Origin of the sequence: Streptomyces fildesensis (assembly GCF_016107395.1) — a bacterium.
Classification (GTDB): domain Bacteria; phylum Actinomycetota; class Actinomycetes; order Streptomycetales; family Streptomycetaceae; genus Actinacidiphila; species Actinacidiphila fildesensis.
The window spans coordinates 1-57015 of sequence record NZ_JAAIKO010000022.1; the positions used below are offsets into that span (position 1 = coordinate 1).

At 71.4% G+C, this 57015-nt stretch carries 49 protein-coding genes and 1 pseudogene (1 of these 50 only partly in view); 16 read left to right on the plus strand and 34 right to left on the minus strand.

Going from position 1 to position 57015, the window contains the following annotated elements; translation table 11 throughout:
• Positions 1 to 209, plus strand: a pseudogene (locus C6N31_RS25200) (Crp/Fnr family transcriptional regulator); the annotation flags it as partial.
• 42 nt (positions 210 to 251) lie between these two features.
• Here the strand turns inward: C6N31_RS25200 and C6N31_RS25205 are convergent.
• The 3 genes from C6N31_RS25205 to C6N31_RS25215 are packed head-to-tail and all read right to left on the minus strand — an operon-like array spanning position 252 to position 5457.
• Positions 252 to 2396 (minus strand): serine/threonine-protein kinase, encoded by a 2145-nt coding sequence (locus C6N31_RS25205; RefSeq protein WP_198358272.1) that lies wholly within the window; start codon positions 2394 to 2396, stop codon positions 252 to 254.
• The gene (locus C6N31_RS25210) at positions 2393 to 4624 is read right to left on the minus strand and encodes a serine/threonine-protein kinase (RefSeq protein ID WP_138359447.1); all 2232 of its coding nucleotides are present in this window, start codon (positions 4622 to 4624) and stop codon (positions 2393 to 2395) included. Before C6N31_RS25210 ends, C6N31_RS25205 begins: the two co-directional genes overlap by 4 nt.
• A 17-nt stretch (positions 4625 to 4641) precedes the next feature.
• A complete protein-coding gene (locus C6N31_RS25215; protein ID WP_232485634.1) occupies positions 4642 to 5457 on the minus strand; it encodes a hypothetical protein in 816 nt (271 codons plus the stop codon).
• A 290-nt stretch (positions 5458 to 5747) separates the two neighbouring features.
• Here C6N31_RS25215 and C6N31_RS25220 point away from each other — a divergent pair, with 290 nt between their 5' ends.
• Entirely contained in the window at positions 5748 to 8660 is a 2913-nt protein-coding gene (locus tag C6N31_RS25220) for an AfsR/SARP family transcriptional regulator (RefSeq protein WP_244809005.1), read from the plus strand.
• Between the two features lie 26 nt (positions 8661 to 8686).
• Here C6N31_RS25220 and C6N31_RS25225 read toward each other — a convergent pair whose 3' ends face one another.
• Positions 8687 to 9124, minus strand: a complete 438-nt coding sequence (locus tag C6N31_RS25225) for a nuclear transport factor 2 family protein (RefSeq protein WP_138357007.1) — start codon at positions 9122 to 9124, stop codon at positions 8687 to 8689.
• A 108-nt stretch (positions 9125 to 9232) separates the two neighbouring features.
• On the opposite strand from C6N31_RS25225, the gene C6N31_RS25230 reads away from it, so the two are divergent.
• Positions 9233 to 9814 carry a PadR family transcriptional regulator gene (locus C6N31_RS25230; RefSeq protein WP_198358273.1) on the plus strand — a complete coding sequence of 194 codons (582 nt, stop codon included), beginning with the start codon at positions 9233 to 9235 and terminating at the stop codon, positions 9812 to 9814.
• Between the two features lie 90 nt (positions 9815 to 9904).
• Positions 9905 to 12955: a Tn3 family transposase gene (locus tag C6N31_RS25235; protein WP_138357002.1), complete on the plus strand. Its 3051-nt coding sequence runs from the start codon at positions 9905 to 9907 to the stop codon at positions 12953 to 12955.
• A gap of 33 nt (positions 12956 to 12988) precedes the next feature.
• On the opposite strand, the gene C6N31_RS25240 is transcribed toward C6N31_RS25235, so the two are convergent.
• Complete coding sequence (locus tag C6N31_RS25240; protein ID WP_138357001.1) at positions 12989 to 13402, minus strand: heavy metal-responsive transcriptional regulator; 414 nt, start codon at positions 13400 to 13402, stop codon at positions 12989 to 12991.
• 63 nt (positions 13403 to 13465) lie between these two features.
• Here C6N31_RS25240 and merB point away from each other — a divergent pair, with 63 nt between their 5' ends.
• Positions 13466 to 14461: an organomercurial lyase gene (gene merB, locus C6N31_RS25245; protein ID WP_232485636.1), complete on the plus strand. Its 996-nt coding sequence runs from the start codon at positions 13466 to 13468 to the stop codon at positions 14459 to 14461.
• Positions 14462 to 14703: 242 nt separating this feature from the next.
• Here the strand turns inward: merB and C6N31_RS25250 are convergent, their stop codons facing one another.
• The 6 genes from C6N31_RS25250 to C6N31_RS25275 all read right to left on the minus strand — a co-directional run bounded on the left by C6N31_RS25250 (position 14704) and on the right by C6N31_RS25275 (position 17976).
• A complete protein-coding gene (locus C6N31_RS25250; RefSeq protein WP_138357000.1) occupies positions 14704 to 15369 on the minus strand; it encodes a class I SAM-dependent methyltransferase in 666 nt (221 codons plus the stop codon).
• Between the two features lie 121 nt (positions 15370 to 15490).
• A complete protein-coding gene (locus C6N31_RS25255) occupies positions 15491 to 15826 on the minus strand; it encodes a YnfA family protein (protein ID WP_138356999.1) in 336 nt (111 codons plus the stop codon).
• 11 nt (positions 15827 to 15837) lie between these two features.
• Complete coding sequence (gene merT, locus C6N31_RS25260; RefSeq protein ID WP_138356998.1) at positions 15838 to 16152, minus strand: mercuric ion transporter MerT; 315 nt, start codon at positions 16150 to 16152, stop codon at positions 15838 to 15840.
• The gene (locus C6N31_RS25265; RefSeq protein WP_138356997.1) at positions 16133 to 16579 is read right to left on the minus strand and encodes a MerR family transcriptional regulator; all 447 of its coding nucleotides are present in this window, start codon (positions 16577 to 16579) and stop codon (positions 16133 to 16135) included. Before C6N31_RS25265 ends, merT begins: the two co-directional genes overlap by 20 nt.
• Positions 16576 to 16908, minus strand: a complete 333-nt coding sequence (locus C6N31_RS25270) for a hypothetical protein (RefSeq protein ID WP_138356996.1) — start codon at positions 16906 to 16908, stop codon at positions 16576 to 16578. The genes C6N31_RS25265 and C6N31_RS25270 overlap by 4 nt, the downstream gene beginning before the upstream one ends.
• 93 nt (positions 16909 to 17001) lie before the next feature.
• Positions 17002 to 17976: a tyrosine-type recombinase/integrase gene (locus tag C6N31_RS25275; RefSeq protein WP_138356995.1), complete on the minus strand. Its 975-nt coding sequence runs from the start codon at positions 17974 to 17976 to the stop codon at positions 17002 to 17004.
• 222 nt (positions 17977 to 18198) lie between these two features.
• Here C6N31_RS25275 and C6N31_RS25280 point away from each other — a divergent pair, with 222 nt between their 5' ends.
• The 8 genes from C6N31_RS25280 to C6N31_RS25315 all read left to right on the plus strand — a co-directional run bounded on the left by C6N31_RS25280 (position 18199) and on the right by C6N31_RS25315 (position 29845).
• Positions 18199 to 19029, plus strand: coding sequence for an SGNH/GDSL hydrolase family protein (locus C6N31_RS25280; RefSeq protein ID WP_198358274.1), 831 nt, complete (start codon positions 18199 to 18201; stop codon positions 19027 to 19029).
• A gap of 194 nt (positions 19030 to 19223) precedes the next feature.
• Positions 19224 to 20813: an APC family permease gene (locus C6N31_RS25285; protein WP_198358275.1), complete on the plus strand. Its 1590-nt coding sequence runs from the start codon at positions 19224 to 19226 to the stop codon at positions 20811 to 20813.
• Positions 20814 to 21493: 680 nt separating this feature from the next.
• A complete protein-coding gene (locus C6N31_RS25290; protein WP_138356992.1) occupies positions 21494 to 22978 on the plus strand; it encodes a UbiD family decarboxylase in 1485 nt (494 codons plus the stop codon).
• Positions 22979 to 23084: 106 nt separating this feature from the next.
• On the plus strand, positions 23085 to 24764 hold the full coding sequence (gene menD, locus C6N31_RS25295) for a 2-succinyl-5-enolpyruvyl-6-hydroxy-3-cyclohexene-1-carboxylic-acid synthase (protein WP_138356991.1): 1680 nt from the start codon (positions 23085 to 23087) through the stop codon (positions 24762 to 24764).
• A gap of 13 nt (positions 24765 to 24777) precedes the next feature.
• Positions 24778 to 26397, plus strand: a complete 1620-nt coding sequence (locus tag C6N31_RS25300) for a DHA2 family efflux MFS transporter permease subunit (RefSeq protein ID WP_198358276.1) — start codon at positions 24778 to 24780, stop codon at positions 26395 to 26397.
• A complete protein-coding gene (locus C6N31_RS25305; protein ID WP_198358277.1) occupies positions 26394 to 27461 on the plus strand; it encodes a methyltransferase in 1068 nt (355 codons plus the stop codon). The genes C6N31_RS25300 and C6N31_RS25305 overlap by 4 nt, the downstream gene beginning before the upstream one ends.
• A gap of 201 nt (positions 27462 to 27662) precedes the next feature.
• Complete coding sequence (locus C6N31_RS25310; protein WP_198358278.1) at positions 27663 to 28781, plus strand: alpha-hydroxy acid oxidase; 1119 nt, start codon at positions 27663 to 27665, stop codon at positions 28779 to 28781.
• A 50-nt stretch (positions 28782 to 28831) separates the two neighbouring features.
• On the plus strand, positions 28832 to 29845 hold the full coding sequence (locus C6N31_RS25315; protein ID WP_138356988.1) for a helix-turn-helix domain-containing protein: 1014 nt from the start codon (positions 28832 to 28834) through the stop codon (positions 29843 to 29845).
• A 54-nt stretch (positions 29846 to 29899) separates the two neighbouring features.
• Here C6N31_RS25315 and C6N31_RS25320 read toward each other — a convergent pair whose 3' ends face one another.
• The 12 genes from C6N31_RS25320 to C6N31_RS45235 form a co-directional block, all read right to left on the minus strand.
• Entirely contained in the window at positions 29900 to 30724 is an 825-nt protein-coding gene (locus tag C6N31_RS25320; RefSeq protein WP_198358279.1) for a maleylpyruvate isomerase N-terminal domain-containing protein, read from the minus strand.
• Positions 30725 to 30729: 5 nt separating this feature from the next.
• Positions 30730 to 31509 (minus strand): maleylpyruvate isomerase family mycothiol-dependent enzyme, encoded by a 780-nt coding sequence (locus C6N31_RS25325; RefSeq protein WP_138356987.1) that lies wholly within the window; start codon positions 31507 to 31509, stop codon positions 30730 to 30732.
• Between the two features lie 50 nt (positions 31510 to 31559).
• The gene (locus C6N31_RS25330; protein WP_138356986.1) at positions 31560 to 32348 is read right to left on the minus strand and encodes a DUF3050 domain-containing protein; all 789 of its coding nucleotides are present in this window, start codon (positions 32346 to 32348) and stop codon (positions 31560 to 31562) included.
• Between the two features lie 99 nt (positions 32349 to 32447).
• On the minus strand, positions 32448 to 33707 hold the full coding sequence (locus C6N31_RS25335; RefSeq protein WP_198358280.1) for an acyltransferase domain-containing protein: 1260 nt from the start codon (positions 33705 to 33707) through the stop codon (positions 32448 to 32450).
• Between the two features lie 108 nt (positions 33708 to 33815).
• Entirely contained in the window at positions 33816 to 34523 is a 708-nt protein-coding gene (gene fabG / locus C6N31_RS25340; protein WP_138356984.1) for a 3-oxoacyl-ACP reductase FabG, read from the minus strand.
• A gap of 82 nt (positions 34524 to 34605) precedes the next feature.
• Positions 34606 to 35502: a prephenate dehydrogenase gene (locus tag C6N31_RS25345; RefSeq protein WP_138356983.1), complete on the minus strand. Its 897-nt coding sequence runs from the start codon at positions 35500 to 35502 to the stop codon at positions 34606 to 34608.
• A gap of 7 nt (positions 35503 to 35509) precedes the next feature.
• Positions 35510 to 36433, minus strand: a complete 924-nt coding sequence (locus C6N31_RS25350) for a phytanoyl-CoA dioxygenase family protein (RefSeq protein WP_138356982.1) — start codon at positions 36431 to 36433, stop codon at positions 35510 to 35512.
• Between the two features lie 47 nt (positions 36434 to 36480).
• On the minus strand, positions 36481 to 37551 hold the full coding sequence (hppD, locus tag C6N31_RS25355; RefSeq protein ID WP_138356981.1) for a 4-hydroxyphenylpyruvate dioxygenase: 1071 nt from the start codon (positions 37549 to 37551) through the stop codon (positions 36481 to 36483).
• 55 nt (positions 37552 to 37606) lie between these two features.
• Entirely contained in the window at positions 37607 to 38113 is a 507-nt protein-coding gene (locus C6N31_RS25360) for an L-2-amino-thiazoline-4-carboxylic acid hydrolase (protein WP_138356980.1), read from the minus strand.
• Positions 38106 to 39395, minus strand: a complete 1290-nt coding sequence (locus tag C6N31_RS25365; protein WP_138356979.1) for a beta-ketoacyl-[acyl-carrier-protein] synthase family protein — start codon at positions 39393 to 39395, stop codon at positions 38106 to 38108. Before C6N31_RS25365 ends, C6N31_RS25360 begins: the two co-directional genes overlap by 8 nt.
• Entirely contained in the window at positions 39392 to 41044 is a 1653-nt protein-coding gene (locus C6N31_RS25370) for a class I adenylate-forming enzyme family protein (RefSeq protein ID WP_138356978.1), read from the minus strand. The genes C6N31_RS25365 and C6N31_RS25370 overlap by 4 nt, the downstream gene beginning before the upstream one ends.
• Before the next feature lie 104 nt (positions 41045 to 41148).
• The gene (locus tag C6N31_RS45235; RefSeq protein ID WP_164296322.1) at positions 41149 to 41400 is read right to left on the minus strand and encodes an acyl carrier protein; all 252 of its coding nucleotides are present in this window, start codon (positions 41398 to 41400) and stop codon (positions 41149 to 41151) included.
• Between the two features lie 16 nt (positions 41401 to 41416).
• On the opposite strand from C6N31_RS45235, the gene C6N31_RS25380 reads away from it, so the two are divergent.
• Positions 41417 to 42073, plus strand: a complete 657-nt coding sequence (locus tag C6N31_RS25380) for a 4'-phosphopantetheinyl transferase family protein (RefSeq protein WP_198358281.1) — start codon at positions 41417 to 41419, stop codon at positions 42071 to 42073.
• Here the strand turns inward: C6N31_RS25380 and C6N31_RS25385 are convergent.
• The 3 genes from C6N31_RS25385 to lipP1 all read right to left on the minus strand — a co-directional run bounded on the left by C6N31_RS25385 (position 42068) and on the right by lipP1 (position 45890).
• Entirely contained in the window at positions 42068 to 43444 is a 1377-nt protein-coding gene (locus C6N31_RS25385) for a class I adenylate-forming enzyme family protein (RefSeq protein WP_244809007.1), read from the minus strand. The genes C6N31_RS25380 and C6N31_RS25385 overlap by 6 nt on opposite strands.
• 134 nt (positions 43445 to 43578) lie before the next feature.
• Positions 43579 to 44946: an aminotransferase-like domain-containing protein gene (locus C6N31_RS25390; protein WP_198358283.1), complete on the minus strand. Its 1368-nt coding sequence runs from the start codon at positions 44944 to 44946 to the stop codon at positions 43579 to 43581.
• The gene (gene lipP1 / locus C6N31_RS25395) at positions 44943 to 45890 is read right to left on the minus strand and encodes a LipP1 family hormone-sensitive lipase (RefSeq protein ID WP_198358284.1); all 948 of its coding nucleotides are present in this window, start codon (positions 45888 to 45890) and stop codon (positions 44943 to 44945) included. The genes C6N31_RS25390 and lipP1 overlap by 4 nt, the downstream gene beginning before the upstream one ends.
• A 262-nt stretch (positions 45891 to 46152) precedes the next feature.
• On the opposite strand from lipP1, the gene C6N31_RS25400 reads away from it, so the two are divergent.
• Positions 46153 to 46743 carry a hypothetical protein gene (locus C6N31_RS25400; protein WP_198358285.1) on the plus strand — a complete coding sequence of 197 codons (591 nt, stop codon included), beginning with the start codon at positions 46153 to 46155 and terminating at the stop codon, positions 46741 to 46743.
• 58 nt (positions 46744 to 46801) lie between these two features.
• On the opposite strand, the gene C6N31_RS25405 is transcribed toward C6N31_RS25400, so the two are convergent.
• The 4 genes from C6N31_RS25405 to C6N31_RS25420 all read right to left on the minus strand — a co-directional run bounded on the left by C6N31_RS25405 (position 46802) and on the right by C6N31_RS25420 (position 50946).
• The gene (locus C6N31_RS25405; protein ID WP_138356973.1) at positions 46802 to 47221 is read right to left on the minus strand and encodes a hypothetical protein; all 420 of its coding nucleotides are present in this window, start codon (positions 47219 to 47221) and stop codon (positions 46802 to 46804) included.
• 163 nt (positions 47222 to 47384) lie between these two features.
• Positions 47385 to 48425 carry an SCO0930 family lipoprotein gene (locus C6N31_RS25410; protein ID WP_306665018.1) on the minus strand — a complete coding sequence of 347 codons (1041 nt, stop codon included), beginning with the start codon at positions 48423 to 48425 and terminating at the stop codon, positions 47385 to 47387.
• A 212-nt stretch (positions 48426 to 48637) separates the two neighbouring features.
• Positions 48638 to 50110, minus strand: a complete 1473-nt coding sequence (locus C6N31_RS25415) for an NADH-quinone oxidoreductase subunit NuoF family protein (protein ID WP_244809009.1) — start codon at positions 50108 to 50110, stop codon at positions 48638 to 48640.
• Complete coding sequence (locus tag C6N31_RS25420) at positions 50107 to 50946, minus strand: hypothetical protein (RefSeq protein WP_187144766.1); 840 nt, start codon at positions 50944 to 50946, stop codon at positions 50107 to 50109. The genes C6N31_RS25415 and C6N31_RS25420 overlap by 4 nt, the downstream gene beginning before the upstream one ends.
• A gap of 616 nt (positions 50947 to 51562) precedes the next feature.
• Here C6N31_RS25420 and C6N31_RS25425 point away from each other — a divergent pair.
• The gene (locus C6N31_RS25425) at positions 51563 to 52633 is read left to right on the plus strand and encodes a PucR family transcriptional regulator (protein WP_232485637.1); all 1071 of its coding nucleotides are present in this window, start codon (positions 51563 to 51565) and stop codon (positions 52631 to 52633) included.
• 66 nt (positions 52634 to 52699) lie between these two features.
• Here the strand turns inward: C6N31_RS25425 and C6N31_RS25430 are convergent, their stop codons facing one another.
• The 4 genes from C6N31_RS25430 to C6N31_RS25445 all read right to left on the minus strand — a co-directional run.
• Positions 52700 to 53509, minus strand: coding sequence for an RNA polymerase sigma factor (locus C6N31_RS25430; RefSeq protein ID WP_244809010.1), 810 nt, complete (start codon positions 53507 to 53509; stop codon positions 52700 to 52702).
• Positions 53510 to 53789: 280 nt separating this feature from the next.
• Positions 53790 to 55226, minus strand: a complete 1437-nt coding sequence (locus C6N31_RS25435) for a DUF1996 domain-containing protein (protein ID WP_138356969.1) — start codon at positions 55224 to 55226, stop codon at positions 53790 to 53792.
• Between the two features lie 4 nt (positions 55227 to 55230).
• Positions 55231 to 55965 carry a DUF4142 domain-containing protein gene (locus C6N31_RS25440; protein ID WP_138356968.1) on the minus strand — a complete coding sequence of 245 codons (735 nt, stop codon included), beginning with the start codon at positions 55963 to 55965 and terminating at the stop codon, positions 55231 to 55233.
• Positions 55966 to 56269: 304 nt separating this feature from the next.
• A protein-coding gene (locus C6N31_RS25445) for a glycoside hydrolase family 16 protein (protein ID WP_198358287.1) crosses the window boundary here: on the minus strand, positions 56270 to 57015 show its 3' portion. It continues 613 nt past the right edge of the window; 746 of the gene's 1359 nt are visible here — the last part of the coding sequence; the start codon falls outside the window, past its right edge; the stop codon is at positions 56270 to 56272.

Below are 57015 nucleotides of genomic sequence, written 5' to 3' on the forward strand. Positions count from 1 at the left end.
TGCGTACCGGGGAGGACAACCAGGGCGTCATCGGCCTGCGCCAGACCGGCATCCCCGACGAGTACGAACCCGGACTCAATGTGCGGTTCATGGGGCTGAGCGAGAAGGCCATCATCAGCTACCTCGTCAGCACCTACTACTCCGCCGCGGTACTCGTCCCCGACGCCCTCGGCATCCTGGAGAACGTCAACATCGCCAACTGGCGCTGAGGACTGTCCCGGTGGCCGGGCCCGCCCGTCACACGGGCCCGGTCACGCCTCCGGTACCGAGAAGCAGAGGAGTTTGCCTGAGCTGCTCACGTAGAGGTGGTCGTCGACGGGGAACGCCGCCCAGTAGCCGGATCCGCCGCTGACCGGGTAGTGCCAGACCTGTTTTCCGGTGCCGGCGTGGAAACCGTAGAGGCCTCCCGGTGCCGCGGCGAGGAAGAGGCCGCGTGCGGAGCCCAGGAACTGGAGTGTGCCGAGGCCGGAGCCCGCGGTCCAGCGGGGTGCTCCGGTCAGCGCGTCGACGGCGTGCAGGGTCGAGTCGAGGTAGCAGACGGTCGCGCCGGACCGGTCGTAGCCCCGGTTTCCGCGGGCGGCCGTCTGCACACTCCACAGGGTCTTTCCCGTCGACGGGTCGAAGGCCGCGAGCAGTCCGCTGACCGCTCCCGAGGCATCGGTGCCCGGGTAGCAGTACAGAGTTCCCTGGTGCAGCTCCAAGGACCCGTCATAGGCGAGGATTTGGCTGTTCGTGGGCGGCAGGCTGGTGGCGCGGCTCCAGAGGGTGGCGCCGTCGGCGGGCTTGAGGGCGAGCAGGTTCATGGCGCCGTCGAGGGCGTAGAGCACATCGCCCTCGGACGGCGGGTAGAGGGCGACGAGGTCCTTCGCCCACAGCCGGGCGCCTGTGTCCGGAGCGACGGTGGTGTATCCGCGGAGACTCGCGGTCGTGGACGTCTGCGAGGTGCTGCCCCAGAGGACCAGGCCGCCCGCCCGGGTGGTGCCGGTGACCGCGATGCCGTCACCTTCCGGCGACTTCCACCGCTCGGCGCCGGTCGACGCGTCGAGGCCCTGGAAGTGCCCGCTGTCGACCATGGCCACGAGCAGCGAACCATTGGCGAACTCCAGGTGCGGTGCGCCGGTCGCGGTCGCGGGCCGTTCCCACAGCTGTTTCCCGGACCGGACGTCGAGCGCGTGGATCTTTCCGTCGGTCCGTACCGTGTAGACGTGTCTGTCGTCCGCGATGGCGGCCGTGTTCTGGCCGCTCAGGTCCTTCCAGAGCGCGTTGCCGGTGCTCCGGTCGTAGCAGGCGCCCGAGGTCTTCCCGGCGCAGAGCAGCGCGGACGGCGTGACCGCCCGCAGGGCCATGTCGGGCTGCGGGAGGTCCGCGCTCCAGGACAGTTCGGGAGTGGCGGTCGCGCCCCGGCCGCCTGAGCGGAGCAGCAGCGCGGTGCCTCCGGCGGCCGCGGCCACGGCGAGCACCCCGCCGCCGGCCAGCAGCCGGCGCCTGCTGAACAGGGGCGTCCTCACCGCTTCGTGGAGGTACCGCTCCGACGCGTTCACCTGCAGCTCGACGGCGCCGAGCCAGCCCGCGGTGGTCACCGTACGCAGCCACACCTGCAGTTGCCCGACGGCCGGGCGCCGGGCCGGGTCCTTGTCGAGGCAGGCGGTGAGGATGCCGAGCAGTGCGTAGGGCACGCCCTCCAGCCGTGGTTCCTCGTGGGATGTGCGGTAGAGCAGCGCGTGCGCCGCGCCGGTACCGAAGGGCGGGGCTCCGGTACCGGCGAAGGCCAGCACGCTGCCGAGCGAGAACACATCGCTGGCGGGGGTGAGTTCGGCCCCCGTCGACTGCTCGGGCGACATGTAGCCGGGTGACCCGATGATCTGGCCGTCCGCGGTGAGCACCGTCCCGTCGACGGCCCGGCTGATGCCGAAGTCGATGACCCGGGGCCCGTCGCGGGCCAGCAGGATGTTGGACGGCTTGAGGTCGCGGTGGATCAGCCCCACGCGGTGGATGGCGGCCAGCGCCTCGGCCAGACCGGCGCCGAGCACGCGCAGGGTGGCTTCCGGCATGGGCCCATGGGCCTGGATCGCTTCGCTGAGCGAGGGGCCGGGGATGTACTCGGTGGCCAGCCAGGGCTGCGGTCCTTCGGGGTCGGCGTCGACGACGGGCGCGGTGAAGGCGCCGCCGACCGCGCGGGCGGCGTCCACCTCTGCCGTGAAGCGCCGCCGGAAGCCGGGATCGGAGGTCAGCTCGGGACGGACGACCTTGACGGCGACGGCGCGCCCGCTGCGCGAGGCGGCCAGGTACACCCGGCCCATGCCGCCCGCGCCGAGTTCCCGGATCACCCGGTACGGCCCGATGTGCGGGGCGGAGCCGGGGGCCGGGGTGGCCGGCGTGGCCATCGGGCTGGTCATGAGGTGTCGCTCCGGAACGCGTAGAGGGTGGTGTCGGACGCGGCGTAGACGGTGCTGCCGACGGCCTGCAGCAACCACGCGTTCTTGCTCGCGGATTCGGCGCCGGAGGGCTGGTGCGCCCAGAGCAGCTTGCCGTCGGAGGCGCGCAGGACGAGGAAGCCCGGGGTGTCGCCTGCGGCGAACAGCGGGACCGCCACCAGGGACGTGGAGACGGCGGGGCCCGGGTTCAGCGAGTTCTGCGGGTCGAGGGTCAGCGGACTCGCGGTGTGCCACACCTGGTCGCCGCTGCCCGTGTCGAGGGCGAAGACGGTGCCCTGGCCCTCGGCGACCACGTAGGCCCGCTGTCCCAGGACCGTGGTGGGGTTGAGCGTGGTCGTCGAGTTGACTGCGGTCCACAGGCGGTGGCCGTCCGAAGCGCGGAACGCCTGCACCTTGACGCTGGTGAGGAGCAGTGCCTTACCGTCGCTGGCCAGGCCCGGGTAGTCGCCGGGCCTGACGACGTCACGGACCGTCCACCGCACCGCGCCGCTCCGCAGATCCACTCCGTGGACGTCACTGCCGTCGTGCAGAAAGCAGCCGACCCCGTCGGAGTAGGCGTGGAAGTCGCTGCCCTTCACCTTGTGGGACCACAGCAGCTTCCCGGTGACGAGGTCCACGGCGCGCACCTGGTAGGCCCTGTCGCCGCTGGTTCCGATCAGGGCGACCGAGCGGGCGACGAAGAAGACGTCGTGAATGGAGTCGGCGTAGGAGTCCCCGTCCTCCGGCCCGGTGACCGCGTGGGTGAACCGCAGGGTGCCGCCGCCGTCCACGCCGAGCAGATGGCCGCGCTCGCCGCCCCAGGCCGAGGCGAACAGCGTCGATCCCCGCACGCCGAGCCACTCGAGCTTGCCGGAGACGTCGGACGGCACCCGGGGGTCGGCCGTCCAGCGCTTCTGTCCGGTCGCGGAGTCGTAGCCGGTCGCGGTGGTCTTGTCCCAGTGCACGAGGGTGCCCCCGAGGAGCTCCAGGTGCGCGCCGGCCTGCAGTTGCTGCAGCGGCATCGACCACTGCGGCTTCGGTCCCGCCGCCACCTTGGCGCCGGGCCGGATCGTGGTGCCCGCGCTGCCGGGGGCGCCGCCCGGGGAGCGGCCGGGCTTCGACCTCCGGTCGATCAGGGCCGTGGCGCTCGCGGCGGCCACGGCGGTGCCGCCGGCGGCGATCCACAGGAAGCGGCGGCGGCTCGGCCCGCCCGGGGCCGCCGTGTCCGGCGGGCCGACGGGGATCGGAGGCACGGCCAGCAGGGCGGCGGCGCTCGCTTCCCGTGCGGCGATGTCCGCCAGCAGGCCCGGGGTGAGCAGTGAGGAGGGTTCGACCGGACCCAGTGCGGTCAGCAGCGCGGTGACGGACGGCCTGCGGGCGGGCTCCTTGTCCAGACAGGCCGCGACCAGGGGACGCAGAGCGTCGGGTACCCCGTCCAGTCGCGCTGGGGCGTGGACGGCCCGGTAGAGGATCCCGGGCGTGCTCCCGGTGCCGAAGGGACCCCCGCCGGTGGCCGCGAACGCCAGGACGCAGCCGAGGGAGAAGACATCGGCCGCCGGTCCGGTCTCGCGGCTCGACGCGATCTGCTCCGGAGCCATGAATCCGGGCGTTCCCATCACAGCGTTCGTCCGGGTCACCTGGGTCGCCTCCGCCACCCGGCTGATCCCGAAGTCGATGACACGGGGCCCGTCGTGGGCCAGGAGCACGTTCCCCGGTTTGAGGTCGCGGTGGACGATGCCGGCGGCGTGGATCGTCAGCAGCGCCTCGGCGAGTCCGGCGCCGAGGGTCCGCAGGGCCGGCTCGGGCAGCGGGCCGAAACGCGCCACGGCGTCGTGCAGGGACGGCGCGGGGATGTAGGCGGTGGCCAGCCACGGCTGCTCGGCGCCCGCGTCGGCGTCGAGCACCGGCGGGGTGAAGAACCCGCTCACCTTCCGGGCGGCGTCGGCCTCGCGCCGGAAGCGCCCGCGGAAGTCCGGCGCCTCGGTGTACTCGGGCCGGATCACCTTCAGCGCGACCAGCCGCGATCCCGGTGATCTGGCCAGGAAGACCCTGCCCATGCCGCCCTCGCCCAGGAGTTGGAGGACCTCGTAGGGGCCGATCCGGCCTGGGCTCTGCGACTGCGGTTGCCGCTGTTCCTGCCCCTGTTCCTGGATGGTGGTGCGCTGTCGCGGGGCGGTGGGGTCGTTGGCGCCGTACGCCGGTGTCTGCACGGTGTCGTGACGGCGGGTCAGCTGAGGGAGCCGAGTACGTCGCGGGCGGCGGCGACGGCGGCGTCCTCGGACTGTTGCTGGCGTGGGCCGGAGTCCGAGGTGTCATAGCCGAAACTCACGGAGAACGCGGCGTTGCCCTCGTGGACGATCACCGTTGCCTCTGCCAGGCCCCCCATGTCCTTGTCGACGGCGTGGACGACGTAGGCCTCTTCGCCGAGACCGGTGAGCGACCGGGAATCGGTGGTCGTGCGCATGTCCTTCAGGGCGTTGAGAGCGGTCGACTTGTCCATGTCGTACATGCCCTTCGCTCCGGGGCTGACCGTGAGGTGCACCCGCAGATGCAGCAGCCGGCCGCCGGAACCGGAGGCAGTGTCCCAGCTCGGCATCTTGGTGATCATCGCTGCCATGGTCGTGTTGTCGAACTGCGACGGCTTGCACTCGGTTCCGGGCGCGATGCTCGCGATGGTGGCCTCCTTGATCAGCCGGCACCCATCGGGGACGTGGGTGAACGTCCGTCCCGCCGGGGCCTGCGACGGAAGCTTGCCGCCGCCCGGGGCACCGGACGGACTCCCCGACGCGGCGTTCTTGTCATCGCCCCCGGATGTGGCGATGATCACGCCGACGATCGCGGCCACGACGAGCACGGCGCCGCCGATCAGCCAGGGCTTCCCACTCCCGCCCGGCCGCCCCCCGTTCGGCGGTCCGTACTGCGGCGGGGTCGGCGGGAGGTGCTGCGACCAGGCCGAGGGCGCGCCCGGCGGCTGGGCCGGGACCGGCGGCGGCAGCTGCCCCGGGGGCTGCGCCGCCGGTCCCCAGCCCGGCCCTCCCGGCATCCCCTGCCCTCCCGGCATCCCCTGCCCTGCCGGCGTCCCCTGCCCGAGCGGCTGGGTGGGGTCGGTCCGGTAAGGGCCCTGCCGGGGGTCCATGGGGTTCTGCGGGGTCTCACTCACGGGGCAGTTCGCTTTCCGTCCGGTTCTCGGCATAGGGAACGGCGCAGGCCAGTCCCGTGGGCCGGGTCCGGGACGAAGGCGCACCGGTACCCCACGCACTTGCCAAAGTCTTCCGCGAGGCGCTGCAATGCTGATGAAATCTTGCTGAATCGGGGGACGCGGAGGACTACGGGGTGGGCGCAGATTCAACGGGGTGGCTACAGATCGACCTGCTCGGGCCGGTCAGAGCCACCAGGGGCGACGCACCGCTCGAACTCGGTCCGGTACGGCGGCAGGAAGTGCTGGCCGCGCTGGTCCTGCGGCCGGGCACCCTCGTCACCCACCAGCAGCTGCTCGACGACGTCTGGGGGGCCGATCCTCCGGGAACGGGCCATCGGGTCCTGCCGAGTTACGTCTATCCGCTGCGGAAGCTGCTGGACACGCGGGATGCCGGTCCTGCCGAGTCGTTGATCCGCAGCGAGCGCGGCGGCTACCGCTTCGTGGCCGGCGGGGCACGGAGGGACGTCGACGAACTGGCCGAGCGGGCCGGCGGCGCCCGGCGCGCGCAGGCCGCCGGCGATCCCGCGGCCGCCCTCGACAACTTCGCCCTGGCTCTCGGGTTGTTCCGCGGCGAGCCGCTGACCGGTCTGCTGGGGCCGTTCGCGGACGCCGAACGGCAGCGGCTGGCGCAGCACCGGCGCACGCTCGAACGGGAGCGGCTGGAGTGTCTGGTGCTGCTCGGCCGGTACACGGACGCCCTGGACGGCCTCGTGGTGCCGGCCGCGGCCCGGCCGTACGACGAACCGCTCGCCGCGCTGCGGATGCGCGCGCTGTACGGCAGCGACCGGCAGGTCGAGGCGCTGGCCGTCTACGGGGAGACACGGGACCGGCTCCTCGACGAGCTGGGGGTGGAGCCCGGCGAGGAACTGCGTCGGGTGCACCAGGGCGTCCTGCGCCGGGACGACGGGCTGCTGCTCGGCCGGGTGGTGCGGCAGCGCGCGGCCGGGTCGGCGCCCGCGCGCCCCGCGCCGCAGCGGAACGAACTGCCCGGGGACACCGCCTGCCTGGTCGGCCGCGAGGCCGAACTCGCCCTGCTCACCGCGCCCGCGTCCGCCGGGGCCGTGTCCGTGGCGGCCGTGGACGGCACGGCGGGTGTCGGCAAGACCGCGCTGGTGGTCCGCGCCGCCTGGACGCTCCGCGACCAGTACCCGGACGGCTGCCTGTTCGTGGACCTGCACGCGTACGGCACCGGCCAGGAGAGCACAGGACCGCAGCGGACGCTGCACCGGCTGCTGCGCGCGGTCGGGAGCGCCGACGGTGAACTGCCGGACGAGCTGGACGAGCTGGTGACGGCCTGGCGTGCGGCGACGAGTTCGCTGCGGCTGCTGCTGGTCGTGGACGACGCTCCCAGCGCCGAGCTGGTGCGCCCGCTGCTGCCCGCCGGGCCGGGCAGCAGGGTGCTGGTGGTGGGCCGGCAGCGGCTGTCCGGGCTCGACGCCGACCTGCGGCTCACCGTGGAGCCGCTCGGCACGGGCGAGGGGGTCGCGCTGCTCCGGCACCTCCTCGGTGAGGCGCGCGCGGACCGGGAGCCGGAGGCCGCGCGGGAACTCGCCCGGCGCTGCGGCGGTCTGCCGCTGGCGCTGCGGATCACCGGGGCCCGGCTGCAGAACCGCCGGTCCTGGACGCTGGCCCACCTGGTGGACCGGCTGTCGGACGACGAGCGCCGCCTCGGTGAACTGCGGGCCGAGGACCGCAGCGTGGAGGCGGCCTTCCGGATGTCCTACGACCAGCTCGCGCCCGGGCTGCAGCGCGGTTTCCGCGCGCTGGGACTGTCGCCGACGGCCGGGTTCGACGCGCTCACCCCGGCCGTCATGCTGGGCTGCTCCCGCGAGGACGCCGAGGACGTCCTGGAGCAACTGGTCGACGCGAGTCTGCTGCAGCAGCCGCGGCCGGGCCGCTACCGGCTGCACGACCTGGTGCGGGACCACACGCTGCGGCTCGCCGCCGCGGAGCCCGAGGAGTCCGCGGCCGCCCGCTCCGCCGTGCTGCACCTCTACACGGCCGCCGGCCGGATCGCCAGCGACTGGGGCCCCGAGGGCTTCCCGACGGGACCGGACGTCACCGGCTCGCCGTTCGCCGACTGGCAGGCCGCCGCTGCCTGGTTGGACGCCGCGGCCTGCCAACTGGTCGATGTGGTGGCCTGCGCGGTGACCGCCGGGGAGGCCGACCACGCCTGCTGGATCGCCGAGGGCCTGGTCGACCATCTGGTCCGCCAGGGGCGCTACCACGAGTGCCGGTCGGCCCTGGAACTCGCGCTGACCTGCGCGGACACGGCCGATGACCGGCGGATGCCCTCCTCCCTGCGGAGCTGTATGGGCATCGTCGACATCTACCAGGGGCGGTTCCGGCAGGCGCACGCCTGGTTCACCGACGCACTGCGCATCGCCCGCCGCCTGGGCGATCTGCGGGAACAGGCGCGGGCGCTGGCCGGGATGGGCGCCTCGGAGCGGTCGCTGGACCGCACCGGGGAGGCGGTCGCCCACCTGAGTGAGGTGGTGGAGCTGGCGGCCCGGCTCGACGACGACTGGCTGGGCGGGATGTCGACCTGCAACCTCGGCGCCATCCACCACCATCAGGGGCGCTACGAGGACGCGCTCGCGTACTTCGCCACCTCCCTCGCGTTCGCCGAGAAGATCGACCGGCCCAGGATGATCAGCAAGACCCTGTGTCATGCCGCCGAGGTCCATCTCGACCTCGGACGGCACGCGGAGGCCAGAGGCCTGCTCCGGCGGGCGGCCGAACTGGCCCGGGAGGTCGGGGACCTGCCGCTGCGCGCGGTGAGCCTGTCGCGGCTCGGCGCCGCGGAGCACGGCGAGGGCGATCTGCCCTCGGCCGTCGCCCTCCACCACGAAGCCCTCTCCACCCTCAACGAGCACACCAGCACGGCGCTGGAGATGGAGGTCCGCAGCCGCCTCGGGAGCACCTACGCGGCAGCGGGCCGCCGCACCGAGGCGGAGCAGCAGTTCCGGACCGCCCTCGCCCTGGCCGGGGCCATGGACCACCCCCGGGAACACGGCATGGCCCTGGCCGGCCTGCGGGACTGCTGAACGGCGGGGCGTCAGGGGGCCGGGCGTCAGGAGGTCGGGGCGGCGCCCCCGGGGACCAGGCCGTCGGCGACCAGGCCGGCGAGGACCGCCTGGCCCAGGGCCTGTACGGCGGACTGGGGACGGACCATCACCGTGAACTCCTTGACCCGGCCGGCCTCGTCGAACTGGAGCATGTCGATGCCGTGGATCTCCTTGCCGTCCACGGTGGCCCGGAAGACGAGGATCTCCGACGGGGCCTCTGCGCCGTCGGTACTGGTCTCGGCCGTGCCGTCGAACCGTCCGACGTAGCGGAAGTCCTCGAAGGTGCGCAGCAGCACGCCGAAGAGCCCCAACACCATGGCCTTGCCCTCGAAGGGCGTGAACTTCACCGGGCTGTAGAAGCGGATGTCGTCGGTGAACAGGTCGTCCAGTGCGGCGAGATCGCGCTTCTCCACGGCGGTACGGAAGCGTTCGGCAGTCTCCATGACCCCTCCAGATACGCAGGTGCCCCGAGCTCGGATACTCAAGGATATGACTAATCATGTTCTTGGGTAGAATGCGGTGCCGGACGGAGAAAGGGAAGGGCGGCTTCGATGGCTTTGCGACATGCCGTGCTGGCGGCGCTGCTGGACGGCGAGTACAGCGGATACCAGCTGGCGAAGGCGTTCGACATCGGCGTCGGGAACTTCTGGCACGCCCTGCCCCAGCAGCTCTACGCCGAGCTGACGAAGCTGGAGAAGGAAGGACTGGTCGCGGGCCGGCAGGTGGTCCAGGAGTCCCGGCCCAACAAGCGCATGTTCCACGTCACCGACGCCGGCCTCGCCGAACTGGAGGCCTTCGCCGCGGCCCCGTCCAAGCCCTCGGTGATCCGGGACGACCTCCTCGTCAAGGTCCAGGCCGTCGACCGCGTCGGCACCGCGCCCGTGCTCGAACAGCTCCAGGAGCGCGCCGCCGCGGCCGAGGCCAAGATCGAGCTCCTCGGCAAACTGCTGCACCAGCTGCGCGGCGACGCCGACGAGGAGGAGTTCCTGCGCCACGGCGAGCGGATCGGGCCCTATCTGACCTGCCTGCGCGGCCTGGCCTTCGAGCAGGACCACCGGGACTGGTGCCTGCGGATCGCAGCCGTGCTGCGGGATAGGGGGCTTGAGGAACATCCATGTCAGATCGTGCGCTAAGCCATCTCCGAGCCGATTGGCCTTTTGACCTGGGATGATTGCTTGCCGGAGCCTTCGTGGGTCGCTGTTGTCGATCTTCGGAGAGTTGTTGTGGCGGTCGAGTTTCTGTCGGGTGAGCAGGCTGGGTACGGGGCGTTTGTCGGGGTACCGTCCCGTTCGGAGTTGGAGCGGTACTTCTTCTTGGACGACGCGGACCGGGAGGCGGTGCAGGCCAAGCGGCGTGCGCACAATCGGCTCGGGTACGCGGTCCAGCTCACGAGCGTGCGGTACTTGGGCCGGTTCCTGCCGGACCCGCGGCAGGTGCCGGCGGAGGTGGCCGAGTACCTGGCCGAGCAGTTGGAGATCGCGGATTCGTCGTGCCTGAAGGAGTACGGCGAGCGGGACGGGACGGCCCGCAGCCATGCCGGGGAGATCCAGGAGGCCGGGGGCTGGCGTGACTTCGCCGAGGTCTCAGCGGAGCTGAGTAAGTGGCTGGACGCGCGGGCCTGGACGACCGGGGACGGGCCGAAGGCGTTGTTCGACGCAGCGGCCGGGTGGTTGCGCGAGCGCAGGGTGCTCCTTCCCGGGGCGAGCCGCTTGTCACGGCTGGTGGGCAATGTCCGGGAGACGGCGAACCAGCGGCTGTGGGACACGCTCTACGGGCTGCTGACCACCGGCCAGCGGGCGGTGCTGGACTCGCTCCTGACAGTTCCTGCCGGTTCGCGGGTCTCGGAGCTGGACCGGCTGCGGCGCGGGCCGGTGCGGGTGTCGGGCCCGCAGATGAAGTGGTCCTTGGACCGGGCGGAGGAGATTGCCGACCTGGGCATGGGCGTGCTGGACGTGTCGGGGATACCGCCACGCCGACTGGCGGAACTGTCGCGGTACGGCGTGGACGGCAAGGCCACGCTGCTCAAGCGACACAACGACGCGCGACGCCTGGCAACGCTGCTGGCCACCGCGGTGCACCTGACGACGAGGGCAGTCGATGACGCCCTGGACCTGCTGGAGGTGCTGATCGCCACGAAGCTGCTGGCCAAGGCCGAGCGGGAGACAGCCAAGGAGAAGATGAAGACCCTGCCGAAGGTCGAGCGGGCCGGGGCGAAGCTGGCGACCGCGTTCCAGGTCGTCTTCGACACCACCTCCGAGCAGGTCGACACCGACACCGGGGAGATCAAGGCGCCGAAGGTGGAGACGCTGGCGGCGATGTGGGAGCAGATCGAGGCGGTGGTGCCGCGCAGCGAGCTGGCCGCCGCGATCGCCGCGCTGTTCGAGCTGACGCCCCCGTTGGACTCCGATGCGGACCAGGCGTGGCGGGCGATGCTGGTCACCCGGTTCGGCACGGTGCGGCCATTCCTGAAGCTTCTGGTGAAGGTGGTCGACTTCGGAGCGACCCCGGAGGGCGCCCCGGTGCTGGCCGCGCTGAAGGCGCTGCCGGAGTTGATGGGCCGTAAGAAGGTTGGCCCGGCCGAGATCGACACCGAGCTGCTGGCCGGGTCGTGGCGGCGTCTGGTGCTGGCCGCGCCGGGCCTGGAGCCGGGGTGTGTGGACTGGAAGGGGTACGTGTTCTGCGTGCTGGAGCAGTTCCACCGGATGCTGCGGCGGCGGGAGATCTTCGCGAAGAACTCCGCCAAGTGGGGTGACCCGCGGGCGAAGCTGCTGGCCGGTGAGGCATGGGAGCAGGCCAAGCCCACCGTCCTGGCGTCTTTGGGCCTGCCGGCGGGGGCGGGGGAGCACCTGGCGGTGCGGGCCGCGCTGCTGGACGGCACCTACCGGGAGGTGGCCGGGCGCCTGCCGGACAACGCGCAGATCTCCTTCGACGACGACGGCCGCCTGCACTTCGCCGCGCTGGAGCCGGAGCCCGAACCGGCTTCCCTGCGCGATCTGCGGGCGGCAGTGAACGCGATGCTGCCCCGCGTGGACCTGCCGGAGGTGCTGCTGGAGGTGTTCTCCTGGACCGGCGCCGACCAGGCGTTCACCTCGGTCACCGGCGGCGAGGCCCGGCTGAAGGACCTGCCCGTGACGATCGCCGGGCTGCTGGTCGCGCACGGCTGCAACGTCGGCTACACACCCGTGATCAGCGGCATCGACGCGTTGAAGTACGGGCGGCTGTCCCACGTTGACCAGACGTATCTGCGGCTGGCGACGTACCGGGCCGCCAACGCCACCTTGATTCAGGCCCAGGCCGCGATCGGTCTTGCCGGGGCGTGGGGTGGCGGTCTGGTCGCCTCGGTCGACGGGATGCGGTTCGTGGTGCCGGTGCCGTCGGTCTACGCCCGCCCGAACCCAAAATTCTTCGGGCGGCGGGGCGGTGCCACCTGGCTCAACATGATCAATGACCAGGCGGCGGGTCTGGGCGGGAAGGTGGTGGCCGGCACTCCGCGTGACTCGCTGTATGTGCTGGACGTGCTCTACGACCGTGACGGCGGCAAGCGTCCCGACATGATCGTTACCGATACCGCTTCGTACTCCGACATTGTCTTTGGCCTGCTGACCTTGGCGGGGTTCACCTACGCGCCGCAGTTGGCGGACCTGCCGGACCAGAAGATGTGGCGCATCGACCGCGCGGCCGACTACGGCGCGTTCCAGGACGCGGCCCGCGGCCGGGTCGATCTGATCCGCGTCGAGCGGCATTGGGAGGACATCCTGCGGATCATCGGCTCCATCCATACCGGGGCGGTACGGGCCTACGACGTGATCCGGATGCTGTCGCGAGACGGCCGGCCGACCCCGCTGGGCGACGCGATCGCGCACTACGGGCGGATCGCCAAGACCCTGCACATCCTGCGGCTGGCCGATGAGCCGGCCTACCGGCGGAAGATCAAGGTGCAGGCCAACCTCCAGGAGGGCCGCCACGCGCTCGCCCGGAAGATCTTTCACGGCAAGGCCGGGCAGCTCTACCAGCGCTACCAGGACGGCATGGAGGACCAGATCGGCGCGCTGGGACTCGTCCTCAACGCCCTGGTGCTGTTCAACACCCGATACATGGACGCCGCCGTCACCCAGCTCCGCAACGACGGCTTCGACGTCCGCGACGAGGACGTCGCCCGCCTCTCGCCCTTCGTCCGCCACCACATCAACATGCTGGGCCGCTACTCCTTCTCCCTGCCCGACCTGCCCGGGGGCCTGCGGCCGTTGCGCGACCCGGACGTCATGGAGGAGTAGGAGACCGGGTGGCGGGCGCGCCCCGGCCAGGGGTCAGGGCCGGGGTTCGGCGGCCGGGGTGAGGATGGTGCAGATGTCACCCTGGCTACAGGTGCCGGGGTCGGTCCGGGCCGCTCGGCGGGCGAGGCCGCGCAGGGCCTCGCGGGTCGCCCGAAGCTCGACGAGGCGGCGTTCGATCTCACTCAGGTGCTGGTCGATGAGCTCCGTGACCCGGCCGCAGGGGGCCTGTCCGCTGTCGCGCAGGGACAGGACCGAGCGGATCTCGGCGAGCGTGAGCCCGGCGCCCTGGGCGTCGCGGATGAACGTGAGGCGGGTGACGGCCTCGGCGGGGTAGTCGCGGTAGCCGCCCGGTGTGCGGGGCGGAGCGGGCATCAGGCCGGCCTGCTCGTAGTAGCGGATGGTCTTGGTGGTCAGTCCGCTTGCCCTGGCGAGGTCCCCGATGCGCATGCCTGAAGGCTAATCCCTTGACCTTCCAGCGCACTGGAAGGTCTACGGTCAGCCACACAGGCTATGAACTGGGAGGACACCACCATGCAGATCACGGTGCTGACGGTTCCGGACTGCCCGAACGGGCCGGTCATCGAGGAGCGGATCACCGCCGCGCTGTCCGGGCGGGACGCGAAGGTGGAACGGGTCGAGGTCCGCGAGCAAGACGACGCGGCCCGCTGGGGCATGACCGGCTCCCCGACCGTCCTCATCGACGGCGTCGACCCCTTCGCGCCGGCGGGCGCGGTGCCGAGCGTGTCGTGCCGGATCTACCGGGACGCCGACGGCGCGGCGGACGGGGCGCCCAGCGTGGAGGAACTGCGCCAGGCACTGGCCGGCGCGGCCTCTGCCGTCGGGACCGCGAGCGAGGACTGCTGCGACGCGGACGTGCTCGACGTGATCGGACGGGGCGGCCGCGGTCGCCTGGCCCCGGCTGAAGGCGGGCTGCGGGCCGTCCACCAGGCCGTGCTGCGGCACTTCGCCGACACCGGCCGCCCGCCCGCGGCCGCCGATCTGGAGCCGGTCGCGTCCACCGCCGGACGCACCGCGCAGGACGTGCTGGCGGAGCTGGCCCGGGAGGACTTCCTGACCCTGGAGGAGGCCGGGCAGATCCGGGCCGCCTATCCGTTCTCCGCCGTACCCACCCCGCACCGGGTCCGGATCGCCGGCGGTACCGAGGTGTGGTCGATGTGCGCGGTCGACGCCCTCGGCATCGCCGCGATGCTCGGCCGGGACACGGTGATCTCCTCGCAGGACCCGGTGACCGGCGCCCCGGTCACCGTCACCTCAGTGAACGGGGCAACGCAGTGGGAGCCGCGCGGGGCCGTGGTGTTCATCGGCCGCCGTGACGGCTCCGGGCCCGCCGCCGCCCTGTGCTGCGACGCCCTGAACTTCTTCGCCGGCGAAGCCTCCGCCCGGACCTGGGCGAAGGAGCACCCGGACGTGCCCGGCCACATCGTCGCCCAGGACGAGGCCGAAGACATCGGACGGCAGACCTTCGGGCCGCTGCTGCCGTCCTGACGGCGCTGAGCCGGAGCGCGTACAGCGCAGGGCCGCCGCCGGGCACCGGGCCGAGGTACTCGTGCCCGACCATGTGGCACCAGGCCGCAGGTCCAGCGGCGCGGCCGGGTCGGTGGCGATGACGTGCACAAGCGTGCCCGGCTCAGCGCCGTCGATCCGCTTGCGCAGCCGCAGCAGAAGGGTGACGCACAGCAGGCCGGTGCCGTCGACGGTGATGCCGGGAGCCGGTACCGGGGCGGCCATCACCGCGGCAGGGTCTGGGTGACGCGCCACAGCCGCCGGGGCAGGCCGCCCTCCTCGAAGGCGTGCACCTCCCCCAACTGCCAGCCGTCGGCGAGGGCGTCGACCAGGTCGCGGGGGAAGAAGTGCACCGCGAAGCCGCCGTGCTCCCAGATGTCGTCACCGTGTCCGGCGCCCGCGCCGTAGTGGGCGTCGCCGGTGTGCCGCACGGTGTAGACGAACACCCCGCCGGGCCGCAGCACCCGGCGCACCTCAGCGACCAGGGCGTGGAGTTCCTTGGTGGACAGGGCCATACACAGCAGCATGTGCGCGAACACCGCGTCGACCGAGGAGTCCGGCAGCGGCAGCGACTCGCGCACGTCGTGCACCGCGGTCGTCACCCGCTCCGAGACGCCCTGGGAACGGGCGGCGTCCCGCAGCTGGTCCAGGCCGGTCGGGCTGAAGTCGGTGGCCTGGACGGTGAAGCCCTCACGGGCGAAGTAGAGGGCGTCGCGGCCGTGCCCGGCCCCCAGCTCCAGCACGTCGCTCGCCCCGGCCGTACGGAGCACATCGGCGGCGTGGACGGCCGGCTCGGACGGCTGTTCGCCGTACATGCCGGGGTGCTCGCCATACGTCTGCTGCCAGTGCTCCCGCTGGGCCTCGGCCAGCTCCCGTTCGTGCTCCGTCACGTCAATGCCCTTCCCGCTGCCCGGCCGGTACCGGAACCTCACCGGGCCAGCCTAAATCCACGGCATGAGGCCGCAGCGGGGCGCCGTAAACGGCGGCTGTGACGGGCAGCCCGCGCAGCAGTCAGTGGCTGCGCGGCGCGTACATGATCACGGCCATGCCCGCGAGGCACACCAGGGCGCCAATGACGTCGAAGCGGTCGGGACGGTAGCCGTCGGCGACCATGCCCCAGGCGATCGACCCAGCCACGAAGATCCCGCCGTACGCGGCAAGGATGCGCCCGAAGTTGTCGTCGGACTGGAAGGTGGCCACCACCCCGTACAGGCCCAGCGCGATGACGCCGGCACCGATCCAGACCCAGCCCTTGTGCTCGCGGATGCCCTGCCAGACCAGCCAGGCGCCGCCGATCTCGAAGAGGGCGGCGACGGCGAACAGGGCAAGGGAACGAGCGATGGTCATACCGCCTGACCCTACTGGCGGCCCGCGCTCGTGATCTTCAGCGGGTCGTTGGACGACTTGCAGCCGCATCCGCTCTCACCTGCGGTCTTAGGCGCGCAGGAGCAGGAACCACGACGCTGGGAGAGCCACCAGGTTCCGGCGGCGAGCACGGCCAGGACCACGGCAAGGGCGGGCAGCCAGCCCACCACCACCCCGGCGCCGGCGCCGACGACGCCCGCCGCGATCAGGACGGGCAGCGCGCAGCACGCCACACAGGCCAGGGCGGCCAGGCCCCCGAGTGCTTTCGGCGTGCGGTGGGGGCGGGGGTCAGCAGCAGGGTCCGGCATGGCGGTTCTCCTCGGCGAGGTCGGTAAAGGGGATGGGGCAGCAGGCACTGGAGGCGCAGAGGGTCAGGTCGTCGCAGCCCGCCGCGACGGCCGCGGCCAGGGCGGTGCGGATGATCGTCAGGTCGGCGATCTTCGCGTCGACCTCGACGAGCTTCGCCGCGGCCCGATCCTGGAGACCCGCGACGGGACGGCCGTGCCGGTGGCTGCCGGCCTCCAGAAGTTCGGCGACCTCCTCCAGCGTGAATCCGAGCCGCTGGGCGGCCTTGATCACCCGCAGCGCGGTCACCGCGTCCTCGTCGTACAGGCGGTGGCCGCCGTTGCTGCGTTCCGGCTCGGCCAGCAGGCCGCGCCGCTCGTAGTAGCGCAGGGTCTGGATGTTCACCCCGGCCGCCTCGGCGACCTGCCCGCTGCGCAGGCCCGCGCTCACCCCTGCACCCGGTCGGCCGTCCGCGTGGCAAGGGCGTCCAGGACCGCCTCGTGCTCCGCGTCCACCGCGATGTCCAGGCCGATCAGGTCCTCACCGGGGATGGTGGTGAAGGTGAAGAACGAGCAGCAGCCGCTCTCGCGCGCCACCAGGTCCCGGATCCGCTCCTCGGTGCCCGGCCCGGCGGCCAGGTCAAGGCGCAGCCGCAGCGGCTGGGGCCTGGACACCTTGGTCAGCCGCTCGGAGAACAGCGCGTCCCACTCCGCGACTCGTAGGGGCTGCTCCTCGGTGGGCAGCGTGCAGGACTGCGGCACCCACGCCAGATCGCTCATCGCTCTCACTCCCGTCGTCACGTCCCCGGGGCGGGGACACCTCTGACGGTAAACCTGTACCTCGGTACCGGTTGCAAGTGCGGGGACGGCCCGTCAGCGCCGTGCGTTCCCGGGGGCCAGCAGGCTGGTCAGCTCGGCAATGGCCTCCGGGGAGGGCTTGAAGTAGCGGCGAACGTTCTCCGGTTTCTTGTGCCGCGACTTCGCCATCAGCATCAGCAGACTCGCCCCGGCCTCGCCGAGGTGGGTCAGGGAGGAGTGCCGGTACTCGTGCAGGTCCCATCCCGTACCCGGCCCGCGGACGGCCGTGTGCTCGTCCAGCAGCGCGCGGGCCTGCCCGTACGACAACCGCGCGAAGCCGGTGTCCGGGCAGACGTCGCGGGCGCTGACGACCTTCCCCGGCCCCGGGCGGCGGTGGGTGACGAACACCGGGCCACGCGTGCGGCCCTTCAGCAGCCGCGGTAGCAGCCGGGCGGTCCCTGCGTCCCAGTAGACCGTCTCCAGCAAGAAGTCCTCGCGCGCCTGGCCCCGACGGCGTGACTTCGACTTCGCCCCCTTGGCCTTGACCGGGCAGCGGCGGCCGGCGAAGTCCAGGTCTTCGATGTTCACGCCCAGGATCTCCTCCGAACGCCCCGCGGTCTCGTAGAGCATCCGCCACAGCGTCTTCTCGCGCAGATGCACCTCCCGGCGTGCGATCAGCCGGTCGACCGCCATGTGCGAGCGGGCCGGGGTCTCGGAGTCCGGCACCGCCAGCCGCTTGGCCCAGGCCGGAACGCCGGGACCGTCGTAGCCGCGCTCCCGGCACCAGCCGAGCCAGGACAGCACCCCAGCCCGGCGGGAGTTCCAGGTGTTGACCGCGGTGGTGCCCCAGAGCAGTTCGAGCGTCTCGCCGATCTCGTCATCCGCGACCGACGCCAGCGGCCGGCCCTCACCGAGCCGTTCGGCGGTCTTGCCCACCCCGATCCCGTAGTTCCGGACCGTGTTCGGGTTGCCGAACGAGTCGAGGAACGCGTCGGCCGCCGCCCGGACGGTCAACGCCTTCCCGGTCGACAGCTGTACAACGGTCGGCACCGCTTCCCCCTTGCCGCAGATAACAGGGCTGCTTCACGTAGCGGCCGGAGAACGTCACCGCAGGTGACGGACCAAGTTACCGCAGATATTGGGGTGTTATCTGTGGGAAGACTTCAGGTCGCCTTCGCTGCCCATGCTCTGCCAGCCGCCCACCAGGCGCGACGAGGGCTTAGCGCACGATCTGACATGGATGTTCCTCAACCCCCGATAGGGAGTCGACCCATGCCGAACGGTGAATACCTGCGCTACGTCGCGCTGGGTGACAGTCAGACCGAAGGGCTCGGCGACGGGGACGACACCGTCGGCCTGCGGGGCTTCGCCGACCGGTTCGCGGAGCACCTCAGGGCCGTCAACCCCGGCCTTCAGTACGCGAATCTGGCCGTACGAGGACGCGTCGCCGGCCAGGTCCGCGCCGAACAGCTGGAGCCCGCCCTGGCTCTGCGCCCCGACCTGGCCACCGTGGTCGCCGGGGTCAACGACCTGCTCAGGCCCCGGTTCGACGCCGCGGAGGTGGCCGGGCAGCTGGAGGAGATGTTCGCCGCGCTCACCGCCGCCGGAGCCCGCGTGGTCACCCTCACCTTCCCCGACATCGGGAAGATCGCACCGCTCGCCCGGCCCCTCGCGTCCCGCGTCCTCGACCTCAACGACCGGATCCGCACCGCGGCCGCCCGGCACGGCGTCTCGGTCGCCGAAACCGCCGCGCCTCCCGTCACCACCGACCCGCGCATGTGGACCGTGGACCGGCTCCACGCCAGCCCCCTCGGCCACGAGCGGATCGCAGCGGCCATCGCCGACGCCGTCCGGCTGCCGGGCAGCAGCGACGCGTGGACCCACCCGCTGCCGCCCCAGGCGGCCCCCACCCGGCGGCAGACCGCGGCGGCCGAACTGCGCTGGGCGACCGCGTTCCTCGGCCCCTGGCTCGGACGCCGGCTGCGCGGCCGGTCCTCCGGCGACGGCCGCACGGCGAAACGCCCCCGGCTGCTGCCGCTGAGCGCCCCGCACGACGCCCCGGCGGACACCGGCCGACGCGAAGCGCCCTCGGACCCGGCCTAGGCCGGGTCTGGCAAATCCCTCCCCCAGCTACCGCTGGGAGGTGCCCCCAGCCCGGGGCGCCTGGCACGCACGCTCTTCGGGCGGACGCCGGTATTTGTCAGACCCGGCCTAGCGCCTTTGGGTTGCGGACCTGCGGGGAAGCGGTCCATTGTGGAAATGCGTGGGGTGTGCTTCTTTGACCGGAGGCGGCCGTTATGGGTGTACCTGTTGTCCCTCCCCCTCCCGCGGCCCGGCCTCCGTCGGGACCTGGATCGACGGAGAAGGGGCTCAAGGACGGCGCGCTGGGGCTGTTCTCCAGCATGGTGATCGGCCTGGCCTCGACGGCGCCCGCCTATAGTCTCGCGGCGACCCTCGGGGTCATCGTCGCGGTCGTCGGGTTCCAGTCACCGATCGTGATCATCCTGGCCTTCATCCCGATGTTCCTGATCGCCTACGCGTACAAGCAGCTCAACGAGGCGGACCCGGACTGCGGCACCACCTTCACCTGGGCCTCCAGGGCCTTCGGCCCGCGGACCGGCTGGATGGGCGGCTGGGGCATCATCGCCGCCGACATCATCGTCATGGCGAATCTGGCCCAGATCGCCGGGGCCTACGGCTTCCAGCTCATCGGCGCCGACGGGCTGGCCCAGAACACCACGTGGGTCACCGTGGTCGGCGTGCTGTGGATCGCCGTGATGACGCTGATCTGCTACATCGGCATCGAGCTCTCGGCCAACCTGCAGAAGGTGCTGCTCACCATCGAGATCGTGGTGCTCTTCCTGCTGGCCATCACCGCGCTGGTCAAGGTGTACGGGGGAACGGCGCCGAGCGTGGCGACGGAGATCTCGTGGTCGTGGTTCAACCCCGCCAAGATCGACTCGCTGGACGCCCTCACCAAGGGCATCCTCGCCGGAATCTTCATCTACTGGGGCTGGGACACGGCCGTGTCGGTCAACGAGGAGACCAAGGACCGCGGCCGCACCCCGGGCCGGGCCGCGGTCATGTCCACCGTCATCCTGCTGCTCGTCTACGTCGTGGTCACCGTGTCCGCGCAGGCCTTCGCCGGGGTCGGGGACAAGGGCATCGGGCTCGCCAACCCCGACAACTCCGGGGACGTGCTGTCCAGCCTCGGGAACGAGGTCTTCGGTACCGGGGGCTGGGGCGGCTTCGCCACCAAACTCCTGATCTTCATGGTGCTCACCTCGGCCGCGGCCTCCACCCAGACCACCATCCTGCCGACGGCGCGCACCACGCTCTCGATGGCCGCGTTCAAGGCGATCCCGGACCGGTTCGCCCGGATGCACCCCCGGTTCCTCACCCCGACCTGGTCGACGGTGGGCATGGGACTGGCCTCCATCGCCTTCTACGTGATGCTGACCCGCGTCAGTGAGAACGTGCTGGCCGACTCCATCGGTTCGGTGGGCCTGATGATCGCCTTCTACTACGGGCTCACCGGGTTCGCCTGTGTCTGGTACTACCGCAAGGTGCTGACCCGGAGCCCGCGCGATCTGTGGGGCAAGGGGATCATGCCGGGGATCGGCGGCGTCCTGTTGCTGTACTTCTTCATCAACGCCTGCGTGGTGTACTCCGCCTCGGACTACGGCAGCACCTCGTGGACCCTGCCGTTCCCGCCGCACTGGACGTTCGGCGGAGTCTTCGTCACCGGTATCGGCGCGCTGGTGCTCGGCGGCATTCTGATGCTCGTCTACCGGGTGATCCGCCCCGCGTTCTTCCGCAAGGAGACCATCGCCGTCTCCGCCCATCAACCCGGCGACGGTCCCCTCCCGGAGCGGGAACCGCGGTAGGGATTCCGCCGGTCGGCGCCGGCCCGGCAGGACAGCGGTCCGGCTGTCCAGGAGCCGTGGCCGGGCCTTGTGGGGCACGGTTCACCCAGTGGTTCGCCTGCCGCCACGCACCGTACGAACGGAATTGGCGAGAACTCGCCCAACCGTTCTCGGGGGTCTTCGCGCGGCTTTCCGGCACTTTACCTGCGTAAAATTGGCCGCCCTTGAACCGGCTCCGGGCGCAGGCTAGTGTTGCCCTCAAGTGCCACTTGAACACAGCTCGCCTCAAAGACATGACTCGCGCGAAGTACCTGAGCAGTAGGCGTCAGGAAAACGCTAATGCGTTCTCCCGCCCGCCACACCGCCGACCCGCCGAAGCTGTTCACGGGAGGAGCAAGCCTGAGAGATGAGCGGAATTCAATATTCCGAATTGACGTCCTCCAGTGCCGCCGGCCACCCCTCCCGACCTTCACAGACTCTGCACAGGCCCTGCACGGCCCCTCGGGCGCGGGCGGCCCTCCCGGAGAGGGACTCCCCGGGGACGCGGGGCTCATATTCGGCCGCCCGGGCGATGACGACAGCACCGGCCGGCCCTCCTTTCCCCTTGCCTTCATCAGTGGTATCCGCACGCATTGACACGCCATCCCATACCGGCTCTCCTGCCGGTTCATCAACCGGTTTACACGAGGTGCCAGCTCCGAATGAAGAAGCACTTGACCAGTCTTCGGGCATATCTTGAGGAACTGCGGGAAATAGGCGACTTACGCGAAATCGACGACGAGGTGAGTACCGAACTCGAGGCCGGCGCGGTGATCCGTTACGCCGTGGAGAACCAACTGCCCGCCCCCCTGTTCAACCGGCTCGCCGGACACCCGCCGGGCTATCGGATCCTCGGAGCACCGGGAGCACTGAGCTCGCTGCCCGAGGCACGCTGGGCACGGGTCGCGCTGTCGCTGGGGCTGGAGCCCGGGACCCATCCGCTGGCCATCGTGGACCAGCTCACGGCCGCGCTCGACGCCGAACCCATCCCGCCGGTGGAGATCACCGACGCACCCTGCCAGCAGAACGTGCTGCTCGGCGACGAGGCCACGCTGGACGCGTTCCCGGTGCCGCTGGTGCACGCGGGCGACGCCGGGCGCTACCTCAACACCTGGGGCGTCATCATCGTGCGCAGCCCGGACGGCTCGTGGACCAACTGGGCCATCACGCGGGTGATGGCGGCCGACAGCCGGACGCTGGTCGTCATGATCAACCCGCCGCAGGACATCGGGAAGATCTACGCGATGTGGAAGGAGCGCGGCGAACCCATGCCCGCCGCGCTGGTCCAGGGCAGCGAACCGGCGATCCCGTTCGCGGGCGGGATGGCGCTGCCCTCCGGCCGTGACGAGTCCGGGTACCTCGGCGGCTACTTCGGCGAACCGCTGGAGGTGACGCGCTGCCGCACCGTCGATCTGCAGGTGCCGGCCTCCGCGGAGATCGTCGTCGAGGGCCATGTCTCGCTCGACGAGACCCTGCCGGAGGGGCCGATGGGCGAGTTCTTCGGCTACATATCCGGGCAGCCCCGACAGCGGCCGGTCTTCCATATCTCCGCGATCACCCACCGGGACGACCCGATCCTGCCGGTGGTCTCGGCGGGCAAGCCGGTCGAGGAGGTCCACACCGTGGTGGGCCCCACGCACGCCGCCGAGGTGCTGCGCAATCTGCGCGGTGCCGGGCTGCCGGTGACCGCCGCGTGGCTGATCCCGGAAGGCTCGTGCACGCTCGCCGCGATCACCGTGCCGCGCGGCTGGCGGCAGTGGGGCGGCGGCATCCACACCACGACCCGCATGCTGACCCGGGCCATCGCGAATGTGGTGCTCCGGCCCAAGGTGGGTTTCTGGATCACCCGGATCCTGGTGCTCGACGACGACCTCGACCCCACCGATCTGCGCGATCTGGCCTGGGGGTTCGCCACCCGCTGCCATCCGGTGCAGGGGCAGGTCCTCATCGAGGACCAGCTGTTCACCCCGCTGCACATCATCTACTCCGCCGCCGAGATGCAGAGCCTGAGCGGCCCGAAGATGGCGTACGACTGCCTGCTCTCCCCGGACGCGGACAAGCGGCCCGTGAGCACCGCCTTCGAGCAGAACTTCCCCGAGCACATCAAGCGGCGGGCGCGCGCCCTGTGGGACCGGCCGGGCAGCTGACCGGTCCCGCGACGGCCGGCCGCCGCACCGGAAACCGGCCCGCCCGACCGGCCGCTGCCACGAACAGCCCCTCGCCGTATCGATCCGATCTGGAGACCGGGACACCATGAACCTTTCCGACCAGCTCACCGCCACCGTGGCCGACGAACTGGCGCAGTGCGGGGTCACGGAGGCGGTGATCTCCCCCGGACTGCACTCGGGGCTGCTCGCCTCCGCCCTGTACCGGCACCCGGGCCTGCGGCTGCACGTACGGATCGACGAACGCTCCGCCGGATTCCTCGCGCTCGGGCTCGCCCGGGCCAGTGGCCGCCCGGTCGCGGTCGCCTGCACCTCCGGCACCGCGGCGGCCAACCTGCACCCGGCGGTCCTCGAGGCGCGGCACGCCCGGGTGCCGCTCGTCGTGATCACCACCGACCGCAAACCGGTCTGGCGCGGCACGGGCGCCAACCAGACGACCGACCAGGTGCGGATGTTCGGCACCTCGACCGGGTTCTTCGCCGAGCTGGAGTCCGTCCCCGGCGACGAGGCGACCACCGGGTACTGGCGTTCGGTGCTCTCCCGTACCGTCGCGGCCGCGGCCGGAGGGCCCGTCCAGCTCAATCTGATGCTGCCCGACCCGCTGGAGAACACCGCCGACGCCGAGGCCGGTCGGGCGGGCGTCGCGAACCAGGAACCGCGCCCGAGGATACGCGTGGTGCGCAGCCTGCCCGAACCGCAGGCGCTGGAGGTCCCGGCGCGCGGGGTGGTCGTGGTCGGCGACGCCGCGGTGGACCCGGCCGGCGCCGTGGCCTTCGCCGAGCAGGCCGGCTGGCCGCTGCTGGCCGAACCGCAGAGCGGTGCCCGCCAGGGCGGCAACGCGATCACGACGTACGGCTATCTGCTGTCGCACCCCGGGTTCCGCGCCGTGGCGCACCCCGAGGCGGTGGTCGCCGTCGGCCGGGCCGGGGTGAACCTGGCACTGCTCAACTACCTCGGCTCCGTCAAGGAGTTGATCGTCGTGGATCCGGCGGAGGACTGGGCCGATCCGGCGCGCACCGCGACCAAGGTGATCTCCCGGCTCGGGAAGCCCGTGCAGGAGAAGACGGATCCGGACTGGCTGCGGCTGTGGCGGGACGCGGACAAGGCGGCCCTGGAGGCGCTCGACAGCACGCTCGACGCGGGCGGGGTCACCGAGCCCCGGATCGCCCGTGACCTGGCGGCCGCGCTGCCACCCGGATCGCTGCTGTTCGCCGCGTCCAGCATGCCGGTACGCGATGTCGAGCGGACCCTGCGGCCGCGCGGCGATCTGCGCGTCCTGGCCAACCGGGGGCTGAGCGGGATCGACGGGGCGGTGTCCAGCGCGATCGGCGCCGCACTGGCCCATGAGGCCGAGACGTCGGGGCGCGCGTACGCCCTGCTGGGTGACCTGTCCCTGCTGCACGACCAGAACGGGCTGATCACCGGGGCGGCTCCGGCCCGGCCGGACCTGGTGATCGTCGTGGTCAACAACAACGGCGGCGGGATCTTCTCGATGACCCCGCAGAGCGAACCCATCGACGGCTTCGAGACGTTCTTCGGCACGCCGCACAACGTGCGGCTCGACGCCGTCGCCCGCGCCGCCGACTGGCCGTACACCAGAGCCGGTTCGATGACGGAGCTGCTGGACGCGGTCCGGGCGCCAGGCCCCCGGCTCGTCGAGGTCGTCACCGACCGGCGGGGCAACGCCGAGTTCCACCGCTTCCTGGCGGGCGCCGTCGGCCAGGCGATCAGCGAGTCGCTGACCGGTCCCGCACCCGAGGCGGAGTGAAGGCGGGGCTGCCATGAGGAACCTGCGCGGCAACCCGTGGGCCACGCTGATCGTCATCTCGCTCGGCTACTTCATGACGCTGCTCGACCTGACGATCGTCAACATCGCCATCCCGGACGTGGTCGATGACCTGGGTGCCTCGCTCGATCAGATCCTGTGGGTCATCAACGGCTACACCCTGGTGCTCGCGGCGCTGCTGATCACCGCGGGACGCATCGGCGACCTGTGGGGCCCGCGCAGCACCTTCGCGGCCGGCGTCGTCCTGTTCACGCTCGCCTCGATGGCTTGCGGGTTCGCCACCGATCCGGGTCAGCTGATCGCGTTCCGGGCGGTGCAGGGGCTGGGGGCGGCGATCCTGATGCCGCAGACCCTAACCATCCTCACCCACAGCTTCCCGCCCGAGCGGCGCGGTACCGCCTTCGGGATCTGGGGCGCGGTGGCGGGCATCGCCGCGATCGCCGGGCCGACGGTGGGCGGTCTGCTCGTCACCGCGTTCGGCTGGCGGTGGATCTTCTTCATCAATCTGCCGATCGCGATCGTCGTGCTGGCCGGAACGTTCGCGGTCGTCACCGAGGTCCGCGAGAGCAGATCGCGCCGGCTCGACCCGCTCGGCGTGCTGCTGATCACGCTGGCGCTGCTGGCGCTCTGCTACGGGCTGGTCGAGGGGCAGCGCTACGACTGGGGAACGGTGGTCTCGTTCATCAGCATTCCGCTGGTGCTCGGCGTCGGAGTGGTACTCCTCGCCGTCTTCCTCGGGTTGCAAGCCCGCTCGCAGGAACGGGATCCGCTGATCCCGTTCGCCCTGTTCCGGGACCGCGACTACGCGCTGATGAACGTCGTCGGCGGTGCGGTCAACATCGGCATGCTCGGCTTCCTGCTGCTCTTCAACCTCTATCTGCAGTCGGTGGCCGGGATGAGCGCGCTGCGGGCGGGGCTCACCCTGGCGCCCGCCGCGATGGTGTCGATGGTCCTGGCGCCGTTGGCGGGGCGGCTGACCGACCGGATCGACGGCCGCTACATCCTGGTCTCCGGGCTGCTCCTGTTCGCGGCCGGGATGGGGTGGATGGCCGCGATCGCCCAACCGGACTCCCGCTGGTACCACTTCCTGCCCCCGCTGCTCGTCGCCGGAGCCGGCATGGGCGGGACGTTCGCGCCGATGCCGACCATCGCGATGCGCGGGGTACGGCCCGAACTCAGCGGGGCGGCCTCCGGGGTCTTCAACTCCAACCGGCAGTTCGGCGCGGTCATCGGCACCGCGGCGGTCGGTGCGCTGCTGCAGAACCGGCTCGTCGCGTCGATCGGCGACCAGGCGAACAGCCGCTCCCTGGCGCTGCCGGAGCAGTACCGCGCCTCCTTCGTGTCGGGGCTGCGCTCCACCGCCGAACGCGGCCTCGAAGTCGGGGCGGGCAGCGCACCCCGGCCGCCGGCCGGGGTGCCCGCCGAGTTGGCCGGTCAACTCAGGGAGGCCGGGCGACAGGCCCTGGCCCACGGATTCATCGACGCGATGCACGCGACGATCGCCCTGCCCGTGGCCGTGACCGCGCTCGCCGCCCTCACCTGTCTGGCCGTCAAGAGGCCGGCCGTAAGGCCCGCCGTCGAAAAGGAAGACCGAAAGAAAGCGATGACGCAATGAGTGGCAATGACCGGACGCACGGCCCGGTGGACGAGGAATCGACGTCGGATCAGGAAAGGGCGGCCGCGAGCCGCAAACTGCTCGGTGCGCTCACCGGATCCTGGGTGGCACAGGCCTGTTATACGGCCGCAGCGCTCGGCATTTCCGACGTCCTGGCCGAAGGCCCCAAAGCGGCGGCGGAGATAGCCGCGGAATGCGATGCGCATCCGGACGGGGTGCACCGCATTCTGCGGGCGCTCGCCTCGGTCGGGATCTTCGAACAGGACGAGCAGGACAGGTTCTCGCTCATTCCGGTCTCCGCCCTGCTCCGCTCGGATGTGCCCAACTCGATGCGGAACAGCGCGATCATGCTCGGCGAGGAGGTGTTCCGCTCGTTCGGCGCGCTCGTGCACGCCGTACGCACCGGAACGCCCGCCTTCGACGAGGTGCACGGCATGCCGATGTACACGTATCTGCAGGAGCACAAGGAGGTCGCCCGCACCTTCAACGCGGCGCTGGGCAGCCGCGGCGCGGTGCCCGCCGCGTTCGCGCAGTGCTCACTCAACGGTGTCCGCACGGTCGTGGACATCGGCGGCGGCAACGGGAACCTACTGGCCGAGGTGCTCACGGACCGCCCGGAACTGCACGGAGTGCTTCTCGAACTGCCCGAGGCGGTGAGCCAGGCCCGGCAGCGGCTGGAAGCAGCGGGCCTCACCGACCGGACGACGCTCGTGGAGGGCAGCTTCTTCGAGGAGGTCCCCACCGGCGGCGACCTCTATCTGCTCTCCCGCTGTCTGCACAACTGGACCGACGAGAAGGCCCTGGCCATTCTGCGCACCACCCGCGCGGCCCTGCCGGCAGGCGGCCGCCTGGTGATCCTGGAGAAGATCATCCCCTCAGGACCCGGCCCCAGCCAGGCCAAGGTGTACGACCTGCTGATGCTGGCGATGGTCGAGGGCCGCAACAGGACGGGACCGGAGTACCGCGCGCTCGCCGAGAAAGCGGGCTTCGAGGTCACCGCCGTCCATCCGGCCCCGGCCACCGACCCCAACGGGGAAGGCGCCATCGAGGTCATTGCCGTCTGACGCGTGAGGAGTACTGCCCGTGATGTCCTGAGAAACCCACCGGAACTCACCGCAATTCATCGATCGCCGAACCGCCGCCCGCACCGCGGCGGCTTCCGCGTTTTCCTCCCGGCGCAGAAAGCCAGGACTTCCGGACGGTGACACCGTGAGTTGGAAAAGATATTACCCGCATCCGAACCAAGTACTGAGAGACTGCAACTCGTGACCCAAGAACGCGCGTTATTGCACGTCAGGGATTTCGAAGAAGAGGCTCGCCGGCGCCTTTCCCCGCCGGTGTGGGACTATCTGGCCGGAGGCAGCGGCGATGAATCCGCCGTCCATGCCAACCAGGCCGTACTCGACCGGCTGGGACTGCATCCTCGGGTCCTCACCGGTACCGCCGGGCCCGACCTCGGCACCACTTTGCTGGGACGCCCGCTGCGGGTGCCACTCGGAGTGGCGCCGATGGCGCACCACCGGCTGTTCCACCCCGAGGGTGAGGTGGCCACCGCCCAGGGGGCGGGTTCCGCCGGCGCCCTGTTCATCGCCAGCATCTTCGCCAACCGGACACTGCAGGAGATGGCCGGCGCGGCGTCCGGACCGCTGTGGCTGCAGCTGTACTGGCTGCGCCGCCGCGACCAGTTGGAGAAGCTCGTCGCGAGCGCCGAGGAGGCCGGATTCGGCGCGCTGGTGCTCACGGTGGACGCCCCGGTGGTCGCCCGCAGACCGCGGGACCTGCGCAACGCGTTCTCGGTCCCCGCGGACGTACGTGCGGTCAACCTGGACTCCTCGGTCATGACCACCACCCATCGCGCCGTCGCCGGTACGTCGGCGCTCGCGGCACACTCCGCCGAGCAGTTCGACACCTCGGTGGGCTGGGCCGACCTGGCCTGGCTGCGCGGGCGCACCAAACTGCCGCTGCTCCTCAAGGGCGTACTGACCGCCCAGGACGCCCGGCTCGCGGTCGAGCACGGCATGGACGGCGTCGTCGTCTCCAACCACGGCGGCCGCCAACTGCCCGGCGCCGTCACGGCGGTGGCGGCGCTGCCCGAGATCGCCGCCGAAGTGCGCGGACGGTGCGCGGTGCTCGTGGACGGCGCCTTCCGCCACGGCTCCGACGTCCTCAAAGCGCTGGCGCTGGGCGCCGACACCGTCCTGATCGGACGGCCCGCGCTGTGGGGTCTCACCTGCGGCGGGTCCACCGGGGTGGCGGCGGTACTCGGCCTGCTGCGCGACGAACTGGCCGAGGCGATGCTGCTCTGCGGTCTGCCGGAACTCAACCTGGTCGACCGGACGCTGCTCCATCCGCATGACCGGCCGCCCGGCGGCCGTCCCGCCTAGGAACAGCGCCATCCGCCAGCGGACCAGTACTTTCACAACGGGGGAACACCGTGCACATCAGCAGTGACTCGACCGAACTTCTCGTCCAGCGCCGGGAGGCCATGGGCCTCACTCAGGAGGACCTGGCCCGGCGTACCGGGCTGAGCGTCCGCATGATCAGTGACCTGGAACGCGGGAGGACCCGCAAACCCCATCCCCGCTCCCTGCAACTCCTCACCACCGCACTGGAGTTAGATCCGAGCGACATGGCGCGGCTCGCCTCCGGGCGAGCCCCCGACGGGGACCCCGCGGCGGTGCCCGGGCCGCCCGGCAAGCCCGTCGCCCAGGTGGTGGTCCCGCAGCAGATACCCATGGCGGCCCGCCACTTCGCCGGCCGGGACCGCGAGCTGCGCTCGCTCACCGCGCTGCTCGAACACCAGGGCCGGCACGCCGGTCTCGCCGTGATCGACGGCCCGCTGGGGGTGGGCAAGACCGCCCTCGCCGTGCGCTGGGCCCATCAGCACGCCGACCGCTTTCCGGACGGCCAGCTCTATGTGAACCTGCGCGGCAGCACGCCCGCCCGGCTGGGGCCGGACGAGGCGATCGCGGACTTCCTCGACTCGCTCGGCGTGCAGCCGGACCAGGTGCCCGCCGGGCTGCCCGCGCGGTCGGCGCTGCTGCGGAGCCTGCTGGCCGGCAAGCGGATGCTGCTGGTGCTGGACGACGCGCAGTCCGCGGAACAGGTGTCGCCGCTGCTGCCGGGCGCCGCGGGGTGTCTGACGCTGGTGACCAGCCGCCGCAAGCTCGTCAGCCTGGTGGCTCATCACGGGGCGCACCCGGTCAGCCTCGATGTGCTCTCCTTCCAGGACGCCCGGGCCTCGCTGGAGGTGCTGCTCGGCCACAGCAGGGTGGTGGCCGAGGAGGAGGCGACGGCCGAGTTGATCAAAATCTGCCGCCGCTCCCCCCTCGCGCTGAGTACGGCCGGCGCGCACGCCGCCCTGCACCCGTCCATGCGGATCACCACCCTGGTCGCGCAACTGCCCGTCCAGCCAGGCCCGCACCTTCCCGGCGTGGAGCTCTTCTGACCCCCGCCCTCCGACCTCGAGCCACCGGTCCCGCCGTCGCGCCCGGCCGTACGGTCAGACGGGGGTGAGCAGCGACCCGAACGCCGAGGCGAGCCAGGGCTTCCGTCCCCCGGCGACGATCCGGCCGCGCAGCACCTGGCCCCACTGTCCGACCCGGCCGTAGCCCATCAGCACGAAGGCCGCCGGGTCGGCGGTGATCCGGCAGTCCGCGCGGGCGCCCGCCGGGGTCACCTCGGCCGTCCCGTCGTCCACCGCGAACCGGTATCCCGGGCCGCCGCGGAAGCGCAGCTCGTACGCGATGTGCATCCCGGCGGCCCGCTTCCGGTCGACGTACTCCGGGGCCATGGCGAGCACGCCCTCGACGATCAGCAGCGCGTCCCGGCGGTCCACCGGCCAGGGCGTCCGCCGGGCGCGGGCGATGTCCAGGCCGTGGACGACCTGTTCTCCGAGCAGGGTCGCCGCCATCACCGGCACGGTCATGTGCAGGCCGTTGGTGGTGAGGACGGGTTCGTCCGGGCGGCGGCGGCCGGCCGCCGCACCGAAGTCGGCGGCCGCCGACTCCAGCAGGTCCGCGAGCACCTTCGGGTCCCGCTCGGGGAACCCGGCGAGCAGATGGGTATTGGCGGCGGCGTTCAGCTCGCCCGGGGTCACTCCCGGCCCGGTGGGCAGGACGTCCAGCACGGTGCGGGCGTCCAGTTCGCCGCCGGCGAAGCCCGCGTAGTGCTGGAGCTCCACGACGAGATGGGCGGCGGTCTCACCGATGGTCCACGCCAGGCCCGGCACGGGCGCGCCGGGCTCCGGCACGGTCCGCAGCAGCGCGGCCGTGCGGGCCGCGGCCCGCCGCAGGTCTTCCGGGGTCGTGGTGAAGTCGGGGAACATCCGCGTCACCACACCCGCAGCCGGCGCAGCAGCGCCGCCTGCTCCGGATCGCCGTACGCGGTGACGTCCAGTTCCTCCCAGCTGCCGCGCTGGGTGATCCAGCGGACGAACGAGGTGGTGTCGCCGGCGACCCGCAGCGTCCGGCCGCCGGCCCCCAGCTTGATGGTGCGGCCGCCGGGCCCGTCGAGCACCAGGTCGGCCGAGCCCGAGAGCCCGGCGAGCAGCTCCCGGTTCTGCTGCGGCAGGGCCGCCTCGATCCAGTCGATCGCGGCCGTGAGCCGCAGCTCGTCGGAGGGTGGCGGCGTCCCGGTCAGCGGGCCGCGCGGAGCGAACAGGTCGGCGCGGATGTGGGTGTAGTGGTCGAAGGCGAAGGCGTTGGGCAGCAGCGCCGCCGGATGCGTCCCGAGGTCACCGAGGTCCAGCTGCCGGTCGACGGCCGCGAGGCGCTCCAGCGCCCCGATGGCCTGGGTGCTGACCGACGCGTAGTCCCGTACGACCTGGGCGGCCGACCAGGAGCGCCGGAACTCCACATGGACGTCCTGCGCCCGCTCGGTCGCGAGGCCCGCGGTGTCGGGCAGCGTCCCCGGAGCGACCACCGAGGTGAACAGTGCGCCCATGTGCGCCACGACATCCTGTACGGACCAGCCGGGGCAGCCGCTCTCCGTCTTCCAGTCCGCCTCGCACAGGCCCGCGCAGAGATCGAGAAGTGCGCTGCGGTCCGCCCATAATGCCTCTGTCGCTTGCGTCGGCACGTCGTCCTCCTGGTGGGATTCAGCGGGAGTCATGTGAAGTTCCGTCGCTGCTGGCTGAAGTGACGTGACCTCAATGATGGCTGTCAGGCACGGACTTCCGCGAGGATGCCGTCCCACAGCCGGACCCGGGCGTCGAGTGCCCCGTTGATGGCCTCCTCGCACTCCGCCCACTTGTCCTGGTCGTCGCCGCACAGATCGGCGAGCATCTGCATGGCCATCGGGGTGTGTTCCTCGCCGTCCACCTCGATGTGCCGTTCCAGATAGTCGACAAAGGAACCGAGCCGGTTGCCCTGGTCGCGGTTGACGGCGACCACCTTGTCGAACATGTCCGGAATCAGATCCTCGCGGCCGAAGGCGAAGGCCGCCGCCTGGCAGTGCACCGGGGAGTTCTCGATGAACTCCCAGGTCTTCGTGGCGAATTCGATGGACGAGGCGGGCGCGCCCGCCTCCTTCAGGGACGGCAGCACCGGCTTGCCCTCGCGCAGCAGCGCCACCAGGGAGTCGATCGGCCCGGTGTCGGCGCCCGCCTCGGCCATGCCCTGCAGATAGAGCTCGAAGTGGCTGATGAAGCCCTCGCCGATCTCGTCGCTCTCCTCGACCAGCACGATGTCGTTGATGAGCCGCCGGCTCGCGGCCGGGCCGCTCGGGATCCACGGCACGGAGACGCAGGTCAGGTTCCGCTGCAGCGACTTCAGCAGGGACATGAAGTCCCAGACGGCGAAGACGTGGTGCTCCATGAACGTGACCACCGCGCCCAGGCTGTCCAGGCTGTGGTAGACGGGGTGGCCGACCACCCGGCTGCGGGCGCCTTCCACGGCCTGCTCAAGGCGGGCGATGCCGGGGTTGTCGATTTCCCAGTCGTAGCGTGACATCTGTTCCTCCAGAGTGGGACAACTCGTGAGACCGCCGGGACTCTTGGGTTCCCGGAGCATGTGGGCGCCGGGGATCCGGGCTCTTCCGGATCCACGGATTCAGCTGAACAGCGCGCCGGGCCAGGCGACGTCCGCACCGTGCGTGTACGCCTCGGCCGCCGAGCGCAGGAACCGGTCGGGGCCGCCCTCACCGCGCCGCACCGACTCGATCACCCGGCCGTCCGGCACGTCGCGGAGCGTGCGCTGCACTCCCCGCACCAGCACGGGGTGCGGGCTGCTCTCCACGAACCGCAGATGGCCGTCGTCCGCCGCGGCGCGCACCGCGGACTCGAAGCGCACCGTGCGGCGCAGGTTCCGGAACCAGTAGTCGGCATCCAGTTCGGTGCCGTCGATACGGCCCGCGGCCACCGACGAGTAGTAGGGGATCCGGCCGGGGCCGGGGGCCACGCCGGCGATGCCGGCGAGCAGCTCGTCGCGGATCTCGTCGATCTGCGGCGAGTGGGAGGGGTAGTCGACCTTCACCATCCGGGCCCGGACGCCTTCCTCCGCGCACCGCTGGACCAGTTCCTCCAGGGCGGGCACATCGCCGGAGACGACCAGGTTGCCGGGGCCGTTCTCGGCGGCGAGCGCCAGCCGCGCCGAGTGCTCCGCCACGTACCGCTCGACCCACTCGTACGGCATCGGCACCGAGAGCATCCCGCCGCGCCCGGTCAGCTTCCGCAGGACGCGCCCGCGCATCACCACGATGCGTACGGCGTCCTGGAGGCTGAGGATCCCGGCGACGTGCGCGGCGGCGATCTCGCCCTGCGAGTGACCGATCACGGCCGTCGGGACGACACCGTACGACTCCCACTGCGCGGCCAGCGACACCATCATCGCGAACAGCGCGGGCTGCACCACGTCGACCCGTTCAAAACCCGGCGCGCCCTCCGCGCCCGCCATGGCGTCGAGGAGGTTCCAGTCGTTCCACCGGCCCAGTTCGGCGGCCACGGCGTCGAGCCGGTCGTGGAAGACCTCCGACTTCGCGTACAGCTCCGTCGCCATGCCCGGCCACTGGGAGCCCTGGCCGGGGAAGACGAAGGCCGTTCCGGCGCCGGTAACGGCCTGTCCGGTGACGAGGTGGTCGGCGGGCCGGCCGGCGGCCAGCGCGGACAGGCCGTCGAGCAGCCCGGCCTGGTCCTCCGCGAGCACCACGGCGCGGTGCGGCCCGGCGGGGCTGCCGGCCAGACCGCGCGCCGCCTGGGCCGGGGACACCCCCGGGTCGGCGGTGAGCTTCGCGACGAGCTCGCGGGCCAGTGCGCCGAGCGCGTCGGGCGACTGGGCGCCGAGCGGACAGGGAACGGTGCGGGTGGCGTGCAAGGGGTCCTCCCCCGGTCGTCTGCGGTTTCCAAGAGCTGACGTGACGTGATCCGGTCCGACGTGACCTGTTGCGGCCTGACGTGATCCGGTCCGACGTGACCTGCGGTGTCAGTGGCCCATGCCGAGTCCGCCGTCCACCGGCAGCAGGGCCCCCGTGATGTAGCCGGCGGCATCCGACGCGAGGAACGTGACGGCCGCCGCGACCTCCTCCGGCCGCCCGTAGCGGCCCGCCGGGATCTGGGCGAGCGCCTCCCGGCGGACCTTCTCCGGCAGGTCCGCGTTGATGTCGGTGGGGATGAAACCGGGCAGTACCACGTTGGCGGTGATCGCCCGGGAGCCCAGCTCGCGCGCGACGGCCCGTGCCAGCCCGCCCAGACCGGCCTTGCTCGCCGCGTAGTTGGCCTGCCCGGGAGCCCCGCGCACGGCGGCCACCGAGGAGATGAGCACGATCCGTCCCCAGCCGCCGCGCACCATGCCGCGCGCGGCCCGCCGGGCGACCCGGTAGGCGCCGGTGAGGTTGGTGTCCACGACCCGGGTGAACTGCTCCTCGCGCATCCGCAGCAGCAGGACGTCGTCGATGATCCCGGCGTTGGAGACCAGTACCTCGACCGGCCCGTGGGCGCGCTCGGCCGCGTCGAAGGCCGCGTCGATCTGCCCGGAGTCGGTCACATCGCACCGCACGGCCAACAGCTTTCCGTCCGGCGGCGGGGATTCGCGACAGGTCACCGCGACCCGGTCGCCCTGCGCCAGGAAGGCGTTGGCGACCGCCAGACCGATACCGCGATTGCCCCCGGTGACCAGGACCGACCGGCTCATCTGCTGTCTCCTCTCCGCTCGTCGTTCATGGCTGGGCGTAGGACGGGACCGGGCTCGGGACGGGACCGCGCGCAGGACGCGGCTAGGCGTAGGAAGGGACCGCGACCGGTGGCGGCGCGGGGGCCGCGGCCGGCTGGGCCGTCATGATGCGGGCGCGGCCTTCCCCGCCGCGGTCCAGCAGCCCGGCCAGCGCCCTCGGCGGGGATCCGGGCGGAGCGCCCGCGACCTCCCGCAACTGGACCAGGGCGGCGGTGAGTTCGGTGATCAGCGGCTCCAGTGCCGCCGCGACCGCACTCGCGTTGCTGCCGAGGATGTCGCTCCACAGTCCGGTCTCGCCCGCGGCGATCCTGGTCGCGTCCCGGATCCCCGCCCCGCACAGTTCGACCACTTCCTGCGGAGCCGCGCCCACCGCCGAGGCCAGTGCGCTCGCTACCACGTGCGGCGCGTGCGAGGTCGTCGCGACCGCCCGGTCGTGCTCGGCGCGGCCCATCACCACCAGCCGCGCCCCGCACGCCTCGACCAGCGCGAGGGCCGCGGACAGTGCGGCTGTCCCGGTGTGCCGGTCCGGGGTGAGCACCCAGGGCCGGCCCGTGAAGAGCCCGGCGCGCGCCGCGTACGGTCCCGGCCGCTCGCTCCCCGCCATGGGGTGGCCGCCGACGAAGGCGTCCAGCGCACAGCCCGCCGCCGTGGCGGCCCGGTGCACGGACTCCTTGGCGCTGGCCACGTCCGTGTAGCAGCGGGCCAGGCCGCGGGACTGCCACTCGCGCAGCACCGGAGCGACCGCGCCCGGCGGCACCGCGATCACCGCCAGGTCGGCGGGTTCCGGTGGTGCGCCCTCGTACCCCCGGCAGCGTTCCGCGGCCACCGTCTGGGTCACCGGGTCACGGTCGATGACATGCACCCGCACCCCGCACCCGTGCAGATCCATACCGATCGAGGTGCCGATCAGCCCGCCGCCCACCACCGCCACCGTTCGCATCGGCGGCTCAGCGTCCCGTGCCGGAACGCCAGACGACCGGGCAGAACGCGGGGTCGGAGTAGTCGGGTTCGCCCGCGGGCGTACGGCGGACGAGGACGTCGTGGTTGTACTCGACCGGTGAGCCGTCGGACAGCTGGAACGGCCGGTGCTGGTTGGCGCCGTCCTGCAGATGCAGCGAGATCGCCCGGCGCGGCCGGTCGCTGAGGTTGGGTCCGCTGCCGTGGTACGTCCGGCAGTGGTGGAAGCTCACATGGCCCTTGGGGATCTCCATCGGGACCTTGGTGACCTGGGTGCTGTTGTACGTGGCGTTCTCGGCCAGCATCCGGTCCAGTTCCGAGCGGTCGCGTTCGGCGAAGTGTCGGGTGGCACTGTCGACGACGGCGGCCTCGCGCCAGCGGTGGCTCCCGTCGATCATCGTGATGGTGCCCATCCCGGTTCCGCAGTCGTGGAACGGGATGAAGGCGGTGAGCATGCGCTCCGAAGTGCAGGTGGCCCAGTAGTGCTTGTCGAAGTGCCAGGGCACCAGGTTGGTGCGCTCGTCGGGCCGCGGCGGCTTGTAGATCATCGTGGCCTGGAAGACCCGGATCTCGTCGGCCTCGGCGAGCCGGGCCGCGACCGCCCCGAGCAGCGGCTTGCGCAGGATCGCCGCGATCCGGTCGTCCTCGTAGTGGATGTAGTCGTTGTGCCGCTGGACCGGCCCGTCCTCGGGGGTCCAGTACGCCAGCCTGGCCGGCCGGACCGGCAGCGTGCGGTCCCGGTGGCCCGCGTAGTACCGGTCGCTCGCCGAGGTCAGTACGTCGATCTCGTCGTCGGTGAACAGCTTGCGCGACAGATACCAGCCGCGCTCGGCGTACTGCCGTACTTCGTCGTCCGTCGGCAGCAGTGCCGCTTCCTTGTCGGTGAGCTTGAATTCCGTCTGTCCCGCGTCCATGAACTGCCTTCCCCGCTGTCCTGTTCTCCCGCTCGGATCCGCGGCGCTCAGACTGCCGCGGCGCTCGAACCGTCACGTTCCACGGCCTCGTAGAGCGCCCTGATGTTGCCGCTGCCGAAGCTGCGCGCCCCGCGCCGCTCGATGACCTCCATGAAGTAGGTGCGCCGCACGTGCATGGACTGGGTGAAGATCTGCAGGATCTCGCCCCAGTGGTCCCGGTCGATCAGGACGTTGGTGCGGCGCAGTTCCGCCGCGTCGACCGTGGTGGCCCCGACCCGTCCCGCGACGCCGTCGTAGTAGCCGTCCGGGGTGGCCAGGAAGCGGGCTCCGCGCTGCTGCAGCCGGTCCACGGCGGTGAAGATGTCCGGCGCCAGGAAGGCCAGGTGCTGCACTCCGGCGCCGCCGTGCCGGCCGATGAAGTCGTCGATCTGGCCGGGCCTGCGGGTGGTGTCGGGCTCCAGGATCGTGAAGGTGACGCCGCCCGAAGGGGACTGCACCACCTTGGAGTTCATCGCCTGCTCGCCCACCTCGATGTGCTCCTCGAAGACCTGGGCGAAGCCGAAGGCCTTCTCGTAGTGGGCGACCGTCCGGTCCAGCTCCCCGGCCGGCACGCACACCGCGACGTGGTCGATCAGCTCGAACAGCGACTCCCCGTCCTCCGGGTCCGGGGCCAGGGTCTGCATCCGGCCCGGCAGGAACGCGTCCGGGTCGCCGTGCCGTTCCACGAAGCGGTGGACGACATCGCCGAACCCTGCGACCTCGGCGACCACCACCCGGGCTCCGGCGTCCGCGTACACGGCCGGCTCCCGCACGGGGGCCGCGCCCTGCTCGACGGCGGCGTGGAACTCGGCCCTGGCGTCATCGGTGCCGAAGGCGATCACCGCCGCACCGTCGCCGTGCCGGCTGACGTATCCGGCCGCCTCGGCGGTCGCGGTGAGCGCCGAGGTGAGCACGAGGCGGACCCCGCCCTGGCGCAGCAGCAGCGAGCGGTGCCCGGTGAGGCCGGTCTCCGGGCCGCCCTCGGCGCACAGCCGGAAGCCGAAGGCACCGCAGAGATAGAAGGACGACTGCTGGGCGTCGCCCACGAAGAACTCGACGTGGTCAATACCTGCGATCATGGGTGTGGATCTCCCTTGGACGGGACGTTCCGGCAGGGCGCGTTCGCGCGTGCGTTCAGGCCGGATCCGGGTCGGTGCGACGCACGGTCGCGCGGAAGCGGCAGACCTCCGAGCCGCTGGTCATGCACTCGCTGCGGCTGTCCTCGACGGTGAGCCCCATGCCCTCGAACCAGCCGGCCCGCATCTCCAGGCAGGGGCACCGGTAGCTGTCGAAGGACCGGGCGGCCTTGAGCATCTTCAGCGCGAAGTGCTCGGTGACCACGGTCTCGAAGGTGTCGGGACCAACCGCGTGGTGCTGGTAGTTGGTCATGTCCTCGGGCCACATGACCCGGGGGATCTCCTTGAACCGGTCGACGAACTCGTCCATCGGCAGCTTCTCGAAGTCGACGTCGTGCCGGGCGGTGTACCAGCGGGCGACGCGGCGGGCCACGAAGAGCATCGCCTCCGCGTTGATCTCGTTGGCGGCCTCCTGCCCGTACCGCTTCATCACTCCCTGGTACCAGCGGGCGTCGTGCAGCCACCAGAACTTGTGCAGCGGCAGGTCGCCTGCCCGCTCAGCCATCGCTGCGCGTTCCGTCGGCGAGGCGCCGGCCCCGGGTGGTGGGGGTGCCGATGGCCAGCGAGATGTTGTGGCCGCCGAACCCGAAGGAGTTGGAGAGCGCCGCCCGCACCTCGGTCCGGTACGCCTTTCCGCGCACGTGGTTGAGCTCGCAGCCCCGGCCGACCTGGTCCAAATTGAACGTCGGCGGCAGCGTGCCGTGCGCGACGGCCAGCACGGTGGCGGCGGCCTCGAACGCCCCGGAGGCGCCCATCAGATGGCCGGTGACCGACTTGGTGGAGCTGACCGGCGGGGTCTCGTCGCCGAACACCGCCCGGATCGCCCGCGCCTCGGCGATGTCGCCGAGCCCGGTGCTGGTGGCGTGCGCGTTGACGTAACCGATGTCCTCGGGCCGCAGCCCGGCCCGCGCGACGGCCTTCCGCATGCAGGCCGCGGCGCCCGAGCCGTCCGGACGGGGCTTGGTCACGTGGTACCCGTCGGTGGTCGCGCCCCAGCCGATGACGTCGGCGTATCCGGCGGCGCCGCGGGCGTCCGCGTGCTCCGCCCGCTCCAGGATGAACATCGCGGCGCCCTCGCCGAGCACATAGCCGTTGCGGTCCTGGTCGAACGGCCGGCTCGCCTTCGTCGGGTCGTCGTAACCGTTCGCCAGCGAACGGGCGTTGACGAAGGCGGCCGCGACCGTGGGATGCAGCGGCGCGTCGGAGCCGCCGCACACCACCACGTCCGCCTCACCCTCGCGGATCAGCCGGAACGCCTCGGCGACGGCCTGGCCGCCGCCCGCACAGGCGGTGGACAGCAGCAGGCTGTAGCCGCGGATGCCGTACTTGATGGCGATCCGGGCGGCCGACATGTTGGGGATCATCCCCGGGCACAGATACGGGCTGACCGCGCTGCGGCCGCGCTCGCGGCGCGCCGCGGCCTGCTCCTCGTACGTCCGCAGCGGTCCGCCGGCGGTGGAGGTGATCACCGCGACCCGCTCCGGGTCCGCGTTCTCGCCGACCCGCAGCCCGGAGTCCGCCATCGCCTGCTCCGCCGCGGCGAGCGCGAGGATCAGGAAGCGGTCGACGCCCGGGTCGATCGGCGGCTTCAGCACCTCGGCCGGGTCGATGTCGGGTGCCTGTGAGACCACCTCGACCAGGGACTGCTCCCCCAGTTCCGGGGTGGGCCGGGAGAGCTGCGAGCGCCCCTCGCACAGGGCGTCGAAGGTGTCCACGAGGTCCCGCCCCAGGGAACTGACCACACCGATGCCGGTGACGACCACACCCGATTCCGACCGTACGCTCATACCGTCTCAACTCCCTGCTCGATCACGGGCATTGCCTTCGCCTGGCTGTAGCGCTCGCGCAGAATGACCTTGCGGACCTTGCCGGTCGGCCCGTGCGGGATGTCCTCGTCGTCGACCACCACGACGCTCCGTACGGTGGCCGCGACATGCTCGTCGAGCGCGGCCCGCACCTGCTCGTCCAGATCCCCTGGCGCCTTCGCGCCGGGGAGGATACTCACCAGCACCTCGGTGGTCACCGCACCGTCCGGGCCCGGCACCGCGATGACGGTGCAGTCGGACACCTCCGGGCAGCGGGCCAGGATCTGTTCCTCCGACTGCGCGGTGTGCAGATAGCGCCCGCCGGACAGCGCGACCGTGTCCACGACCCGGTCGACGTGGTAGTAGTAGCCGGCCTCGTCCCGGTAGACGAGGTCCCCGGTGAGGAAGTAGCCGGCCCTGCGGGTGCGGTAGGTGGTGGCCGAGTCGTTCCAGTACCCCGGCGACACGGTGGGGGCGTTCACGCCCAGCTCACCGATCCGGCCGGGCGGCAGCGGCTCGCCCAGCTCGTCGAGGACGGCCACCTCGGCGAACGCGTGCGGCTTGCCGATGCACCGGTTGTAGCGGTCGGTCTCGGCGGTGTGCGTGATGAAGAACATCGAGTGGCCCATCTCGCTGGAGCCCAGGCCGTCCATGAAGGTGGCGCCCTCCTTGCGGGCGATCCCGCCGCCGCGCTGGGCGACCAGCCGGTGGCCGACCGCGACCAGCTTCCTGATGTGCGCCTCGTGCGCGGCGTCCCCGGTGTTCCACCACATCTGCACGCTGTCCAGGTCGTACGCGCCCAGGTCCCGGTTGACCAGCTGCGGCCAGGTGGCCGCGAAACCGAAGACGCACGACGGCTTCCAGCGGTCCACCGCTTCCAGGACCTTCAGACCGTCCTGCTCCGACACGAGCATCAACTCGGTGCCGCTGCACAGCGCCAGCGTCACCGCGATCACCATCGCCGCGTGGTTGGCGGGCAGAGCGCTGAGCATCCGGTCGATGGTGCGCGGCTTGGGCAGCGAAAGCCGGTGCCGGGAGGCGGCGAACAGACTGGCGTGGGTGGCGATCACCGGCTTGGGCAGCCCGGTGGTCCCGGAGGAGTGGGTGATGACGGCGGCGTCGGTGGGGTGGAAGCGGTACTGGCCGGGAGCCAGGGCCGGGTCGCCGGTGCCGATCCCGGCGATGTCACCGAGCAGCAGGCCGGGGAACTCCCCGTCGCCGAGGCGTTCGCGGTGCGCGGCGTCGGTGAGCAGCGCGCGGGGCGCCACCTTCCCGATGTAGGCGCGGGCCGTGGTCCCGTCCATGTTCGCGTTGAGCAGCGCCGGGATGGCCCCGATCCTGGTCAGCGCGAGATAGGCGAGCACATGGTCGGCCGCGGTGGAGACGAACACCGCGACCGCGTCGCGTGGCTGCACCCCCCACGCGTGCAGCCACGCCGCGCGGGCGGCGACGGCACGCTCCAGGTCGGGCAGCGTCAGCCGCTGCCAGGCCGGGTGCCCGTCGACCTCGGAGTCGAAGGTCAGCGCCGACTCGGCGGACTCCCCGGCGCGGGCGACCAGGGTGCTGAGCACATTGCCGACGCCCAGCTCCTGGTCGGCCGCGAGTTGCGCTCGCAATTGTCGGACGGTCATGTGGCTTTCTCCCTGTGAGGGTCGAACAGGAGGGGCTGGACAGGGTGATAGGGGCTCTGCGGGGAGCGCCGGCGGGCCGTTCGTGACCGGGCCGGACCGGCGCGCTAGGCGGCCTGGAGGCGGCTCGCCGACTCCTCCGCGATCTGATCGATCGTCATCATCGCGAAGCGCTCGGACTCGTCCTCGTCGATCTGCACCCCGAAGCGGTCTTCCAACTGCATCACGAGGTCGGCCACGCCCAGGGAGTCGAGGTCGATGCCGGCGGGCCCCAGCGAGCTCGACCCGCTGACCGTCTCCGGGTCGTACTTCATCTTGATCAGGGCCGAGATGAGGAACTGGCGAATGTCGTCCTTCACTGGTGTACTGCCTCTCATGTCTGCGCGCCCGGCGATGGATCCGAACGCGGTCACTGTGGTGCTGGCCCCGGCCTGCGGGGACCGGCGGGACGCCGCCCGGCGACTGCTGCTACGGGTCGCGGACGAGCTGCTCGGGGCGCCGGCTGCGGCGCGCATCGAGCGCGACGGACTGGGCCGCCCGTATCTCACCCGGGCGGACGGGGCGGAACTTCAGGTGAGCATCAGCCACTGCGACGACGTCGTCGCCGTGGCCCTCACCCGGTCCGGACGGATCGGTGTGGATGTGGAGTCGGTACGAACGCTGCCAGCCCTACGGCTGGCCGGGCGCTACTTCGACCCTGCCGAGGCACAGTGGCTCGCGGACCGCCCCGCGGCCGGCCGCACCCCCGACTTCCTCCGCCTGTGGACGGCGAAGGAGGCGCTGGGCAAGGCACTCGGCGTGGGGCTGCGGGGCGGCGGACTGCGGCGGCGGGTGCCGCCGGAGCTGCTGGCGGACGCGGACGAGCTGGCGCCGCTGCCGGACGGTCCTGACCTGTCGCTCGCCCTGCCGCCCGCCCCGTACGGCCTGGTCGTGGCGGTGGCGGCGCAGGGATCCCCGGCCGGAGTGCCTCTGCGGCTCTACGGATCGGGCCACGCGGGGTGCCGGCCCTGGCCCGTTGGCGGCGGCTCATGACGGGGCCGCCGCGCCGAGCCGGGAGGCGTTGAGCGTCGCGGCGTTGCGGATCGGCTTGCCACTGCTGGTCCGCGGGAGCGCCGGTAGCACGTAGACGGCGCGAGGCCGCTTGTAACCTGCGAGTCGCTGTCTCAGATACGCCTCGATCCCGGCCGCACCGGTGCCTCCGCCGTCCAGTGCCACGAACGCCTGGATCGCACCGTCGTGGACGACCACGGCCTCGGTCACGCCGGGCGCACCGGCCAGTGTCTGTTCGACCTCGTTGAGGTCGACCTTGAGCCCGCCGACCGACACCTGGGAGTCGAGTCTGCCGAGGACGGTCACCCGTCCCGTGGACGTGTCGACCGTCCCGGCGTCCCGGGTGTGCAGCCAGCCGTCCGACCACCGGCTCGGGTCGGGGTCGCCGAGATAGGGCGACGCCGGCTGTCGCAGCATCAGTTCACCGTTCTCGACGCGGAGTTCATGACCGGGTGCGGGCAGCAGTGCCGGACGGTGCTCACCGAGGACGTCGACGGCCATCACTCCGGCCTCGGTCATCCCGTACATCGTGCCGATGCGTACCCCGTACCGCTGCGCGAAGGAGTTCCACAGCGCGTCGCCGACCAACTCGCCGCCGGTGATGACGCGTCGGAACAGCGGCAACGCGGGCGGGTCGGCGACCCGGGCGAGCAGGTCTACCTGGGAGGGCACCCCGATGAGCACGGTGGGTGCGGTCGCCTCGACGAGGGTGCGCAGGATGCCGTCCTTGCCGGTGTGCCGGGGTATGACCATCTCGGCGCCGGTGTGCAGACTGTTGAGGAGGCCACCGACCAGGCCGAGCACGTTGGTCATCGACGCGAGCATCACCACCTGGTGGCCGGCGCCCGGGAAACCGTCGATCCGGGTGTAGCGCTCGACCTCGGCCACCAGGTCCGCGGCCGTGCGGCCGATGACCTTGGAGGGACCGGTGGAGCCCGAGCTGAACTGGATGAGCGCGTGCCCGGTCCCGGGCGCACGGCCGCCCTCCAGCGGCCTGATCACGCTGCGGGTGTCCTGGAAGCCGCGCATCATGCCGGTGGCCGGTTCGGCCGGCTCCACGATGAACTGCGGAGCCAGCCGCTCGACACAGGAATTCACTTCGAATTCGGTGAACCGGTGGTCCACCAGAATCGCCTGCGCACCGCATTTCCAGACGGCCAGCACATGGGCGATGTATTCAAGCGAAGGAGGCAGATGAACAGCGACGGAACCCCCGGTGTGCAGCCCGGAGTCCCGCAATTGCTGCTGCCGTTCCGACACCAGCTTCCGCAGCCGGCCACGATCGATGGATTCTCCGAGCCGGAGCACCGGCTCATCGGCCGGACCGGCGAGAAACAGCTCGTCAACGTCCACGCGGACTTCCCATTCACCTGACTGGACAGCCACCTGATGCGGTCGCCTCAGGACGCTTCAAGCTTCGCTCAAGCGGTTCCGGCAGTCCATGCGTTACAGCTGCGGTTGCCGGAGCAGTACCGGCAGAATTCCCCTCAGCCGACGGCGGAAATGCTGGTCGCCACCGAGTGGTGAACAGCCGTGGATTCCGACTCCGCGACGAATTCGGCGAATCGCCGAACGCCCTCGTCGACAAGCTCGGGTGGCACCGCGCTGCACGACAGCCGCAGCCTGCGCACACCGCCACCGCCGATGTAGAACGGGCTCATGGGCGTCCACAGCACCTGGTGCCGCCCCGCGGACCGCTCAAGGGCCCGCTCGTCCGCGTCGAAGGGCACGGACAGCACCACGAAGAAACCGCCCTCGGGCCGGTTCCAGTCGATGCCCCGTGCGGTGCGCTCCGGTTCGGGGAAGTGCCGGTCGAGCGCGTCGAGCAGCCGCGCCATGTTCTCCCGGTAGAAGGCGGCCGCGGCCAGCGACGCCGTCCGCATCCGGTACCCGTGCCGCACCAGGAGCCCGCCGATCACAGCCTGGCTGAGCGCCGGGGTGTTGACGGTCGTCATACTCTTGACCTTCGCGAGCTGGTCGGCGAGCAGCGTGCTCCCGCCGGGTCCCTCGACGCGCTGGTCGGCGACGACATAGCCGACCCTGGCCCCGGGGAACCCGGTCTTGGCCAGCGAGCCGAGGTAGATCACCCGGCGGTCGGTGTCCAGCGCCTTGAGGGTGGGCCGGGTGCTCTCCGCGTCGGCCCGGAACATCCCGTACGGATTGTCCTCCAGGACCAGCAGCCCCTCCTCCCCCGCCGCCGCCAGGAGTTCCCGGCGGGCCCGCACGGTCATGCAGACGCCGGACGGGTTGGCGAAGTCCGGCACGAGGTACAGGGCGCGCGGCCGCAGCCCCTGCGCGCGGGCCCGGCGGGCCGCGTCCACCACGTCGGCGGCGTCGATCCCGTGCTCGCCCTCCGGGACCGGGAAGAGCGGGATGTCGAGCAGCCGGGCCGCACCGCTGATGCCGACGTAGCAAGGCGAGGGCGCGAGCAGCACGTCGTCCGGCCCGGCGCACAGGGCCCGCAGCACCAGCAGCATCCCTTCCTGGGCTCCGACGGTCACCACGATCGCCTCGGGCGGGACGTCGATGCCCTCGTCCTCGGCGAGCGAGCGCGCGATCGGCTCCCGGATGATGCCCGCGGTGGGCCCGTACTGCATGAGCAGAGTGTTGATCTGCGGCTCGCTGAGTCCCCGGTCCCGTCGCAGATGGTCGGTATAGGCGGTGAGGCAGTCGGTGATGACGCCGGGGTCGAGCAGCGGGTCGTAGGGGCGGCCCGGCGCGAACGAGATGGCCTCGGGGTAGCGCGAGACCACCTCGTTGAGGAAGTTCATCGCGTCGAGCACCGGGTCGCGGAGCGAACCGTGCAGATCCTCGATCCGCAGCGCGGTGTCTCCGGCGGGAGTCGGCGAGGTCATACGCGCACCTCCGCGAGCCGCTCGGCCAGGAACGCGGCCGCCTCGTCCTGGGCGGTGGTGGCGGCATCCAACTCCCCCGGCATCGCGAAGAATCCATGGATCATGCCGTCGTACCGGCTCAGCGCCACCGGCACCCCGGCGGCGGCGAGGCATTCTGCGTACTGCTCGCCCTCGTCCCGCAGCGGGTCGTACTCCGCCGTGATCACCAGCGCGGGCGGCAGCCCGCCGAGGTCCCCGGCGCGCAGCGGTGACGCGTACGGGTCCGCACCGTGCGCCGGATCGGCCAGGTAGTGCCGCCAGTACCAGTCCACCGAACGGTGGTTGAAGAACACCGTGTCCTGGTTCTCGCGCCGCGACGCGGTGTCGGCGAGATGGTCGGTGTTGGGGTACACCAGCAACTGGGCGGCGATCGGCGGGCCTCCGTGGTCGCGCAGGTGCAGCGCCAGGGCGGCGGCGAGGTTGGCGCCCGCGCTGTCACCGCCCAGCGCGAGCCGCGAACCGTCGCCGCCGTGCGCGTCGGCGTGCCCGGTGATCCATTCGACGGCGGCCCGGCAGTCGTACAGCGCGGCGGGGAACTTGTGCTCCGGGGCGAGCCGGTAGCCCACCGTCACCACGACGCACCCTGCCGCGTTGGCGAGCCTGCGGCAGATCGCGTCACAGGTGTCGAGCGTGCCGAGGGTCCAGCCGCCGCCGAAGAAGTAGCAGAGCACGGGGAGCGGGCGGCCGTCGGACTCCGGCCGGTACACCCGGACGGGCAGCAGCCCGCCGGGCCCCGGGATCTCGGCGTCGAGGACGCTCCCGACGGGCTCCGGGACCCCGCCGGCGGACCGGGCGGCGGCCAGGTCGGCCGCACGCGCTTCGGCGAGATCCAGTGTGTACAGGGGCCGGGTCCCGGCGGCGACGAGGCGCGCGCGCAGGGTCTCCACTTGGGGATGGAGCGACACATGCCCTCCTGAAGGAGCGGACGAGACGGATGAGCGAGCGGACGGTGGTCCCGCGGAAAGCCGCTCTCCAGCACACCCGTTCACCACGGGTGGTGTCCACGCGTCCGGTCGGCGCTTTGGCAGCAGTTTCCGCCGCCGCCCGCAGCGCTGGGGACCGGGAACGCGGTGAAGTGACGTGACCAGTCCGTTTGTTCCTCGCACGCGAAGTGCTCCCGCCGGCTCCGCACGCCGGGGTACGGTGCGGTCGGGGGACGGGGGCGCGATGGCATCGACGCACTGGCTGACACCGCGGATCGCGGCGGCGCTGAGCCGCCCGCGGTTCCGGGCCCGCCGCCACGGCCGGCCTCCCAGCGCGCCGCTCGACGTCCCTGACGCCACCGACTCGCCGTCACACGACCCGGCCCCGCCGGAACCGGAACCGCACGACGCGATCCCTCCCGCCCCGGACCTCCTCGAGAGGGACGCTCGGCTGTTTCCTGCCGCGGAACCCTTCGGCGGTGCCGTCCGGGACGCGCTCGGCCCGGTGCTGTTCGACGACGGGGTCATCGAACTCCTCGCGCACTGCGGCACCGCCAGGAAGGTCCGCCCCACGGAGGACTGGCTGCGCGAGACCCGGTATCTGCTGACCGGGGCGCCCACCGGACCGCGTGCGCTCGCCGGGATGCTGGAGGCCGCGTGCACTGTGCCGGAGCACGACGCCGTCGGACCCCTGCTCACCGGAGTGGCCTGGGCGGCCTGCACATCGGGCGACCCCGTCGCGGTCCTGGCCCTCGGGACGGCGGTGCGCCGGCGGAGCCGGCCGTCGCGCCGCCAGCCGCGCTGGGTGCGCGCCGGCCTGCGGTCCGGTGGGTGACGGGGGGGGCGCGCGGGACGGTGGGCGGTGCGACGCATCGGGTACGCCCGGGGGTGGCTCAGCCGCCGTGCCCCGCGTGCTCCGGTGCCGCCTGGATCGTTCCGCCGAGCGTCGCACGCAGGCCCTTCAGGGCCTCCTGGGACTGGGCCGTGACGATCCAGCGGGTCCCGACGAGGTAGATGCCGCCGTACGCCTGGGCCTCGGTCAGCCAGTCGCGCTGGCCGGTTTCCGCGGCGAAGGTGAGCATGCGGAACTCGCCCTGCCCGGTGCGGCACGAACCCTGTCGCAGTTCCGTCGCGACCACGCTGATTTCGGCCTTGCAGCCGAGAACAGCGGCGATCTGCTGTATCGAAGCGGGGCCGGCGACCGCCGGTACGGTGGTGGGAACTGCTGCCGCCGTGCTTTTCGTGTGCGCATTCCCGGCGCAGCCGCTCAGCAGGACCACACACAGCGCCGCGACGACACGTCCCAGTCGCAAATTCGGCACATCAACCCCATTGATTCGGTCGGAATTACGGAATTCCGTCGTTCCGCGACTCTGCTTCTTCTCCCCGTGCGGGGCGGGTGCCCGCACGGGGAGGCCGGGGCCCGGTGGCCGGGCCCGGTCCTCCCCGTGCGGATGGGCGCCGGGGAGGACGGTGCTAGGAACCCGCGCCGGCCTTCTTGCCACCCTGGGTGACCGCGAACCACAGACCCATCTTGCCCTGGCCGTTGATGTCACCGGGCTTCTCGTCCCCGGTGAACCAGTAGACGGGCCAGCAGTCGATGGCGAGCTGCTTCGTTCCGTCGGGCCGGGTGACGGTGCCGACCAGCTTGGACGCCACTCCGCGCACCTTGGTCTTGTCGACGGGCTTGGCGGGCTTCCAGGTGTTCAGGCAGGCGTCGAGGCAGGCGAACTTCATCGGCCAGGCGCTGTCCTTGTTGAAGCGGTAGAGCGTCCGCATCTTGCCGTCGACGATGATCTTGCCCAGTTCGTCGTTGTCGGTGACCGACAGCTGCACGTCGCTGACCTGGCTCTGGGTCTGGCTGGGGCCGGGGGCGGGGGCAGCGGCCTGCTGTCCGGCCTTCTTGCCGTCGGGCGCCAGCGCGTTCCACGTACCGCCGACCCCGTGGCCCTTGGTGTCGCCGGCCTGGGTGTCCATGGCGTAGCGGTACACCGGCCAGCCCGCGAGGGTCAGTTGGCGGCTGCCGTCGGTCCTGATGACCTCACCCAGCAGCTCGGGCTTGATGCCCGCGGAGGCGGTGGCGTCGTCCGCCGGCACGGCGGGCCAGGTGATGGCGCAGGCGCCGTCACAGTTGGACTTGGGCGGCTGGGCGGTGTCCTTGTCGAACCGGTAGAGGGTGAACCCCTTGCTGTCGGTGACGATCGGCCCCAGCTTCCCGTCGCTGCGCACCGCCAGCTCCTTGGCCGGCTCGCCCTTCTTCGCGCCCGCCTGGGCGTCGGTGCCGTATCCGCCCGTACTGCTGGCACCGTAATCCGAGCCGTATCCGGTCCCGATGTCCTTGCTGTCTCCAGCGGGCTGGACATTGGTTCCCTGGGCGTTGTTGCCCTTTTCGCTGCTGCCGCATCCTGCCGTCAGCAGAAGTACCACGGTGGCCGCTCCAGCGAATGCCGCTCGACGCCTGTTTACCATGACTGCTCCTTCGCATTCGGTCCGGCGGCTTCGCTCGCCGTTGCTCATGGATACGGGGAGACCCTGGTGGGTGTTCAGCCGAATCAAAACTTGTCACATCAGAGCAAGAACCGAGAGATTCAACGCTGCGTAGACGCAGGGCATTTGCCCACGTGACGACGGGAATTGCCGTCGTGGGGCGGGCGGTCGAGCCCGCCCGCCGGACGGGTCTAGGGCGTGTGGCGAAAGTCCCGCCTGGCCCACGACGCCTGGCACGCGCCCTAGTCCTGGATGCGCAGCGCGAGGGCGGGGCAGCGGCGTATCGCGCGCAGCGCCTTCGGGCGCAGCCGCCCGGGCAGTTCCATCGACGCCTTCTCCGGATAGCCGTCGGCGCCGAGCTGGATGATCTCGGGGAGAACGTCCATGCAGAGCCCGTGCCCCTGGCAGCGCGTCCAGTCCACGAGCAGCCGCTCGGTGCTCTCTTCTGCGGCCGGCGCCGCGGCGGTCTCGTCGGCGCGCAGCGGGAGGGTCCCCAGGACCGGCCGGCCGCAGCCGCTGCCGAGCGCGTGGTCGTAGAACTCGTCCGGGAACGTGGCGAGCGCCGACTCCACGAAGTTCGACGTCCCGTCGGGGTGGCTGCAGGCGCCGCGGCGCCTGACCGATTGCATACGGGCCTGGACGGCGTCGAGCGCGGCCTGGCCGCCTCCGCGGACGGCCAGTTCGAGGGTGTCGGCGAGCGCTGGCAGCCCCAGCACGCAGGGCCCGCACTGACCTGCGGATTCCCCGGCCATCCAACGGGTGACGCGCAGTACCTCACCGGCCGGGCAGGTGTCGTCGGGCAGCGGCAGCACCGCTCCGGCTCCGAGCACCGCGCCGAACGAGACCAGGGATTCGCGGGATATCTCCGCCGCCTTCGCGGAGTACGGGTCCAGCCACTTGCCGTGATAGCCGCCGACCAGCACACCCTGACCGGGGCCGAGCCCGCACAGTTCCAGGATGTACGACAGCGGGACACCGGTCGGTGTCTCCATCACCGTGGCCCCGGCGACGGTCAGCAGCAGCGTGCCCGGCTCCGTCGGCAGGCCCACCGAGCGGTAGCCCAGTGCGCCGACCCGTGCCGCGAGGGCGAGCTGGGCGTATGTCTCGGTGTTGGACAGCAGGGTGGGCAGACCGCCCAGGCCCCGGTCGCTCGTCCGGATGGAGCGCCCCGAGGGCAGCGCGGGACCGCCGCTCAGCCCGCTGACGTGAGCGGAACTCTCGCCCGTCACGAAACGCTCGGGGAGCAGCGTCACCCGGAGCTTGAGGCCGACCGGGCCGCGTTCGTAGATGGCGTCCCGAACGGACTGCTCGACGTCGGTCCTGGTCACCCCGACGACGACCTCCTCGGCGTTCAGCGCCGCGGCGGCCAGCAGTGCTCCGTCGATCACCAGATGCGGGGAGTGCAGCAGCAGCGCCGTGTCCTTGAGGCAGCTGGGCTCGCCCTCGCTGCCGTTGACGACGACGGCCGTACGGCCGTCCCGGCTCTCGGCCGCCCGGGTCACCGACTTCAGTTTCCGGGCGAACGGGAAGCCCGCTCCCCCGCGGCCGCGCAGGTCGATGTCCTCGGCGAGCGCCAGCAGTTCCTCCGGCCGCAGCCGGGGCAGCGAGCCGTGCACGGCCAGATGGGTGACACGGTCCAGCCGCGGCACCTCGTCCAGTCCGGCGAGCACCCGGGGCGGTCCGACACAACCGATGGCCGGGCGGGGGCCGTTCACGGCCGCCATCCAGCAGTGCTGTCGACCCGCCCGCCGGAGCGGTCCATGGTGCCCGTGTCCTGGCGGGGCACGTAGAGAGCGGCCCTCGGTGGGCGGTCCGGCTCACGCGGTGGGACGACCCGGTAGGCGGCGGCCGTCACGGCCTGCGCTCCGGCGGCCGTTCGCTTCTGCCGGGTCCTGAGCCGCACGGTGAGGACCACGACGATGCCGAGCAGGCACAGGATGTAGGACACCGTCACCCAGGTGCTCGCGGGCCGGCCGGCTTTCAGACCGTGCAGCAGCGACGCGCCCCAGGCCGGATAGGCGCCCATGTGCAGGGCCCGCCACCAGCGCGAGCGCGTGCCGGAGGCGAACGCGCTGCGTACCGCGCCGGTCACCGCCACGGTCAGGAACAGATACCCGGCGAGGGTGCCGAGCCCGATCAGCAGGGGCTGGCGGCCGTCGGTGAAGGGCACGGCCGCGGCACCCGCGCTGGTCTCCTGTCGTTGCACCTTCACCCAGATGTGCAGGGCGAGGAAACCGAGTCCGCTGCTCGCCAGACCCCGGTGCACCCCCTGGGCGAGGAGCCGGTGACTGGAGTGCAGCAGCAGCCGGTCGGTGGATGCCAGACCCCACAGCACGGTGGCGGTGAGCGACACCAGCGAGAGCACTCCCGCTCCGAAGTCCAGGAAGTCCAGCGGCCTGCTGAACGCGCCCGCGTTGCCCGCGACGGCCAACGCGATGAGGATCGCCAGGACGAGCGTGACGATGGTGACCGGGCGCCGGCTGCCGGCTCCGGACAGCAAAGGAGGCCGGCGGACGGCTCGCCGTCCGCCGGCGGCCGCTCCGGCACTCATTCTCCTTCGGTGCGACCGCCCCGACTGGCGCGGTCCGTGCGAGCGGGGGAACTGCATGGGGGACAAGGGCATAGGGAAAGCCTCCCGAGCGGGGGGTACCGAGCACTGCAAGTCGCACCCGGAGCCCAGGGGGTTGATATCGGCGCTGCCTGGCGGCAGCTGGTGGGACCCGGGGCAGCACAGGCCCGCACGGGGATATGAGGAGCCGGAACCCGCCGCAACACAACGGCGGTCGGACCGGCTCCGGTGCGGATTCTCGGAGGGATCGCCTCCACAGCCGACGAGCAGTGACCCGGGGTGCAGCAGCATCGCTCAACTTCCCAGCATCTCCACAAGATTTATCGCATCGTGACAAGTTCCTGCTTCCCCGTCGTCGTCACGGTGTGCAACTGCGGAAGATGCTCAACCAAGTGCTTCCGGTTCCGGCCGGACCGGGTCTAAACCGGCCCGGCCGCACCCTGGTGGTAAAGACCCGGTAAAACTCCGGGACCATCGGCGGGAAGCAACCTCTAGGAGGGCGCAGGAGGACCCTCAACTCCTCCGCCGGACAAGGACGACGGCGATGGAGGCAACCTCCGCAAGACCTGTCCTCCCCCCAGGCAGGTCTTACCCCGGCATGAACGAGGTAGAGATGTGCGAACTTCTTAACCGCATCTGGTCCCTCCCCCGTGGCGAATGGACTCGCGTTCTGCGCAAGGAACTCCCGTCACTGGCAGATGAGATGGTCGAGGCGCTTCGGCATGAAATTCCCGGCTTCGCCGACCTTCTCCAGGACATGGGCCGCGAAACGGTCAGGCAGGGGCTCGAAGAAGCCCTGCTGACGGCTCTCGGCTACCGGAAGCCACCGAAGGACGAAGACATCCCCCAGGAGCTGCCCACCACCGCGGCACCCCTCGACCGGTCACGCCAGGACCTGTTCAACGCACTGACCGGTGCCACCGAGGTACCGGACGCAGTCCTCCCGGAACTGGCCCGCAGGGCCGGCTGGCCACTGCCCGACACCGTCCGGGCCGTCGCCGTCAGTTCCCCCGGCGAGGCCCATCAACTGGCGGCGACCCTGGACGACTGCCTGGTCGGCATGGGCGGCGACGGACCGTGCCTGCTGATACCGAGCCCCGACCCGGACACCCGCGGCGCACTGGAGGCCGCCCTGCGCGGCCGCTCCACCGCCGTCGGACACTCCGTCCCGGTCCGTGACGCCGCATCGTCACTGCGCTGGGCACGACGCCTGCTGACCCTGACCCCCGCCCCCGGAGGACCCGACGCCCGGCCCGTCTTCGTCGACGACCACCTCTCCACCCTGCTGTTGCTCCAGGACGAACCGCTGGCCAAGGCATTGGCGGCCCGCTGGCTGCGGCCGCTGGCAGGACTGACACCACGCCAGAGCGAACGGCTGGAAGTGACCCTGCTGGCCTGGCTCGAAGGCGGCGGCGCACCGGAGGCGGCGAAAGCCCTGAGTGTGCACCCCCAAACGGTGCGATACCGCATGCGTCAACTGGAGAAGCTGTTCGGACAGGGACTGCGTGACCCACGCACCCGCTTCGAACTGGAGATGGCCCTGCGCAGCCGCCGGCTGATGGCGGAGATAGGACGGCGCGGCTCCCGGGTCACCCGAAGGGCGCGCACCGTCGCGGTGGGCTTCCGCCCACTGGTCGTCGCACGGGAAGCACGCGTCAACGGCCTCTGACCCACCCGGGCCGGCCGGCCCGCCCCGGCGGATCACGGAAAACATCCGTGATCCGCCGCAGGCGCGTCACAACCCGGCAGGGACCGCCGCGCGCATCGTCGCGTTGAGGTCGAGCAGCTCGGTGTAGGCCCGCGAACAGGAATCACAGTCCGCCAGATGCCGCGCCAGCTCACGGCTGCGGACAGCGCCGCTGCGCCGTATCGCCGCACCGATCATGGCACTGAAGTGCCGGCACCGGTCGTCGCCCACACTGTCCACATGTGCGTGCAAATAGGCCTCGCGCAGCCCCTCGCGGGCCCGGAACGCCAACGACGTGACACCACTCGGAGTGATGCCCAGCAGCGCGGCGACCTCCGGCAGGGAATCGTTCTCCACGAGCGTGTGCCACAGAACGGCCTGCCAGCGCTCGGGCAGCGTGTTGAAACTGCGGACGAGCAACTGGCGGTCCTCGCTGGCCAGCAGATGCTGCTGCGGATCGGTACCGGCCGCCGACTGCTGCCACCACGACTCGAAGTCCGCCGTCAGCAGCGCCTTGCGGTCACCCGCACCCCACTCGATGGCCGTATGACGCACGACCGTCAGCAGATACGGCCGCCAGGCCCCCAGCGGGCCGCCCCCCGAACGCACCGCCTGGAACGTACGGATGAACGCCTCCGACACCAGGTCCTCGGCGTCGTGCGAATCGCGGCAGCACCGGTGCGCGTACGCGAGCGCGGCCTCGCGGTGCCGGCGGTAGAGGATGTCACCCGCGGCCGGGTTGGCGGTGCCTGAGCCGTAGCCGTCCTTGAGCTGCCGGGTGAGCTCCTCGTCGGAGGGCACGGCGTCCTGCGCCACCGTGCGTTCCCGGTCGTTCGCGGCTTCGCGAGAGCCCAGCACTGCCACCTCGCACAATCGAGCGACTACGGAGTTGTTTCCGGATTCGGCCCCGGCTCCGTAGTCGTGTTCCGTGGGACGTGCGCCGAACCGTACGCGTTCCACAGCCGTCGCACAGGTCGGTCGGCAGGATTGTGGCACGACATGGCGGTGGCCCCGGAGTCGGCTCCGGGGCCATCGCCCGTCTCGGGGCCGGGCGGGGGCATGGGGAGCGCCCAGCCCCGAGGGTTCTAGCGGAGGAAACCGCTCCGGGCCGGCCCGGAGACGCTCCCTCCCGCTACCATCAGCACCTGCGGCCGCTGTTCACGCAGTTCACCGCCTGCCGCATCAGCCGGTCCGACATCGCCTCGACGAAGTCACCGTGGTCCGTCACCGGCTTGTGCAGCTGCTCGGGGAAACTGTCCACGGCGATCCGCGCGCCCTGCGGGACGCTGTAGGTGACCCGCTCCACCAGCTGCGGAATCGCCTTGAACCCCTTGCCGCACGCACCGTTGCGGTCCGCGAAGGCGACATGGGTCCGGTGGTTGGCACTGTCGATGTTCTTGCCGTCCCAGCAGCTCTGGAAGGTGAAGGTACGCACCACGTCACTGCCCTTCGGGCAGATCGGGTACTTGTCCTTCAGCTGGCGGTTCTCGAACCCGGTGCAGCTCCACGAAGCGTTCGCGTTGGCCGTGCCGTTCGTGAAGGCCTTGGCGTCGCCCGTGATGATCCGCAGGAAACGCGGCATCGCGGTCACCCGGCTGACGGCGCTGCCGTCGAAGCGGATCGTGGTGGTCTTCGGCTGCAGGATCGTACCGACGTTGGCGTCCTGGCCACCGCCCGGCGCGTTCACGTCCGGACCCTGGCCGGCGTTCTGCACGCGCAGCACGGGCCAGTAGTAGGCCGACTGGTCCCCGTTGCTGCACGTCGTGCCGGCCGCCGCGAGGGAGTCGTTGGTGGAGAACGCGTCCGTGGTCTTGTTGCCCACGTAGTCGTGCATGTGGTGGGCGCCGTTGCTCACACCCGGTGCCACGATGACATTGTCCGGATTGAGGTGCTTGTTCGCGTTGACGCCGCACTTCGAGGTGAAGGAACCGGTGGACGCACCGGCACGGGCACGGGGCTTCACCACGTTCGGCGGGACCTTGGTGATGTCGACGAAGTCCGCCTTCGACGGGCCCTTGCCCTGCTTCTTGCTCTGATCCTGCACAGCCTGGTTCTGAACGGCCTGACCCTGCCCGTCCTGCTGGCCCTGAACGGCAACGGCGTCATCCTGACCGCCGCCCCCGGTGTCACCGGGCTTCACATCCGTGGCCTTCATCTCACAGGCACTCAACTCGTCCAGCCCGGCGGGCGGCTGGGCCACCTGGGAGATCGCGTCGTCGATCTTCGCGATCGTGCCGCTGCGCTTCTGCTGCAGCTCACTGAGCGACGTGTCCTTGTTCCACTGCCCGGCGGAGAGCTGCTTGTACGAGTCCGCGACCTGCGCGTCGAGCTGCGCCAGATTCTTGTCGACCTCCGGCTTGGCCTGGTCGGGAACGTCACGCAGCCGGTCCCCCACATCGGGACAGGCGATCGTGGCCGCCCCCACCTGCTCGGTCTTCGCCGAATCCTGCCGCGAGTTGCCGGCGGAGGCGTTGGCGGCGACGAAAGCGACCCCGCCCGCGCCCAACACCAGCGCGGTGATCACCGCGACGGTCTTGTTCGTCAGGCGGGAGCGTTTATGGTCCTTTTTGCTCATAAGATCACTTCACTTCACTTCGTTGTTCCGGAGTCGAAGCGGAAGCCGTGACGGTGACCACTGGCTTCCCGGAGGGCGAGGCCCCGTCAGCGAGCGCGCCGAAATCGACGAGCCCGGTTTCCTCGAGAACCGAGATGTGGTCCAGGACCACGGTGTTGGCTCTGGTGGCCAGGGACCGGACCATGGAGTTACGGGTCTGCCCCCGAACCTGCGCCACGAGCGCGAACACCTTCCCGTGCGCGCGGCGCAGAAGATTGGCGAACAGCCGGTCGTACTGGGCCCCCGTGGCGGCATCCATCTGGGCGAGCCAGCCCTGCTGGTCCGAGTTCGGCTGGTTGGGCAGATCGATATGGAGCGCCTGGCCCACCTGCAGCACGCGCGCGTCCAACTCGGTATGCCCGTCGATGAGATGCAGCCCCGCGGTCCTGACCGATTCCTGCGTGCCGCGCTGCTGCGCCTGGTGGCCGGCGGGGCCCTCCCACAGCCCGGCGAGCCGGACCTTCCGGACGAAGTCCCGGTCGAGCGGGGTCAGCGGTCCGTACTGCGTGTTCACGACCCCGAGGCCGTCGTCCGTGATCGGAGGAGCGGCCACCGCGGAATTCTGACCGCCGAACTTCTGCATGGGGATCAGCAGCGCCACGAGCGTCACCGCGAGGGCACCGATGACGAGGACGGTTCCCGTGGTGTACCGGAAACCGACGGACGCGCCGAGGGCGGATCGCCGGACGAATGTCCGCACAGTGCCTCCTTGCGCTTTGCCGGGAGGGGGATGTCGGCGCAGAGGATCCGCACCGACATGCGGCGGGCACCGCCTTCCCGGGTGCCACCGGACGCTAGTGCCGGATGTGGCACTCCTGTTGAGGGATCATCACCATTGGATAAACATCGGAGCCCTACCCGGAATCCCTGGTACCGTTCCGTACCCGCATATGACCGGCCCGCGGCCTCGGCGCAACCATGCCCGGAACGCCGCGGACCGGTGGGAACAGCGATCGCGAGGATCGCCCTTCCCACGGGCCGGCAGTCGTACTCGGCTTCGGCGCTCAGCTCTGTGTGTAGGTGAAGTGCGGAGTGTCGTACTGGGGACCGTTCTTCTCGTAGGTGAACCAGTAGGTGATGACGCTGCCCGCGGAAAGCTGACTGACCGTCTGCGTCCAGGTACCCCCGCTGTTCGCCATCCGGAAGTTCTGCTGACCCGCCCCGTTGACCAGATAGTGCACGTCCACGTACTGCGCGGCCGTGGTCGGCGTGAAGGAGATCCGCGCCTGAGTGGCATTGATCCGGGTGGCGCTCGCCGAGTAGTCGGGTGACGAGGTGCCGCCCGTGGTACCACCGGTCGTCGTCCCGCCGGTCGTGGCTCCTCCGGTGGTCGTCCCACCGGTCGTCGTCCCACCATTGGTCGTGCCACCGTTCGTGGTACCACCGCCGTTGGTCTGGTAGACACCGAACCAGTCGATACTCATACCGGCGCCCGAGGTGATGTCCGCCGAGGGCGAGGTGCAGCCACAGACCTTGTTCGGGTACGAACCGCCGATCGCCACATCGAAGATGGCGAAGAACCCGTGGTCGACGGCCGCCTGCCAGGTAGCCGTCGACACCTGGTTCTGATTGACCTGATAGGTCAGACCGCCGTCCAGGTAGAACCGCAGCTGCTCGGCAGCGGTGTTGGTACGGTCCACGATCACCGAGTACGTGTGGAACCCGGTCTGGCAGCCGCCGCACGCCTGCAGCCCACTGCTGATGCCGTCCGGGTCATGGCACTCGCCGGCCCAGACACCGCAGTGGAAGG

What these genes read in the sequence shown, in the direction of transcription:
- C6N31_RS25205 (WP_198358272.1), bottom strand. Translation starts at nt 2,396, where the DNA reads ATGACCAGCCCGATGGCCACGCCGGCCACCCCGGCCCCCGGCTCCGCC.
- C6N31_RS25215 (WP_232485634.1), bottom strand. Translation starts at nt 5,457, where the DNA reads ATGCCGGGAGGGCCGGGCTGGGGACCGGCGGCGCAGCCCCCGGGGCAG.
- C6N31_RS25225 (WP_138357007.1), bottom strand. Translation starts at nt 9,124, where the DNA reads ATGGAGACTGCCGAACGCTTCCGTACCGCCGTGGAGAAGCGCGATCTC.
- C6N31_RS25230 (WP_198358273.1), top strand. Translation starts at nt 9,233, where the DNA reads ATGGCTTTGCGACATGCCGTGCTGGCGGCGCTGCTGGACGGCGAGTAC.
- C6N31_RS25240 (WP_138357001.1), bottom strand. Translation starts at nt 13,402, where the DNA reads ATGCGCATCGGGGACCTCGCCAGGGCAAGCGGACTGACCACCAAGACC.
- merB (WP_232485636.1), top strand. Translation starts at nt 13,466, where the DNA reads ATGAACTGGGAGGACACCACCATGCAGATCACGGTGCTGACGGTTCCG.
- C6N31_RS25255 (WP_138356999.1), bottom strand. Translation starts at nt 15,826, where the DNA reads ATGACCATCGCTCGTTCCCTTGCCCTGTTCGCCGTCGCCGCCCTCTTC.
- merT (WP_138356998.1), bottom strand. Translation starts at nt 16,152, where the DNA reads ATGCCGGACCCTGCTGCTGACCCCCGCCCCCACCGCACGCCGAAAGCA.
- C6N31_RS25270 (WP_138356996.1), bottom strand. Translation starts at nt 16,908, where the DNA reads ATGAGCGATCTGGCGTGGGTGCCGCAGTCCTGCACGCTGCCCACCGAG.
- C6N31_RS25280 (WP_198358274.1), top strand. Translation starts at nt 18,199, where the DNA reads ATGCCGAACGGTGAATACCTGCGCTACGTCGCGCTGGGTGACAGTCAG.
- C6N31_RS25285 (WP_198358275.1), top strand. Translation starts at nt 19,224, where the DNA reads ATGGGTGTACCTGTTGTCCCTCCCCCTCCCGCGGCCCGGCCTCCGTCG.
- C6N31_RS25290 (WP_138356992.1), top strand. Translation starts at nt 21,494, where the DNA reads ATGAAGAAGCACTTGACCAGTCTTCGGGCATATCTTGAGGAACTGCGG.
- menD (WP_138356991.1), top strand. Translation starts at nt 23,085, where the DNA reads ATGAACCTTTCCGACCAGCTCACCGCCACCGTGGCCGACGAACTGGCG.
- C6N31_RS25300 (WP_198358276.1), top strand. Translation starts at nt 24,778, where the DNA reads ATGAGGAACCTGCGCGGCAACCCGTGGGCCACGCTGATCGTCATCTCG.
- C6N31_RS25305 (WP_198358277.1), top strand. Translation starts at nt 26,394, where the DNA reads ATGAGTGGCAATGACCGGACGCACGGCCCGGTGGACGAGGAATCGACG.
- C6N31_RS25320 (WP_198358279.1), bottom strand. Translation starts at nt 30,724, where the DNA reads ATGTTCCCCGACTTCACCACGACCCCGGAAGACCTGCGGCGGGCCGCG.
- C6N31_RS25325 (WP_138356987.1), bottom strand. Translation starts at nt 31,509, where the DNA reads ATGACTCCCGCTGAATCCCACCAGGAGGACGACGTGCCGACGCAAGCG.
- C6N31_RS25330 (WP_138356986.1), bottom strand. Translation starts at nt 32,348, where the DNA reads ATGTCACGCTACGACTGGGAAATCGACAACCCCGGCATCGCCCGCCTT.
- fabG (WP_138356984.1), bottom strand. Translation starts at nt 34,523, where the DNA reads ATGAGCCGGTCGGTCCTGGTCACCGGGGGCAATCGCGGTATCGGTCTG.
- C6N31_RS25345 (WP_138356983.1), bottom strand. Translation starts at nt 35,502, where the DNA reads ATGCGAACGGTGGCGGTGGTGGGCGGCGGGCTGATCGGCACCTCGATC.
- C6N31_RS25350 (WP_138356982.1), bottom strand. Translation starts at nt 36,433, where the DNA reads ATGGACGCGGGACAGACGGAATTCAAGCTCACCGACAAGGAAGCGGCA.
- hppD (WP_138356981.1), bottom strand. Translation starts at nt 37,551, where the DNA reads ATGATCGCAGGTATTGACCACGTCGAGTTCTTCGTGGGCGACGCCCAG.
- C6N31_RS25360 (WP_138356980.1), bottom strand. Translation starts at nt 38,113, where the DNA reads ATGGCTGAGCGGGCAGGCGACCTGCCGCTGCACAAGTTCTGGTGGCTG.
- C6N31_RS25365 (WP_138356979.1), bottom strand. Translation starts at nt 39,395, where the DNA reads ATGAGCGTACGGTCGGAATCGGGTGTGGTCGTCACCGGCATCGGTGTG.
- C6N31_RS25370 (WP_138356978.1), bottom strand. Translation starts at nt 41,044, where the DNA reads ATGACCGTCCGACAATTGCGAGCGCAACTCGCGGCCGACCAGGAGCTG.
- C6N31_RS25380 (WP_198358281.1), top strand. Translation starts at nt 41,417, where the DNA reads ATGTCTGCGCGCCCGGCGATGGATCCGAACGCGGTCACTGTGGTGCTG.
- C6N31_RS25390 (WP_198358283.1), bottom strand. Translation starts at nt 44,946, where the DNA reads ATGACCTCGCCGACTCCCGCCGGAGACACCGCGCTGCGGATCGAGGAT.
- C6N31_RS25400 (WP_198358285.1), top strand. Translation starts at nt 46,153, where the DNA reads ATGGCATCGACGCACTGGCTGACACCGCGGATCGCGGCGGCGCTGAGC.
- C6N31_RS25410 (WP_306665018.1), bottom strand. Translation starts at nt 48,425, where the DNA reads ATGAGCAACGGCGAGCGAAGCCGCCGGACCGAATGCGAAGGAGCAGTC.
- C6N31_RS25420 (WP_187144766.1), bottom strand. Translation starts at nt 50,946, where the DNA reads ATGAGTGCCGGAGCGGCCGCCGGCGGACGGCGAGCCGTCCGCCGGCCT.
- C6N31_RS25425 (WP_232485637.1), top strand. Translation starts at nt 51,563, where the DNA reads ATGAACGAGGTAGAGATGTGCGAACTTCTTAACCGCATCTGGTCCCTC.
- C6N31_RS25435 (WP_138356969.1), bottom strand. Translation starts at nt 55,226, where the DNA reads ATGAGCAAAAAGGACCATAAACGCTCCCGCCTGACGAACAAGACCGTC.